This window comes from Arthrobacter sp. efr-133-TYG-104 (genome assembly GCF_030208915.1).
In the GTDB taxonomy this organism is placed as follows: domain Bacteria; phylum Actinomycetota; class Actinomycetes; order Actinomycetales; family Micrococcaceae; genus Arthrobacter.
In genome coordinates this window covers 1-56,139 of record NZ_JARVTA010000015.1, presented here as the reverse complement: position 1 = coordinate 56,139, position 56,139 = coordinate 1, and the positions used below count along the sequence as shown (strand labels likewise).

58 protein-coding genes, 2 pseudogenes and 1 riboswitch (1 of these 61 only partly in view) are annotated in these 56,139 nt (G+C 62.5%); of the genes and pseudogenes, 40 read left to right on the top strand and 20 right to left on the bottom strand.

Translation table 11 applies throughout. From position 1 onward, the window contains the following. The 8 genes from QRN04_RS12090 to QRN04_RS12055 all read right to left on the bottom strand — a co-directional run. A protein-coding gene (locus QRN04_RS12090) for an IS30 family transposase (protein WP_284976285.1) crosses the window boundary here: on the bottom strand, nt 1-74 show its 5' end (the start). Its footprint begins 1,729 nt before the window's first position; the window shows 74 of its 1,803 coding nt (coding positions 1-74); it begins with the start codon at nt 72-74; the stop codon falls past the left edge of the window. A gap of 142 nt (nt 75-216) precedes the next feature. Continuing rightward, entirely contained in the window at nt 217-1,755 is a 1,539-nt protein-coding gene (locus QRN04_RS12085) for a glycoside hydrolase family 32 protein (protein ID WP_284976284.1), read from the bottom strand. Next, nucleotides 1,748-2,722 carry a carbohydrate kinase family protein gene (locus tag QRN04_RS12080; protein ID WP_284976283.1) on the bottom strand — a complete coding sequence of 325 codons (975 nt, stop codon included), beginning with the start codon at nt 2,720-2,722 and terminating at the stop codon, nt 1,748-1,750. The genes QRN04_RS12085 and QRN04_RS12080 overlap by 8 nt, the downstream gene beginning before the upstream one ends. Nucleotides 2,723-2,771: 49 nt before the next feature. Beyond that, a complete protein-coding gene (locus tag QRN04_RS12075) occupies nt 2,772-3,824 on the bottom strand; it encodes a LacI family DNA-binding transcriptional regulator (RefSeq protein ID WP_284976282.1) in 1,053 nt (350 codons plus the stop codon). A gap of 68 nt (nt 3,825-3,892) precedes the next feature. Then, the gene (locus QRN04_RS12070) at nt 3,893-5,260 is read right to left on the bottom strand and encodes a right-handed parallel beta-helix repeat-containing protein (protein WP_284976281.1); all 1,368 of its coding nucleotides are present in this window, start codon (nt 5,258-5,260) and stop codon (nt 3,893-3,895) included. Between the two features lie 28 nt (nt 5,261-5,288). After that, nucleotides 5,289-6,221: a carbohydrate ABC transporter permease gene (locus tag QRN04_RS12065; RefSeq protein ID WP_284976280.1), complete on the bottom strand. Its 933-nt coding sequence runs from the start codon at nt 6,219-6,221 to the stop codon at nt 5,289-5,291. Beyond that, nucleotides 6,221-7,108 (bottom strand): carbohydrate ABC transporter permease, encoded by an 888-nt coding sequence (locus tag QRN04_RS12060; protein WP_284976279.1) that lies wholly within the window; start codon nt 7,106-7,108, stop codon nt 6,221-6,223. The genes QRN04_RS12065 and QRN04_RS12060 overlap by 1 nt, the downstream gene beginning before the upstream one ends. A 69-nt stretch (nt 7,109-7,177) precedes the next feature. Then, nucleotides 7,178-8,458 carry an extracellular solute-binding protein gene (locus QRN04_RS12055; protein ID WP_284976278.1) on the bottom strand — a complete coding sequence of 427 codons (1,281 nt, stop codon included), beginning with the start codon at nt 8,456-8,458 and terminating at the stop codon, nt 7,178-7,180. Between the two features lie 109 nt (nt 8,459-8,567). Here QRN04_RS12055 and QRN04_RS12050 point away from each other — a divergent pair, with 109 nt between their 5' ends. Together QRN04_RS12050 and QRN04_RS12045 are read left to right on the top strand one after the other, a co-directional pair. After that, entirely contained in the window at nt 8,568-8,696 is a 129-nt protein-coding gene (locus tag QRN04_RS12050) for a hypothetical protein (RefSeq protein WP_284976277.1), read from the top strand. A gap of 149 nt (nt 8,697-8,845) precedes the next feature. Further along, nucleotides 8,846-10,198, top strand: coding sequence for a NosD domain-containing protein (locus tag QRN04_RS12045; RefSeq protein WP_284976276.1), 1,353 nt, complete (start codon nt 8,846-8,848; stop codon nt 10,196-10,198). Nucleotides 10,199-10,372: 174 nt separating this feature from the next. Here QRN04_RS12045 and QRN04_RS12040 read toward each other — a convergent pair whose 3' ends face one another. Next, complete coding sequence (locus QRN04_RS12040; RefSeq protein WP_284976275.1) at nt 10,373-11,695, bottom strand: MFS transporter; 1,323 nt, start codon at nt 11,693-11,695, stop codon at nt 10,373-10,375. Between the two features lie 204 nt (nt 11,696-11,899). Between QRN04_RS12040 and QRN04_RS12035 the strand changes: the two genes are divergently transcribed. From QRN04_RS12035 to QRN04_RS11980, 12 genes are all read left to right on the top strand, one after another. Then, nucleotides 11,900-12,670: an IclR family transcriptional regulator gene (locus QRN04_RS12035; protein WP_284976274.1), complete on the top strand. Its 771-nt coding sequence runs from the start codon at nt 11,900-11,902 to the stop codon at nt 12,668-12,670. Nucleotides 12,671-12,861: 191 nt separating this feature from the next. Continuing rightward, nucleotides 12,862-13,776, top strand: coding sequence for a shikimate dehydrogenase (locus tag QRN04_RS12030; protein ID WP_284976273.1), 915 nt, complete (start codon nt 12,862-12,864; stop codon nt 13,774-13,776). Beyond that, nucleotides 13,776-15,647 carry a bifunctional sugar phosphate isomerase/epimerase/4-hydroxyphenylpyruvate dioxygenase family protein gene (locus QRN04_RS12025; RefSeq protein WP_284976272.1) on the top strand — a complete coding sequence of 624 codons (1,872 nt, stop codon included), beginning with the start codon at nt 13,776-13,778 and terminating at the stop codon, nt 15,645-15,647. Before QRN04_RS12030 ends, QRN04_RS12025 begins: the two co-directional genes overlap by 1 nt. A gap of 47 nt (nt 15,648-15,694) precedes the next feature. Further along, complete coding sequence (gene pcaH / locus QRN04_RS12020; RefSeq protein ID WP_284976271.1) at nt 15,695-16,579, top strand: protocatechuate 3,4-dioxygenase subunit beta; 885 nt, start codon at nt 15,695-15,697, stop codon at nt 16,577-16,579. 4 nt (nt 16,580-16,583) lie between these two features. Beyond that, complete coding sequence (gene pcaG / locus QRN04_RS12015) at nt 16,584-17,198, top strand: protocatechuate 3,4-dioxygenase subunit alpha (RefSeq protein WP_284976270.1); 615 nt, start codon at nt 16,584-16,586, stop codon at nt 17,196-17,198. After that, nucleotides 17,195-18,616 (top strand): lyase family protein, encoded by a 1,422-nt coding sequence (locus QRN04_RS12010; RefSeq protein WP_284976269.1) that lies wholly within the window; start codon nt 17,195-17,197, stop codon nt 18,614-18,616. Before pcaG ends, QRN04_RS12010 begins: the two co-directional genes overlap by 4 nt. Next, complete coding sequence (locus QRN04_RS12005; protein ID WP_284976268.1) at nt 18,609-19,424, top strand: alpha/beta fold hydrolase; 816 nt, start codon at nt 18,609-18,611, stop codon at nt 19,422-19,424. The genes QRN04_RS12010 and QRN04_RS12005 overlap by 8 nt, the downstream gene beginning before the upstream one ends. Further along, nucleotides 19,421-19,864, top strand: a complete 444-nt coding sequence (gene pcaC, locus QRN04_RS12000; RefSeq protein ID WP_284976267.1) for a 4-carboxymuconolactone decarboxylase — start codon at nt 19,421-19,423, stop codon at nt 19,862-19,864. The genes QRN04_RS12005 and pcaC overlap by 4 nt, the downstream gene beginning before the upstream one ends. A 94-nt stretch (nt 19,865-19,958) precedes the next feature. Further along, on the top strand, nt 19,959-21,176 hold the full coding sequence (locus QRN04_RS11995; RefSeq protein WP_284976266.1) for a thiolase family protein: 1,218 nt from the start codon (nt 19,959-19,961) through the stop codon (nt 21,174-21,176). A 4-nt stretch (nt 21,177-21,180) separates the two neighbouring features. After that, nucleotides 21,181-21,885: a 3-oxoacid CoA-transferase subunit A gene (locus QRN04_RS11990; RefSeq protein WP_284976265.1), complete on the top strand. Its 705-nt coding sequence runs from the start codon at nt 21,181-21,183 to the stop codon at nt 21,883-21,885. Nucleotides 21,886-21,887: 2 nt separating this feature from the next. After that, on the top strand, nt 21,888-22,556 hold the full coding sequence (locus QRN04_RS11985; protein ID WP_284976264.1) for a 3-oxoacid CoA-transferase subunit B: 669 nt from the start codon (nt 21,888-21,890) through the stop codon (nt 22,554-22,556). Between the two features lie 148 nt (nt 22,557-22,704). Beyond that, a complete protein-coding gene (locus QRN04_RS11980) occupies nt 22,705-23,508 on the top strand; it encodes an IclR family transcriptional regulator domain-containing protein (protein ID WP_284976263.1) in 804 nt (267 codons plus the stop codon). Between the two features lie 2 nt (nt 23,509-23,510). Here QRN04_RS11980 and QRN04_RS11975 read toward each other — a convergent pair whose 3' ends face one another. Next, nucleotides 23,511-23,855, bottom strand: coding sequence for an iron chaperone (locus QRN04_RS11975; protein WP_284976262.1), 345 nt, complete (start codon nt 23,853-23,855; stop codon nt 23,511-23,513). Nucleotides 23,856-23,893: 38 nt separating this feature from the next. Beyond that, on the bottom strand, nt 23,894-24,295 hold the full coding sequence (locus QRN04_RS11970; RefSeq protein WP_284976261.1) for a RidA family protein: 402 nt from the start codon (nt 24,293-24,295) through the stop codon (nt 23,894-23,896). 139 nt (nt 24,296-24,434) lie between these two features. Between QRN04_RS11970 and QRN04_RS11965 the strand changes: the two genes are divergently transcribed. The 6 genes from QRN04_RS11965 to QRN04_RS11940 all read left to right on the top strand — a co-directional run bounded on the left by QRN04_RS11965 (nt 24,435) and on the right by QRN04_RS11940 (nt 31,738). Beyond that, nucleotides 24,435-25,325: a fumarylacetoacetate hydrolase family protein gene (locus QRN04_RS11965; protein ID WP_284976260.1), complete on the top strand. Its 891-nt coding sequence runs from the start codon at nt 24,435-24,437 to the stop codon at nt 25,323-25,325. Nucleotides 25,326-25,351: 26 nt separating this feature from the next. Beyond that, entirely contained in the window at nt 25,352-25,834 is a 483-nt protein-coding gene (locus QRN04_RS11960) for a cupin domain-containing protein (protein ID WP_284976259.1), read from the top strand. Between the two features lie 3 nt (nt 25,835-25,837). Then, the gene (locus QRN04_RS11955) at nt 25,838-26,710 is read left to right on the top strand and encodes an acyl-CoA thioesterase (protein ID WP_284976258.1); all 873 of its coding nucleotides are present in this window, start codon (nt 25,838-25,840) and stop codon (nt 26,708-26,710) included. Nucleotides 26,711-26,761: 51 nt separating this feature from the next. After that, nucleotides 26,762-28,456, top strand: a complete 1,695-nt coding sequence (locus QRN04_RS11950; protein WP_284976257.1) for an AMP-binding protein — start codon at nt 26,762-26,764, stop codon at nt 28,454-28,456. Between the two features lie 14 nt (nt 28,457-28,470). Then, nucleotides 28,471-30,861: a bifunctional salicylyl-CoA 5-hydroxylase/oxidoreductase gene (locus QRN04_RS11945; RefSeq protein ID WP_284976256.1), complete on the top strand. Its 2,391-nt coding sequence runs from the start codon at nt 28,471-28,473 to the stop codon at nt 30,859-30,861. Nucleotides 30,862-31,075: 214 nt separating this feature from the next. After that, nucleotides 31,076-31,738, top strand: coding sequence for a dihydrofolate reductase family protein (locus QRN04_RS11940; RefSeq protein ID WP_284976255.1), 663 nt, complete (start codon nt 31,076-31,078; stop codon nt 31,736-31,738). 7 nt (nt 31,739-31,745) lie between these two features. Here QRN04_RS11940 and QRN04_RS11935 read toward each other — a convergent pair whose 3' ends face one another. Beyond that, complete coding sequence (locus tag QRN04_RS11935) at nt 31,746-32,279, bottom strand: ABC transporter permease family protein (protein WP_284976254.1); 534 nt, start codon at nt 32,277-32,279, stop codon at nt 31,746-31,748. A 184-nt stretch (nt 32,280-32,463) separates the two neighbouring features. Here QRN04_RS11935 and QRN04_RS11930 point away from each other — a divergent pair, with 184 nt between their 5' ends. Beyond that, nucleotides 32,464-33,348 (top strand): PaaX family transcriptional regulator, encoded by an 885-nt coding sequence (locus QRN04_RS11930; RefSeq protein WP_284976253.1) that lies wholly within the window; start codon nt 32,464-32,466, stop codon nt 33,346-33,348. Here QRN04_RS11930 and QRN04_RS11925 read toward each other — a convergent pair. Together QRN04_RS11925 and QRN04_RS11920 are read right to left on the bottom strand one after the other, a co-directional pair. Then, entirely contained in the window at nt 33,317-34,144 is an 828-nt protein-coding gene (locus QRN04_RS11925) for a VOC family protein (protein ID WP_284976252.1), read from the bottom strand. The two genes, QRN04_RS11930 and QRN04_RS11925, sit on opposite strands and share 32 nt — an antisense overlap. Nucleotides 34,145-34,317: 173 nt before the next feature. Further along, the gene (locus QRN04_RS11920) at nt 34,318-34,959 is read right to left on the bottom strand and encodes an NADPH-dependent F420 reductase (RefSeq protein WP_284976251.1); all 642 of its coding nucleotides are present in this window, start codon (nt 34,957-34,959) and stop codon (nt 34,318-34,320) included. Between the two features lie 103 nt (nt 34,960-35,062). Here QRN04_RS11920 and QRN04_RS11915 point away from each other — a divergent pair, with 103 nt between their 5' ends. Together QRN04_RS11915 and QRN04_RS11910 are read left to right on the top strand one after the other, a co-directional pair. Beyond that, nucleotides 35,063-35,365, top strand: a complete 303-nt coding sequence (locus QRN04_RS11915) for a hypothetical protein (RefSeq protein WP_284976250.1) — start codon at nt 35,063-35,065, stop codon at nt 35,363-35,365. A 2-nt stretch (nt 35,366-35,367) separates the two neighbouring features. Beyond that, nucleotides 35,368-36,126: an HAD family hydrolase gene (locus QRN04_RS11910; RefSeq protein ID WP_284976249.1), complete on the top strand. Its 759-nt coding sequence runs from the start codon at nt 35,368-35,370 to the stop codon at nt 36,124-36,126. Here QRN04_RS11910 and QRN04_RS11905 read toward each other — a convergent pair. Both QRN04_RS11905 and QRN04_RS11900 read right to left on the bottom strand, forming a co-directional pair. Then, nucleotides 36,123-36,494 (bottom strand): hypothetical protein, encoded by a 372-nt coding sequence (locus QRN04_RS11905; protein WP_284976248.1) that lies wholly within the window; start codon nt 36,492-36,494, stop codon nt 36,123-36,125. The two genes, QRN04_RS11910 and QRN04_RS11905, sit on opposite strands and share 4 nt — an antisense overlap. 80 nt (nt 36,495-36,574) lie before the next feature. Further along, nucleotides 36,575-37,186, bottom strand: a complete 612-nt coding sequence (locus QRN04_RS11900; RefSeq protein ID WP_284976247.1) for an NADPH-dependent FMN reductase — start codon at nt 37,184-37,186, stop codon at nt 36,575-36,577. A gap of 182 nt (nt 37,187-37,368) precedes the next feature. On the opposite strand from QRN04_RS11900, the gene QRN04_RS11895 reads away from it, so the two are divergent. The 6 genes from QRN04_RS11895 to QRN04_RS11870 all read left to right on the top strand — a co-directional run bounded on the left by QRN04_RS11895 (nt 37,369) and on the right by QRN04_RS11870 (nt 41,683). Then, complete coding sequence (locus tag QRN04_RS11895; RefSeq protein WP_284976246.1) at nt 37,369-38,535, top strand: Re/Si-specific NAD(P)(+) transhydrogenase subunit alpha; 1,167 nt, start codon at nt 37,369-37,371, stop codon at nt 38,533-38,535. After that, on the top strand, nt 38,535-38,870 hold the full coding sequence (locus QRN04_RS11890) for an NAD(P) transhydrogenase subunit alpha part 2 (protein WP_284976245.1): 336 nt from the start codon (nt 38,535-38,537) through the stop codon (nt 38,868-38,870). Before QRN04_RS11895 ends, QRN04_RS11890 begins: the two co-directional genes overlap by 1 nt. Further along, nucleotides 38,867-40,240 (top strand): NAD(P)(+) transhydrogenase (Re/Si-specific) subunit beta, encoded by a 1,374-nt coding sequence (locus tag QRN04_RS11885; protein WP_284976244.1) that lies wholly within the window; start codon nt 38,867-38,869, stop codon nt 40,238-40,240. The genes QRN04_RS11890 and QRN04_RS11885 overlap by 4 nt, the downstream gene beginning before the upstream one ends. Nucleotides 40,241-40,426: 186 nt before the next feature. Beyond that, the gene (locus QRN04_RS11880) at nt 40,427-40,666 is read left to right on the top strand and encodes a hypothetical protein (RefSeq protein ID WP_284976243.1); all 240 of its coding nucleotides are present in this window, start codon (nt 40,427-40,429) and stop codon (nt 40,664-40,666) included. A gap of 105 nt (nt 40,667-40,771) precedes the next feature. Continuing rightward, nucleotides 40,772-41,119, top strand: coding sequence for a hypothetical protein (locus QRN04_RS11875; RefSeq protein WP_284976242.1), 348 nt, complete (start codon nt 40,772-40,774; stop codon nt 41,117-41,119). 6 nt (nt 41,120-41,125) lie between these two features. Further along, complete coding sequence (locus QRN04_RS11870; protein WP_284976241.1) at nt 41,126-41,683, top strand: dihydrofolate reductase family protein; 558 nt, start codon at nt 41,126-41,128, stop codon at nt 41,681-41,683. Between the two features lie 45 nt (nt 41,684-41,728). Here the strand turns inward: QRN04_RS11870 and mscL (QRN04_RS11865) are convergent, their stop codons facing one another. Then, a complete protein-coding gene (gene mscL / locus QRN04_RS11865) occupies nt 41,729-42,193 on the bottom strand; it encodes a large conductance mechanosensitive channel protein MscL (protein ID WP_284976240.1) in 465 nt (154 codons plus the stop codon). 177 nt (nt 42,194-42,370) lie between these two features. On the opposite strand from mscL (QRN04_RS11865), the pseudogene istA reads away from it, so the two are divergent. From istA to QRN04_RS11810, 11 genes and pseudogenes are all read left to right on the top strand, one after another. Beyond that, nucleotides 42,371-44,067, top strand: a pseudogene (gene istA / locus QRN04_RS11860) (IS21 family transposase). Beyond that, nucleotides 44,064-44,854: pseudogene (istB, locus tag QRN04_RS11855) on the top strand (IS21-like element helper ATPase IstB); the annotation flags it as partial. The pseudogenes istA and istB, both read left to right, overlap by 4 nt. 174 nt (nt 44,855-45,028) lie before the next feature. Next, entirely contained in the window at nt 45,029-45,436 is a 408-nt protein-coding gene (gene mscL / locus QRN04_RS11850; RefSeq protein ID WP_284976239.1) for a large conductance mechanosensitive channel protein MscL, read from the top strand. A gap of 195 nt (nt 45,437-45,631) precedes the next feature. Next, entirely contained in the window at nt 45,632-45,853 is a 222-nt protein-coding gene (locus QRN04_RS11845) for a hypothetical protein (protein ID WP_284976238.1), read from the top strand. A 496-nt stretch (nt 45,854-46,349) separates the two neighbouring features. Further along, a riboswitch (glycine riboswitch) is annotated at nt 46,350-46,448 on the top strand. A gap of 392 nt (nt 46,449-46,840) precedes the next feature. After that, a complete protein-coding gene (locus QRN04_RS11840; protein ID WP_284976237.1) occupies nt 46,841-47,605 on the top strand; it encodes a methylenetetrahydrofolate reductase in 765 nt (254 codons plus the stop codon). A gap of 447 nt (nt 47,606-48,052) precedes the next feature. Continuing rightward, the gene (locus QRN04_RS11835) at nt 48,053-48,508 is read left to right on the top strand and encodes a hypothetical protein (protein WP_284976236.1); all 456 of its coding nucleotides are present in this window, start codon (nt 48,053-48,055) and stop codon (nt 48,506-48,508) included. A 97-nt stretch (nt 48,509-48,605) separates the two neighbouring features. After that, on the top strand, nt 48,606-49,475 hold the full coding sequence (locus tag QRN04_RS11830; RefSeq protein WP_284976235.1) for a hypothetical protein: 870 nt from the start codon (nt 48,606-48,608) through the stop codon (nt 49,473-49,475). 1 nt (nt 49,476) lies between these two features. Beyond that, a complete protein-coding gene (locus QRN04_RS11825) occupies nt 49,477-49,986 on the top strand; it encodes a hypothetical protein (RefSeq protein WP_284976234.1) in 510 nt (169 codons plus the stop codon). Next, complete coding sequence (locus tag QRN04_RS11820; RefSeq protein WP_284976233.1) at nt 49,983-51,245, top strand: hypothetical protein; 1,263 nt, start codon at nt 49,983-49,985, stop codon at nt 51,243-51,245. The genes QRN04_RS11825 and QRN04_RS11820 overlap by 4 nt, the downstream gene beginning before the upstream one ends. A gap of 166 nt (nt 51,246-51,411) precedes the next feature. Beyond that, nucleotides 51,412-52,494: an FUSC family protein gene (locus QRN04_RS11815; protein ID WP_284976232.1), complete on the top strand. Its 1,083-nt coding sequence runs from the start codon at nt 51,412-51,414 to the stop codon at nt 52,492-52,494. Nucleotides 52,495-52,591: 97 nt separating this feature from the next. Beyond that, nucleotides 52,592-53,038, top strand: a complete 447-nt coding sequence (locus QRN04_RS11810; protein ID WP_284976231.1) for a hypothetical protein — start codon at nt 52,592-52,594, stop codon at nt 53,036-53,038. Nucleotides 53,039-53,095: 57 nt separating this feature from the next. On the opposite strand, the gene QRN04_RS11805 is transcribed toward QRN04_RS11810, so the two are convergent. From QRN04_RS11805 to QRN04_RS11795, 3 genes are all read right to left on the bottom strand, one after another. Beyond that, nucleotides 53,096-53,557, bottom strand: coding sequence for a hypothetical protein (locus QRN04_RS11805; RefSeq protein ID WP_284976230.1), 462 nt, complete (start codon nt 53,555-53,557; stop codon nt 53,096-53,098). After that, nucleotides 53,554-55,983 (bottom strand): molybdopterin oxidoreductase family protein, encoded by a 2,430-nt coding sequence (locus QRN04_RS11800; protein ID WP_284976229.1) that lies wholly within the window; start codon nt 55,981-55,983, stop codon nt 53,554-53,556. The genes QRN04_RS11805 and QRN04_RS11800 overlap by 4 nt, the downstream gene beginning before the upstream one ends. Further along, nucleotides 55,949-56,139: hypothetical protein (locus tag QRN04_RS11795; protein WP_284976228.1), on the bottom strand; the 191-nt coding region annotated here is incomplete at its 5' end. The genes QRN04_RS11800 and QRN04_RS11795, both read right to left, overlap by 35 nt.

Here is a 56,139-nt window from a genome sequence, read left to right as displayed (position 1 = left end):
TCTCTGAAACTCTTGCCCTCTTTGACGAAGGCAAGAAACCTGACGCCGGTAGGCGAATCGAAGTGTTGATACATCGAAGGAACTCCCTGGATTGGGTGTTGCTTCGACCAACAGAATCCGGGGCACCCTAAACGCTCCACTCGAAGCCATGCTCATCGGATATGCCCGTGTCTCTAGCGTCCCGTCCCCGCGGCCGCGCGGGGCAAGACCCAGTGCTCATGACAAGGCCGTGATGGTCAGTTTCCGAACCAAGGCCGTCCTGCCGTCGGCCGCTCGCAGTTGGGTGCCTCCGTTTCCGGCCACGGGGAACACCAGGTCAGTCAAAACAACCCTGCCGCCCTGGGCGAACACCTCCACCGAGCAGCGGTCGACGACGATCCGTAGCGTCAGCACGCCGTCGTCCAGCTTCACCGGTGCAGACTCCGCGGACGCGAACTTCGTGTGGAAGGAGGTACTTCCGGAACTCCGGCGATCCAGCGTGAGCCGGCTCGTCCCAGCGTCGAAGCTAAGGACCGTTCCGGTGCTCCCATCCGATGCGGCCAGGAGCCTGAACGCCACTGTGCCAACCGTTCCGGGAACGATCTCCGCCTCGATCAGCTGAGCGGACCCGGGCTCTGCGTCCGGCAGTTGGATCGGGGAGTCACCGAGCTCCACATTTTCGACGTCGAGGGTCGGCTTCCCGGCGTTGACCGGCAGTACCGGGCGCTGGACCAAGCGCGGTAAGCCGTCCACGGTGGCGAGCTGCACTTCACGGGCAAGCGACATTCCGGACCGCCACGGAGACGTGGGCAGCGAATTGGCATAGTCCCAGTTGTTCATCCATCCGATCATGATGCGGCGGTTCCCCGGGACATTGCTGAACGAAACGGCCGCGTAATAGTCGCGCCCCCAATCCAGCCACAGGCAGTTTTCCAGGTCCGGAGCTCCGCCTGCACCGGCTGGGACGAGTGAATCAGGATCTGCCGTGAAACGCACTCCGTCGAATTCGCCGACGAAGTACTGACCTCCCGATCCGCCGGCCACCGCGCCCGGGTTGATATTGACCACCAGGACCCACTTGACGGTGCCAGGGTTTCCATCGAGCGGGAGGGGGAACAGGTCGGGGCATTCCCACTCACCTCCTGCGGCATTTGATGGCCCGAAGGTGCTCAGATATTCCCAGTCCTTGAGGTTGGCCGACCGGTACAGCACAACCTGCTGATGCTGGGCCTCCACCGCCACCATGACCCAGTAAGAGCCTGCCGCCCCCTCGAAGCGGAACACCTTGGGGTCCCTGAAATGGGCCGAGCCCCGGGCAAGAACCGGGTTGCCTTGGTATTTGCTCCAGGTCATCCCGCCGTCCGTGGAGAACGCGAGGGACTGGGCTTGTGTCCCTTCATACGCGTAGCCTTCCTTGAACGCGCTCGTGTAGATGGCCACCAGTGCGGGGTGTTCCAAGGTGCCGAAACCGGACGCGTTGCCATGATCCACCACGATGCTGCCGGAAAAGACGTCCTCTTCCTGATCGCAAGCGATGGCCACGGGTTGTTCGGTCCAGTGCACAAGGTCAGCTGATGTGGCATGGCCCCAGGACATGTTCCCCCAGACGTTGGCAAAGGGGTTGCTTTGGTAAAAGAGGTGGTAGATGCCTTGGTACCACACGAGTCCGTTTGGGTCGTTCAGCCACGTCTTCTCGGCTGTGTAGTGCAGAATGGGCCTGAAATCCTGGGTCGCGGTTTCGGCACGGCTGGCAGGGCGGGAGGTTGTGTCAGTCATCGGAGTTCTTTCGGGAAACCGGGGCCAGGTCCAGGGATTGGTTGAGTTCCTCCAGGGATTCGTTGAGTTCCGTCCGCGTTGGCGGCTCCGCTCCATGCCGGCCCACCGTGATGGCCGCAGCCAAGGACGCGGCCGTGCCCAAGCGGGAGAGTTTGTCATAACCAAAATCCCCCTCGGGGCCCTCAAGGAGGCCCGCGATGAGCGAGGACATGTAGGCATCGCCGGCGCCGACGGTATCCTTGACCACCACTTGCGGTGCAGGCATGTCGATCTGTGCGGTTCTCGAACGCAGGTGGGATCCGGCAGCACCGTCGGTAATGACGGCCAGTTCCGCCCCGAGCTCGAGGACTCGCTGTCCGACGTCGTGACAAGACTTCTGAGGGTAGAGCCACGCGGCATCTTCCGCGCTGAGCTTTACCACGGTGGACAGGGCCACCAGGCGTTCGAAGGTCCTGAGCGTTTCAGCGTGGTCCTGGAGGAGCGTGGGGCGGATGTTGGGGTCGTACGTGATCAGGCAGCGTCCCGCGAACAGTTCAAGCAACGACCGGACGCTGCTTGCTCCGGGCTCCACGAACGAGGCCAGCGACCCGGTGTGCAGCACTTTAGGGAGGAAAGTAGGCGCGATGTGGGGGAGGTTCCACTCGAGGTCGAATTCGTATTCTGCGGAACCGTCGCTGCCTAGGGACGCTTGCGCAGTTGATGTGCGGCCAAGGTGTTCGGATCCCGGAAGCAACTGCACTCCGGCTGCCTTCAGGTGCCGCTGGATGCTCTTGCTGTGTTCGTCCCTGCCCAGCGCCGTGAGAAATGCCGTGCCGACACCTAAACGGCCCAGTCCGAAGGCGACGTTCATCCCGGAACCGCCCGGGAATCCAACCGGACCACCGGCCGTCTGGATGATGTCGATGATCGATTCGCCGACGACGACGACGTCCGGTTCGGGGCACGGGAAAACTGAGGTGCTGTGCATGTAGGGTCCTTGAAAAATTGGGCGCGTTCGTTGCTGAACGTACTCGAGGTCAGGTGTTGGCGCGTGCCGGTGATGCTACAGAGTCACGAATAACCATGGGGCAGGGAAGAACGGTGGGATGCGCCGCGAACAATTGGAGGTCGGTCTTTCCTTCGATGGCGTCGATCAGGTTCTCGGTTGCCCACGCGCCCATCTCGTAGTGGGGCAGGGCAACGGTTGTCAGGGCAGGGTAGAGGCTTTCGGCGATGAGCTGCTGGTTGTCGAAACCGACGATTGAAATGTCGTCCGGAATTTTCAGGCCAAGTTCCCCGGCGGCCCTGTACGCGCCCATGGCCATCCGGTCGTTGTAGCAGAACACGGCGGTGGGTCGGTTTTGTCCTTTCAGCAGGCGCAGGGCAGCTTGGTACCCGCCGGATACCTCCGAGGGCTCGGACTGGACCAGTTCTTCGTGGAAAGGCAGTCCGGCGTCGGACAGGGTTTCCATGAATGCCTTGAGCCGGGAGTGGGTTGCGGGCACGTCGTCGGTGTTGTTGACCATGCCTATCCGCGTATGACCGGCGTCGATCAGGGTTTGGACGGCCGACCTTGCGCCGCCCAATTCGTCCGGGATAACGGATGACACAGTCTGGCTGATGTCCTCGGAGTCCACGAGTACTGCCGGGAGTCCGGCCAGGTTCTTGGGAACGGCCAGCTTCCGGTGGTACATGGTGGCATAGAGGATGCCGTCCACTTGCCGGTCCAGCAGGTCCGCCACCTGGCCTTCCTTGGATGCTTGGGAACCGGTGCTGGTGGAGTTGATGATCATGATGCGGTAGCCACGCGCCCGAGCCGTCTCCTCCGCTCCGAGGATGATCCTGCCCGCATGCGGGGTAGTGGCGATCTCCTCGCTGATGAACCCGATCATTCCCGAGCGCTGCGTGCGCAGTGCTTGGGCGAGACGGTTGGGTCCGTAACCCAACCGTTGAGCCGCTTCGTGGACGCGCTCCCTTGTTTCTGCACCAACGCGTGCGTAGGCGACGTCATTAAGGACGTGGGAGACGGTGGTGACAGAGACGCCCGCCGCCGCCGCCACATCCTTGATACCGACTGATCTACTGGTCATTTCTTCTCCCACGTCCTCATGGTGCTGATCCTATGTTCGGCTGCTTCATTTTCTTAGGCCGGATCCGTTTAGCTGGTTACAGGTGCACGTGTCGCATGGAAAGCGGGTGTTGGCAGGGCCCTGACGGCATTGACGCTTCGGTCCGCTATCACCTGTGCTTCGCTGCCCGAATCAAGGATTGTGTTGTTGGCCGATTCGGGATCGACCAGAACGGCCGTCACGGTCAAACCATCCGAGGCATTGGTGGTCAGCAATGCGTCAACTTGGGCTTCGAAAGCGGAGCCCCCCGAAGTAGCCCGGATGTCCTTCCCGACCACGTGGTTGCTGGCAACATAGTTGCCGTCCCCCGCCTTCAGCCGGATGATGACCGGCGTCGCCCCTTCCGGTCGGATGCCCTGGGAGTCGACGATCTCGGAAAAGTGGTTGCCGATCAGGGAGTTATTACTGCCGCTGACGCACAGAAGACCGGTGAGGTCGTCCAGGCCGTTGTCTACCCCGAAGAAGGGTGTCCAGGGCTCGTGGTCCCGCAGGAAGTGGTTCGTGGCCACAAGGTTTTCAGAGCTGTCTGCTTCGAAAATGACCATGCCTGGGTAGAACGAATGCAAACGGTTATTGGTGATGCTTGAACGCGTAACGCCTGAGAAGTGGATGCTGCTTGCACCACGGGGGAAGAGGTTGTTCGCGGTAATAAGGAGCCCACCGTGGTTCTCGGCGTAGATCGTGTGACCTTTAAAGCCGGCTCCGAGGAGGTTGCCGGTGATCTTTGATGCCTGCCCCCAGCCCCGCAACTCGATGCAACTCCCGCATTCTGCAATGAAGTTGTCATGTATGGAAAGCGCATCCGCGTTGTAGATGGTGACAGCGTTTTCGAGGTAGACAAACCCCATTCCGGTGACCCGGAAAGAGTCGTTGGCACTGGCGATATAGATGCCGGTCTTGCCGTTGACGTAGGTGTTTTCCGGCTCCATTTCCGAGCCGTCAGGGGCGAAATGCAGCCCGTCGATGCAGAAGTTGGAGAATTCGACCGAACTGATCCGCGGGCTACCGGTCCGCTCAACGTAGAAGGCGGCTCCTTTGGATTCCTCAATGTCCCCGCCGCCGGGAAGATCGACCATGATGCGGCTTCCTCCCGGCCACAACTCGTGTAAGCCGGCCCATTCGTCCTCGGGAACGTTGAAGCGGATGCTGGATGACGTAAAGCCGTGCCCGGAGCCATGAATCTTGAGGAAGCTGATGTCGATGACCACCTGCGTGCGGAGCCGGTAGTCTCCGGGCGGAACGTAGATGACCGCACCAGGTTTTCCACCATCGTCCACATTTGTGGCAGATTGCCGGGCTTTGATGTCGGCGATGATGCTGTTCATCACCTCGCCGATGTCCTCGGACGGGTTGCCGACGGGCCACGTTGTCACGTCGTAATAGTTGTTGCTTGGCATAGCTTCTCCCCTCTGTTTGGTTAGTTTGTCAGCCCTTGACGGCGCCGAGCGTCATACCCGCGACGATCTTGCGCTGCAACAGAAGCGTCAGGAGGATGACCGGGATCGAGTAGACGGCGGCCAGGGCCGTCATGGAACCCCAGTCCAGGCCGAACTGCGTCTGGAAGTTGGCGATGACCACGGGGGTGGTTTGGGATCGGACCGCGGTCATGAGCAATGCGAAGAGGAACTCGTTCCACGAGGCGAGGAAGGCGAAGATCGCCGTGACCGCGATGCCCCCGGAGACTACCGGGATGACCACCCGCCACAGGGCCCCAAGCCTACTGCAGCCGTCCACAGTGGCTGCCTCCTCAAGATCCTTGGGCACCGACTCGAAGAAGCTGGACATCAGCCAGATGGACAGCGGCAGTGAGATGGTGGTGTGGGCGATCGAGAGCGCAATGGGTGTGTCGGAGAGCCCCACCGAGGCCATCATGGACGCGAGTGGAATGCCAATGGCTACCGGTGGCACCATGCGGGTCACCAGCGCGGCCATGATGAAGACCCGGCCGCTGGCGGTCTTGTAGCGGGTGATCCCGTATGCGGCCGGCACGGCCAGAACCAAGGACAACAACGTACTGATAACAGCGGTCTGGATGCTGTTGATGAAGGACGCCAGTACCCCGCCGCGCCCTAATGCATTGGCGTAATTATCCAACGTCCATTCCTTGGGAAGAATGGTCGGGGGGACGGCAATCGTATCGATCGGCGTCTTGAATGATGTGAAGAGCAGGTACAGGAACGGGAACCCGTAAAGGATCAGGGATGCGGCGAGGAGAACCCACAAGATGGTCCTTGTGCTGCGCCTCCCGGCTTCGAGTCCTTCCCGGTTGACGCCGCGGCGTCGCTTGGTCCTCGCGGCGGAGGCAGGTTGCTTTGTGTCTTTCAGCGCCGGGACTGCTTGGACTGGTGCGGTGCTCATCAGGTGTCCTTTCCTGGGCGCCAAACCGTGGCTACGGCAACGAGGGCGATGGCAAGCATCGCCAACAGGTAGATGGTGCCCATGGCACTTGCCAGGCCGGGGTCCCCAAAGCGGATCATGGTCCGATAAATCAGCAAGCTCATGGTTTCGGAAGCGGATTGCGGACCACCGTTGGTCTGGATGAGGATCGTGTCAAAAGCCCTCGCGGCGTCGATGCCACGGACCACCAGCGCGACGGCGATAACGGGACGCAGGAGCGGGAGGATGATGCGGAAGAGCAGCGAGGGAGCGCGGGCGCCGTCGAGCCTTGCCGCCTCGATCAGGTCTCCGGGTATGTTCTGCAGCCCCGCGAACAGCACCAGGCACATGAATGAAGTGGTTAGCCAGATGTCCGGGATTGCCACGGAAAACAAAACAATGTCGGGGTTGGACAACCATCCGATTTGGTTGGGATTTTGCAGGATCCCCACTTGCGTCAGCATCGTTCCGAGCAAACCGAAGTTGTCGATCATGAGGAACTTCCACAGCAGGCCGGCCACGATCGGGGCAATCATCAGCGGATAGAGGAACATGGTCCGCCAGACTTGGGATTTGGTGCCAAGCGTGGTGAACAGGAGGGCCATGCCCAAGCCGAGCGCGAACTCGAGGGTCACTACCATCACGGTGTAGGCGAGCGTTCGCCATCCGGCACCCATGAAGGCCTCGGAAGTGAAAGCAGCGACGTAGTTGTCAAAACCGACGAAGCTGCGTGGACCCCCAACGACCGGGGAGATCTTAAAGAAGCTGTCCGTCACCAACCGGAACAGCGGGTAGGCAACGAAGACTGCGAGGAACAGGGCCGCGGGGGTCATCAGGTAGAGGGCGAAGCGGCGATCAGGAATGCGCACGGGATTCTCTTCCGCTGGTTGGGTCCGCGGCCGGCAAAGCTTAGGCTGATGCCGGCCGCGGAGTCTTACTTACTTAAGGAGGGCTTGGACCTTGGACTTCGCGTCCGCGAGCAGGGCGGAGCTGTCTCCGCCAGCCACAGCCTTCTGGAGCATCGGAACCAGCACAGTGTCCACGATCTGCTGCCATTTTGCCGTTGCGGGACGAGTGGCCGTAGCGGGGGCGTTAAGTGTTTCGATGAGCGGTTTGAAACTCTCGTAACCGGGCTGGTCTTGATACTTCTGGAAGGCGGAGATACGTGCTGCCAAGCCGAGGCTTGACTGGATGGCCAGATCGTTGTGGTCGAAGGCGCACTTGACGAACTTCTTGGCTGCATCAGCATTCTTGGTTGCCTTGGGCACCGAGAGGTACCAAGGACCGGGAACGCCGGCCACACCAGCAGAACCACCGATCATCGGTGCTGTGCCAACCTTGCCGTAGACAGGGGAGTCCTTCGGGATCTGCCGGTACGCGTGAGCCCAGAACTGGGTCATGGCTGTCTTGCCCTGGTTGAAGAGATTCTGGGCGGCTGCCCAGTCCACCTGGGCGGCGCCGGCGGGAGCATCTTTGACAAGGCTGGTGTAGAAATCAAGGGCCTGTTTGTGGGCCGCATTATCAATGACCACGTTGTTGTTGCTGTCCAGGACCATGGGGGAGCCGGCCTGTAGGACGTGGGCAAGGAACTCCGTTTCCACGCCACCCTTGACGTCCGTGCCGTACATGCCGTCCTTCGTGAAGAAGGCGGAGATGTCCTGGTACTGCTGCCAGGTCTTGGGTGCTGCCAGGTCATAGCCGTACCTGGCCTTGAAGTCGGCCTTGTTCTTGGGGTCCTCAAACAGGTCCTTGCGGTAGAGGACAATCTCGGCATTGGTCCACGCCGGCATCCCAATGAAGTGCCCATCGACGTTGGCTTCTTTGACCAGGGCCGGGAAGATGTCCTTTTTGGCTTCATCGGTGAAGAGCTCGTCGATGGGTTGAAGCGAGTCTTTGAAGCTAGGCAGCCAGACGGAGTCCAGGGCGGCAACATCGAACGAGACGCTGCCCGAAGAGAATTCACTGGACAAGCGGTTGAAAAGGCCGTCGTACGGAAGCTCCACGAAGTTCACGTTGACTCCCGTGTCCTTCTTGCACTGATCGGCGATGGGCTGAAGTTCTGCATGCCCGCCTGCCTCGACGAGGACGTTGATGGAGCTGCTGCCGGAAGGCCCCGACGGGGCGGGACCACCTGCGCCGCATGCGGAGGCAGCTAAGACCACAGCAGCGGAAAGGCCGCCAACAGCGGCAAGCCTGGAGATCGTTGTTCGAGAGGACATCGCTGTCGACTCCCTTTCTCTGAGGGAACGGAACGGAAGAAGGGGTGAATGTGGTGGTGGTGAAAAACCGTTTTGCCAAAACGACTTGTCATCACAATAGGCTGGGTGCTTGAGCGGTGTCAAGAGTCACATCCGCGACCAGTGCCCGACGCCGTCGTACAGCTACTGGCCGGGTCGGGACAGCGACGGCTCCCTTCGCTTCGTCGGGTCCCTGGCGGGCCAAGGTGCCAAAACGTGACCCGAAAATTTTTTCGTTGACAGGCTACGTGAGCGGCTCCTATCGTCGTCCGTGGCTAGCTAAAACGTTTTTTCTTTGCGAAGCTTCCTCCCCGGAACCAAGCCGTTCCGGATGTCTGGGGAGCGCACCCCAATCAAAAGGAGTACCTGATGGTATTTGGCAAGAGTGTTGAGTCGAGCGCACCAACCCGCCGCTCACTGGTTGGTGCCGGCGCTGTGGGGACCTTAGCTGCCGCGCTGTCCCTTGGCGGAGCACAAGCGGCAAGCGCGGCCGACAACCCGCAGGGCAAACCCTTCACCTCACCAAATACGTACGATGTGACGGCGTGGAGCGTCAAGGGCCGTCCCGATGTGACGGCCCAGTCCGACGTCGGCGCAGTGATCAACGACATCATTGCTGACATCAAAAGGCGCCAGGCCACTCCGGACGCCCGTCCCGGGGCGGCAATCATTATCCCTCCGGGCGACTACGATCTGGTAACCCAGGTGGTGGTAGACGTTAGTTATCTAACCATTGCCGGATTCGGGCACGGCTTCTTTTCACGAAGCATCCTCGACAATTCGAACCCCGCGGGATGGCAGAACCTTCAGCCCGGTGGCAGCCACATCCGGGTCCGTACTTCTCCGGGCGCCCCGCAAGCATTCCTCGTGAAGCGGGGAGGAGACCCGCGACTGTCCGGGGTTGTGTTCCGGGACTTCTGCCTGGACGGCGTCGCGTTCACCCCCGACAAGAACAGCTATCGCAATGGCAAGACTGGAATCGAGGTTGCGTCCGACAACGATTCGTTCCACGTCACGGGGATGGGTTTTGTGTACCTCGAACATGCCTTGATCGTGCGGGGGGCCGACGCGCTGCGCATCAACGAAAATATGATCGCCGAATGCGGAAATTGCGTTGAGCTCACGGGGGCGGGGCAGGCGACAATTATCAGCGGAAACCACATGGGAGCAGGGCCCGACGGGGTCACCCTGCTGGCCGAAAATCACGAGGGTCTCCTCGTCACCGGAAATAACCTCTTCCCCCGCGGCCGCAGCCTCATCGAATTAACGGGATGCAACCGATGCTCCGTTGCATCGAACAGGCTTCAGGGCTTCTATCCCGGGATGCTCCGGCTGCTCAACGGCTGCAAAGAGAACCTCATCACGGCCAACCATCTTCGCAGGACCGCGGAAGGTTACCCGCCCTTCATCGGGCGAGGGAACGGATTGGATGACTTTTACGGCGTTATGCACGTAGTGGGAGACAACAACCTGGTCTCCGACAACCTCTTTGCCTACGATGTCCCGCCCGCCAAAATCCTTCCGGTTGGTGCCCAGCCCACGCAGATACTCATCGCCGGCGGCGACGGCAATGTGGTTGCACTGAACCATGTTGTCAGCGACGTCGCATCACAGCATGTTGTCCTTGACGGATCGACCACGCACTCCAAAGTGCTGGACAGCGGGGATGCTTCGCAGGTCACGTCTTACAGCAAGGACGCGGCAATCCGCCCGACTCCCTGACGCCACACTCCTTCCCGGTTGCCTTAACCCGCGCACTCAGACCCGCACCACTAAGGGCAGCGGAAAGCCCGGTATGCCAAGGTGCATGCCGGGCTTTCCGCGTGCTGCGGGTCAGTAATCGGGGAGGGGCGCGGCCTCCCTGATGGAATGCGGTTGGGCTGGCCGGCGGTGGTGCTAAGCCCGCAAGCCGAGTTCCGAGGTGGGGATCTTTGCCGATTCGCGGGCCGTCAAGGCGGCGACCGCGGCGATGACGCAAACGATGCCCGAGAAGACCGAGACCGCAACCCAGCCCCCGGGCTTGGTGCCGCCGACGGCGGAGACGATAGTGGGCGCGAAGCCCGCGGCCAGGAAGCCCAGTTGAGTCCCGATGGCCAAGCCCGAGAAGCGGACCTTGGTGCTGAACATCTCCCCATAGAAGGACGGCCAGACGGCGTTTGCAGCGGCGTAGCCGAAGGAGAAGTATGCAACGGCCGCCAGAAACATCAACGGCGTGGATCCGGAGTCGAAGGACAAGAAGAAGAAGGGCGTCAGGATGGCGCTGGAAACCGCGCCGTAAATAAACACCGGCTTCCTGCCGATTTTGTCGGCGAGCATACCGAACAGCGGCTGCGTTCCCAGTGCGATGACGTTGGCCACCACCACCAGCCACAGGGTAATGGTGCTGTTCACGTGGGAAACATCCTGGGCATATTTGATGGCGAGGGTTCCAAAGACCGTACTGATGGCGGCGATGAAAGCACAGCAGACAACACGGAGGACATCCCGCCAGTGGTGCCTGAGCAGGTCGGCGATAGGCAGCTTGGAGATCTGGTTGTTCTTCCGTGCCTCGGCGAATGCCGGCGGCTCGTGCAGGGTCCGGCGAATGAAGTATGCGACCACCACGACTGCGGCGCTGAGCCAGAACGGGATCCGCCAGCCGATTCCGTACTTGATGTCGTCAGGAAGTGCGACCACGGGGATGAACACCAAGGCTGCCAGGATCTGGCCTCCTTGGGTTCCGGTCAGTGTCCAGGAGGTGAAGAAGGAACGCCGGTTGTCCGGGGCGTGCTCCAGGGTCATCGACGACGCGCCGGCTTGCTCTCCGGCGGCCGAGAAACCCTGGCAAAGGCGGGCCAGCACCAGCAGGATCGGGGCGCCCCATCCGATGGTCTTGAAGTCCGGCAGGCAACCAATCACGAACGTTGAGGCGCCCATCAGCACCAGCGTGAACATGAGGACCTTTTGGCGCCCGATCCGATCCCCGAAGTGGCCCAGGAAAGCGGCGCCGATAGGCCGGGCGAGGTAGGCGAAGCCAAAGGTGGCGAAGGACATGACCGCGGCATTGGCGTCGGCGGACGGGAAGAACACGTGCGGGAAAATCAGTGCCGCGGCTGAGCCGAAGATGAAGAAGTCGTAATACTCGACGGCGCTGCCCAAGAAGCTGGCGAGGGCTGCTTTCTTGGGCGTTCCGGTGGTTTCTGTAATGCCTGGCGTCGCTGACGGCATTGTTTGGCGCATGGGAGGTTCCTTCTGTGACGACGATGTCGCTGAGCTGTCTTCTGCGGGAGTCCCACGCCGAGTGTGGCAGGTCGATCCCGAGCAAATAACCACATGGTGGAAGTTACTTGTGCAATACAGCAATAGTGACTGTGAGAGCGGTCACCTGTCAATAGATGTCTCCACTATCTAGAAATAGCTCTCACTATGTGGGAGCATCGATACATGAGTGTGAAAGACGACACAAAAACAGACATGGTTGGAAAGGCGCTGAGCCTGCTCGTGCTGCTGGGGGACGAGCCCCGGGGTGCTAGCGCCGCCGACTTGGCCAGGAGTGCGGGCCTTCCCTTCAGCACCACGTACCGCTTGCTGGGCTCCCTGACGCGCGACGGATTTGTCGATTACGAACCCGACGGCCGCCGCTATCACTTGGGTTTGCGCGTGTTCCAACTGGGGCAGCGGGTGTCGAATCATCATGGCTTTGCCGCAACCGCATTGCCGGTCCTGCAGCGGGTCACGGAGCGCACCCACGAGGCCACCATCCTCTCCGTGCGCGACGGGAACCATCACCTGACGGTCAACAAGGTGGACGGACCGAAGACGTTCCGGGTAACGAGTGATCCGGGGCACTTGGGTGCGCTGCACACGACGTCGGTAGGCAAGGCAATCGTGGCTTTCGAGGAAGAGATCGAGCGGAAACGCTTGCTGGAGGAACTCCCACTTGAGCCGTTGACGGAGCGCTCCATCACGGACAGGGACGCTTTCCGGGCGGAGATCGACCAGGTTCGGCGTCAAGGCTACGCGGTGATGGACGAGGAAAACGAGGTCGGTATGCGGGCTGTCGCCGTCCCGGTCCTCAATGGCCAGGGCAACGCTTTCGCTTCGCTTGCCACCGCCGTCCCCGTCTTTCGCATGACCATGGAGGAGCTCCTGGCCTTCGTGCCCACCTTGCAGGAGGCTGCGGCTGAACTTTCGGCGCGCCTGCCCCAGCGCTAACCCCGTTGTGAGGCCCGCTCTGCTGGGTAGTTCCACTCGGGAGCGTGTAGAGCAGGCCCCGCAATGCTGCGTATGTTCGCGATAAGAACATGCGTGCGGAATATGAACACTTGTAGTAATCTAAACAACGCCGAAGGCGGGAGCGCCAGATCGCCTCCCACCGGCGGTGGTTAAGTCAAAGGAGCTTGAGGATGAGCAACCGAGCCGAGTCCGTGCTGGTGGGCCTGATTGGTGAAGGCGTCATGCCCTCGCTGACCCCTCCCATGCATGAACGCGAAGCCGACGTGCAGGGCCTTCGCTTGTTGTACCGCCCCATCGACCTGCTGGAACTCGCTTTGCCTGCCACCGCCGTCGGCGATCTCCTCACCGCAGCCCGGCGCATGGGCTACAACGGGCTGAACATCACCCACCCCTGCAAGCAGTTGGTGCTGGAGCACCTTGATGATATTTCCGACGACGCCCGCCGCTTGGGCGCCGTCAACACGGTCCTGATTCAGGACGGCCGGCTCATCGGCCACAACACAGACTTCTCCGGCTTCGGCGCGGCGCTCGCCAATGGGCTCCCGCAAGCAAAACTCGACCGCGTAGTCCAGCTCGGCGCGGGCGGCGCCGGATCCGCCGTCGCCTACGCGTTGCTCAAGGCCGGTGTGGCCAGTTTGGATCTCGTCGACGTGGATCCGGCCCGCGCCGCAGAACGCGCTGAGGAACTCGGCGGCCTCTTTCCCGCCAGCACGGTCACCCCGCACATCCCGGGCGAGTTGCCGGAGCTCATGCCGCTGGCTGATGGCCTGGTGCACTGTACCCCGATCGGCATGGCCGCACACTCGGGCCTGCCCCTGGACATCACTCTCCTGGAGCCAAGGCACTGGGTGGCGGACATCGTTTACCGCCCCATCGAAACGCAGTTGATCCACGAGGCGCGCGCCATGGGCTGCGACGTCCTCGACGGCGGCCGCATGGCAGTGGGGCAGGCGGCGGACGCCTTCCGACTCATCACAGGCCGCGAAGCCAACCCTGAACGGATGCGGGCGCACTTCTTGGAACTCGTCGCTTTCGAGGATGCAGCGGCTGCGGCCGACCCAACGCTCGCAAAGGCAGGCCACTGATGCGCACGGGAATCGCCACGGTGTGCCTGTCCGGCACGCTGAAAGAGAAAATGCAGGCCTGCGCCATCGCAGGGTTTGACGGCATTGAGATCTTCGAGCAGGACCTCGTCACCTCGGCGCTCAGCCCGGAGGACGTCCGGAAGATGGCTGCCGACCTGGGCTTGGGCCTGGACCTTTACCAGCCGTTCCGCGATTTCGACGGCGTCACCCCGGACCTGTTGAAGGCCAACCTCAAGCGCGCCGAGGCCAAGTTCAACCTGATGGAACGCCTGGGGATGGACACCATCCTGGTCTGTTCGAACGTCGCCACGGCAACCATCGACGACGACGGGCTGCGGGCCGAACAGCTGGGCGAACTTGCCCGGCTCGCCGGCGACCATGGGGTCAAGGTGGCCTATGAAGCCTTGGCGTGGGGCAAGTACGTCAACGATTACGAGCACGCCTACCACCTTGTGGAGATGGTGGACCACCCCAACCTTGGCACCTGCCTGGACTCCTTCCACATCCTGTCCCGCGACTGGGACACCGCCCCGATCGAGGACATGAACGCGGAGAAGATCTTCTTCGTGCAGGTGGCCGACGCCCCCAAACTCACCATGGACGTGCTGTCCTGGAGCCGCCACTACCGGGTTTTCCCGGGGGAGGGGCAGTTCGAGCTCGCCAAGTTCATGGGTCACGTAGTCCGGGCAGGCTACGCCGGGCCGGTTTCCCTTGAAGTTTTCAATGACGTTTTCCGGCAGTCCGATACCGAGCGGACCGCCGTCGACGCGATGCGTTCGCTCATTTGGCTGGAGGAACAGAGCGCCAAGTGGTTGTCCGCCAGCCCGGCGGAGACCGGGGCCGGAACCCAAGGGAACAACCGCCGTCGTTATCCCATGGAACTTGCCACGTTGCCCAAGGTGAACCAGCCAGCAGGATTCAACTTTGCAGAGGTCAAGGCCGACGACACTGCGCAGCTTGAGAAGCTCCTGGGGCAGCTCGGCTTCGAATTCAACGGCCGCCACCGGACCAAGGACGTCCAGCTCTGGACCATGGGACAGGCGCGCGTCATCATCAACGAGCAAGCGGCATCCCACGCGGAACCAGCTATCGCAGCGTTGGGGTTCGACGTCGATTCACCGGTGATTGCCTCCGCTCGCGCCCAGCAACTCAAGGCACCTGTGGTGGCCCGCAGGGTCCAAGCCGACGAGGAAGTCTTCCAAGGAATCGCAGCACCGGACTCCACCGAGATCTTCCTGTGCCAGGGCAGCCCGGACGGAACCGCTGCATGGACGCAGGAGTTTGGTGAAGGGGCAGGACATCCGGAGGCGGGCCGCGCAGCGGTGATCGACCACGTCAATCTGGCCCAGCCGTGGCAGCACTTCGACGAAGCCGTCCTCTTCTACACCAGCGCCCTCGCCTTGGAACCGCAGCCCTTTGCCGAGGTGCCCAGCCCCGGCGGGCTGGTGCGCTCTCAGGTGATGCAAACCGGCAACAAGGCCGTCAGGCTGGTGCTGAACCTCGCACCGGCGCAGCAGGCCGAAAAAGCACGCAAAACGTATCAGGAACACATCGCTTTCGCAGTGGATGATCTCGTGGCAACAGCCCGGTCCGCACGCGATCGGGGACTCGAGTTCCTGCAGATTCCGGCCAACTATTACGAGGACCTTGACGCAAGGTTCGATCTCGAATCTGGCTTCCTGGCCACCCTCAAGGAGCTCAACCTCCTGTACGACCGGGACGCCGACGGCGAATTCCTCCACTTCTACACGGCCACAGTTGGCAGCGTGTTCTTTGAAATGGTGGAGCGTCGAGGCAGCTATGACGGCTACGGGGCGCCCAACGCTCCGGTGCGTCACGCCGTGCAATACGACTCGCTCCACCGGGTGTAAGCCCACCGCCCCTGACCGTCATAAGAAGCCATAGAAAGGAGCCAGCCGTGCCGCAAGACCACACAGCACAAGTCACTGCCACAGAAGCGCTCGAATCCGAGGAACTCGTGCCACCCGCAGAGCCACACGCGGCCCACGAGACCAAGGATGTGGAAACACAGGCGGATCTCAGTGCGGAGATCAAGGCCATCGGAGTCCGCTACGCCGAGGCAGTCAAGAATGGCAAAGCACCGGAAACCATGCCGCGGCTGGACTACGCGCCGTACCGGAGCAGCATCCTCCGGCACCCCACCAAGAGCCTGCACCACGCGGACCCGGAAACTATTGAGCTCTACTCCCCGGCGTTCGGCCACCAGGACGTGCACGCCTTGGAATCCGACCTGACCATCCAGCACAACGGCGAACCGCAGGGCGAGCGGATCATCGTTTCGGGCCGGGTGCTCGACGGCGACGGCCGCCCGGTTGCCGGCCAGCTCGTGGAGATCTGGCAGGCCAACGCGTCCGGTCGCTACATCCACAAACGCGATCAGCACCCCGCACCGCTTGACCCGAACTTCACCGGCGTCGGACGCTGCATTACCGGCAACGACGGCTCGTACAGCTTCACCACCATCAAGCCGGGCGCGTACCCGTGGAAGAACCACCTGAACGCCTGGCGTCCGGCCCACATCCACTTCTCCATGTTCGGCTCGGAATTCACGCAGCGCATCGTCACCCAGATGTACTTCCCCGGCGACCAGCTCTTCCCGTTGGACCCCATCTACCAGTCGATCGTGGACCAGGACGCCCGCGATCGCCTGGTGGCCCAGTACGATCACGAGCTGACCAGCCCTGAATCGGCGCTGGGGTACAAGTGGGACATCATCCTGACCGGTTCCAAGCGGACCTGGACGGAAAACGAAGCATACGGCGACGCCGGGGACGAGGAGTAAGCGCATGAGCAAGCTGGCACCCACACCGGGTCAGACCGTTGGCCCCTTCTACGGCTATGCCCTCCCCTTTAACAAGGACAACGAACTCCTGGCTCCAGGCAGCCCCGGCAGCATCCGCCTTCAAGGCACTGTGTACGACGGCGCCGGCAACGCCATCCCGGACGCCATCCTCGAAATCTGGCAGCCCGACTCCGACGGCAACATCATCCAGCGCACCGGCTCTTTGGTCCGCGACGGCTACACCTTCACGGGATGGGGCCGCGACGCCGTCGGAAATTCCGGCATGTACACCTTCACTACGGTCAATCCCGGCCCGGTGAAACCCGGTGCTGCCGCGTTCATTTCCGTGGCCGTGTTCGCCCGCGGCCTCATGAACCGCCTCTTCACCCGGGTGTACCTGCCGGAAAATGAAGAAGCACTGGCCAATGATCCGCTGCTGAGCTCCTTGGACCCCGAGCGCCGCAAGACGCTCATCGCCCGCCGCGATCCCGACGGCGGACTCACATGGGACATCCGTTTGCAGGGCGGCGACGAGACCGTGTTCCTGGATTTCCAACAGGACGGTTCGCTGGACTTGGCCACTGAGGACTCGGCCACTGGGGATTCGGCAAGCGCATGACCGACGGCGACTTCGGCCTCCTGAGCCCTGTTTCGGCGTCGCCCGCTGTGGCGGCGCTGACGGGCGACCGTGCAGTGGTGGCGACAATCCTCGACGTCGAAGCCTCTTGGGCTGCCGTGCTCGAGGAAGCGGACCTTGTGGCTGCCGGATCCGCCGCTTTGGTGGCCCAAGCCGCATCTCCCGAACACTACGACGTCGCCTCCGTTGCCGAACGAGCCCAAGGGGGCGGCAACCCGGTCATCCCGCTGCTCAGTGACCTCCGCGCCCGCGTCAAGTCCCTGGACTCCGCGGGTATCGGCGCGGCGTCCGCCGTTCACTCCTCCCTCACCAGCCAAGACGTCCTCGACTCCGCGCTCATGCTGCTCGCCAGCCGCACCTTGTCGGCGTTGCTGCTTGAGGTAAAGGGCACGACGACGGCGCTCGCCGGCTTGGCGGCCGAACACTCGGACACGCTGTGCGTGGGCAGAAGCCTGACGCAGCATGCACTCCCGTACACGTTCGGGCTCAGGGCTGCACAGTGGTTCCACGGTGTGGCGGCTTCCTCCCAGCGCTTGGCGTCCTTGGAGTTGCCTGTCCAGTTCGGCGGGGCAGGCGGAACCCTGGCCTCCGGCGCACGGCTGACAGCGGGCTCTCCAGAGACTCCCTTCAGGCTGGCGGATTCGTTGGCCGGGAAGCTCGGACTGGCACCCGCCACGGCTCCTTGGCACACCAACCGACTCGCCGTCACTGCCCTCGGCGACGGGCTTGCGGCGCTCGTGGATTCCTTCGGCAAGATCGCCGCGGACGTGCTCTTCCTAAGCCGCCCGGAAGTCGGCGAACTCGGTGAACCATTGGCTGTTGGACGCGGTGTTTCCTCGGCCATGCCGCAAAAGCAGAACCCCGTGCTGTCCGTGCTGATCCGCAGCGCAGCCTTGCAGGTTCCGGGCCTTGCATCGCAGCTGCACCTGGCTGCTGCAACTTTCAACGATGAGCGGCCCGATGGCGCTTGGCACGCTGAATGGCCCGCGTTGCGTCAGTTGTTGGCACTCGCTTTGGGGGCCGCGGGACACCTCCGCGAACTGACCGAAGGCCTGCGGGTATTTCCTGAGGCCATGCGCCGGAACCTGGACATTTCGGGTCCGCTGCTCCTCAGCGAAGGGGTGATGGCCGCCGTCGCGCCCCTCCTCGGTGAGGACGGTAAGCAAAAGCTGCAGGGCGTCGTCGATGAAACGCTCACAGTGCCTGCGGGGGAGGAGGCAGCCACCTACCGGAAACTGCTGCGCGAAGCTGTCCCCGCGGAGAAGCTGTCCGATTCCGATCTTGAAGCATTGCTGGACCCGGCGAACTACCTGGGTGAGGCTGCGGAGATCAGCCAGCGGATCCTCGCCGCGTACCCCGACTTTGCCGGGTCCTCAACGAAGGGAGCCACCCGTGGCTAAGCCAACCGTCAAGGCCGTGCTGCTTTCCCCGCAGCACGAACTGGGAAACAAGCCGCTCCTGGTGGTGGGCCCATCACTGGGTACCTCCACCATTCTGTGGTCTGCAACCGCGGCCCTCCTTGGCGACGAGTACGACGTCATCGGCTGGGACCTCCCCGGCCACGGCATCTCGCCCGCCGCCACGGAAGGTTTCGACGTCGCGGAGTTGGCGGACGCCGTCGTCGATCTTGTTGACTCTGTGGTCCCGCCAGGGAAGATAGCGGCGCGGTTCCATTACGCCGGTGTCTCGCTGGGGGGCGCCACCGGCCTGCAACTCGGCATCAAGCACGCGGACCGGCTCCGCAGCCTGTCCGTCCAGTGCAGCGGTCCCAAGCTCGGCACCCCTGAAGGGTGGCTGGAACGGGCAGCAACCGTCCGCAAGCTGGGCACAGCGGTGATGATCCAAGGCTCGGCGAAGCGCTGGTTCGGCGCCGGTTTCATGGACCGCCAGCCGGAGATCAGCAGCCGCCTCCTGCACGCGCTCCGGGACGCCGACCGCTTCAGCTACTCGTTCTGCTGCGAAGCCCTCGCCGCGTTCGATGTCCGCGAGCAACTGGGCAGCATCACCGTCCCCACGCAGGTAATTGCCGGCGTCGAGGATGAGGTGGCTCCGCCGTCGTTGGCCGAAGAGACTGTCGAAGCCATTCGGGCCGGGGGCGGTACGGCCGTTACAGAAACGCTCGACGGCGTCGGTCACCTCGCGCCTGCCGAGGCACCTGCCGTCGTGGCAGGACTGATGCGCACTTTCATGAAGGAGAACGGACTGTGAGTACTGTTTCTGATGGCGCCGAACGGAATGGTGCCGTCCAGCCTGAAGCCACCGCACAGGACATTTACGACGCCGGCATGGCAGTCCGCCGCGAAGTCCTGGGCAGCGCGCATGTAGACCGTGCGAACGCCGGCAAGGATTCCTTTACCGAGGACTATCAGGACATGATCACGAGGATCGCCTGGGGTGGCATCTGGACGCGTCCGGGCCTCAGCCGGCAGATGCGTTCCGCCATTACCCTCACGGCGCTCGTGGCCCACGGCCACTGGGAGGAGCTCGCCATGCACGTCCGGGCTGCCCTCAACAACGGCCTGAGCAGGGACGACATCAAGGAAATCCTGCTGCAGTCCGCCATCTATTGCGGCGTCCCGTCGGCCAACTCGGCGTTCAAGATCGCCCAAAAGGTATTCGCGAACATCGACGCCTCCCCCACCAACTGACCCCGCTAACCCAACTAGGGGACAGCTCACGTCCCACTGAAGCCTCATAGCGACGCTAACTGTCCCCTAGTTGGGGAGATTGAGAGAGAAACCCATGAACCAGGCATTTGTGTACGACGCCGTGCGCACGCCCTTTGGTAAGTTCGGCTCCGGCCTTGCTGGCGTCCGTCCTGACGACCTTGCTGCCCACGTGGTCCGCGAATCCGTAAAGCGTGCACCGGGCCTTGATGTCGAGCGCATCGATGAGGTGGTGTTCGGCAATGCCAACGGCGCCGGCGAGGAAAACCGTAACGTCGCCCGGATGGCATCCTTGCTGGCCGGCTTGCCGACGTCGATCCCCGGCACCACGGTCAACCGGCTCTGTGGTTCGTCATTGGACGCAGCGATGATCGCGTCCCGCCAGATCAACGTTGGCGACGCCGATGTTGTGTTGGTGGGCGGGACCGAGTCGATGTCCCGCGCGCCGTGGGTGCTGCCGAAGACGTCCAAGCCCTACCCGTCCGGAGACATGACGTTGGCATCCACCACGTTGGGGTGGCGGTTGGTGAACCCTGCCATGAACAAGGACTGGACCATCTCCTTGGGCGAGGCTACCGAACGCTTGCGCGAAAAGTACGGGATCACCCGTGAACGGCAGGATCAGTTCGCTGCGGATTCACACAACCTGGCGGACGCAGCTTGGAACGAAGGGTTCTACGATTCGTTGGTCACACCGGTTCCGGGCACCGACCTGGTCCGGGACGAGGGCATCCGTGCCGGTTCGTCGGCTGAGAAGCTTGCCGGTTTGAAGACGGTGTTCCGTCCCGAGTCTGACGGGCCCGACGGCGGAACGGTCACCGCCGGGAATGCCTCGCCTTTGTCCGACGGTGCATCTGCGGCGTGGATCGGTTCGGAGGCAGCTTCGGGCATTTTGGGCTTGGAGCCATTGGCCCGCATCGCTGGCCGTGGTGCACATGGCAACGACCCCCAGTTCTTCGGATTCGCCCCGGTGGAGGCCGCGAACAAGGCCCTCGCAAAGGCGGGCATCGGCTGGGACCAGGTAGGCGCCGTCGAACTTAACGAGGCATTTGCCGCGCAGTCGTTGGCTTGCGTGGATGCATGGGGAATCGATCCGTCGATCGTGAACCAGCACGGTGGCGCGTTGGCGATGGGCCACCCCCTCGGGGCCTCCGGTACGCGCATCCTCGGCACACTGGCCCGTTCCTTGCAGCTCTCTGGTCACCGGTGGGGCGTCGCGGCGATCTGCATCGGGGTGGGGCAGGGGCTGGCCGTGGTGCTGGAAAACGTTACTGCTTCAGTGAGAGGGGCTTAGGGAAGTGCTGAATTTCATCGACACTGTTGGCGAGGCTGTCGCTGGTATCCAAGACGGTTCCACCGTGATGATCGGCGGGTTCGGTAACGCCGGGCAGCCGTTCGAGTTGATCGACGCGCTGATGGATTGTGGCGCGAAGGACCTCACCGTGGTCAATAACAACGCCGGACAGGGCGATCAGGGCTTGGCGTTGCTGATCAAGGAGGGCCGGGTCCGGAAGATGATCTGTTCCTTCCCGCGGCAGTCGGATTCCTGGCATTTCGATGCCCAGTTCCGCGCTGGGGAGATTGAGCTGGAGCTGGTTCCGCAAGGGAACCTGGCTGAGCGCATCCGCGCCGCCGGTGCCGGAATCGGCGGGTTCTTCACACCCACCGGGTACGGCACCACGCTGGCTGAAGGCAAGGAAACGCGGCTGCTGGATGGGAAGTGGCAGGTGTTCGAGACCCCCATCCACGCCGACGTCGCCCTCATTAAGGCATTGAAAGCGGACGGCAAGGGCAACCTCGTGTACCGCAAGACCGCGCGGAACTTCGGACCCATCATGGCCGCCGCCGCGAAGCACACCATCGTCCAGGTCTCGGAGATCGTACCCACGGGTGCCTTGGATCCGGAGAACGTGGTGACGCCGGGGATTTACGTCAACAGCGTGGTCCGGGTGGATCCTGCTGGTTCGAACTCGGCGGCCACCGACACAGAACAGGTGGCCTGATCATGAGCACCCAGACAAGCATCCAAACCTTCGAGAAGCCTTTGGGCCGCGATGAGCTTGCCCAGCTCGTGGCCCGGGACATCGTGCCGGGTTCGTTCGTGAACCTGGGCATCGGTCAACCGACGTTGGTGTCCAACTACCTCACCGAAGAACAAAACATCACGCTCCACACCGAGAACGGCATGCTCGGCATGGGCCCTGCTGCGGTGGGGGACGACGTCGACGGTGACTTAATCAACGCCGGCAAAATCCCCGTCACCGAGTTGCCTGGAGCGTCCTACTTCCACCACGCCGACTCCTTTGCGATCATGCGGGGCGGGCACCTGGACATCTGTGTCCTGGGCGCGTTCCAAGTATCCGCGAGCGGTGACCTCGCCAACTGGCACACCGGCGCGCCCGACGCGATTCCCGCCGTCGGAGGTGCCATGGACCTGGCCACCGGCGCCAAGGACGTGTTCGTGATGATGACGCTCCTGACCCGCGAGGGCGTGTCCAAGCTGGTGGAGCAGTGCACCTACCCGCTCACCGGCGTCGGTTGCGTCACCCGCGTGTACACGGACAAGGCTGTGTTCCTCATCGGCCCGGACGGCGTCACCGTCCGGGAGACGTTCGGTTGCACGTTCGAGGAGCTCCAGAAACTCGTCCCGTTGTCCCTGAAGCCTGCAGAGTAGGCCCCGCAAGTTGGCCCCCGTGCGTTATGGGGCCCGCTTTGCAGGGAATTTCGGGTGTGGAGCCTGCAGAGTAGGCCCCGCAAGTCCCGTGCGTGTGCAGAGTAGGCCCCGCAAGTCCCGTGCGTGAACGCACTTAGGATTGGTAACCATGAGCGATTCGGCAGTAACCCCACAGGCCAGCGACCAGTACGTCCAGTCGCTGGCCCGGGGGCTCGCCGTGATCCGGGCCTTCGATGCGAACAACCCGGTCATGACCCTCAGCGAAGTCGCGGCCCGAACCGAGCTGACGCGCGCAACCGCCCGGAGGTTCCTGCACACGCTGGTTGAACTCGGCTATGTCCGTACGGACGGCAAAACCTTTGCTCTCACGGCCAAGGTGCTCCAATTGGGGTACTCGTACCTGTCGGCTTTGTCCCTGCCGCAGTTGGTCCAGCCGCACCTGGAACAGCTCAGCCATAAGTTGGGGGAGTCGACGTCGGCTGCTGTCCTGGACGGCCCGGACATCTTTTACGTTGCCCGCGTTGCCACACGCCGCATCATGAACGTCGGCATCACCGTGGGCACCCGTTTCCCCGCTTATGCCACCTCCATGGGTCGCGTCCTGCTCGCCGGATTGCCGCAAGCCAAGTTCGAGGCGTATCTTTCGACGGCGGAACTCACCCCGATCACGCCCCGGACCGTTGCCAGCGCGCCCGACTTGAGGGCCGCCGTCGAACATGTCCGTGCACAAGGCTGGTGCTTGCTGGACCAGGAGCTGGAAATCGGGCTCATGTCCATCGCAGCGCCGGTGTGGAACCACAATAATGGCGACAACGTTGCCGCCATCAATGTCTCCTTGCAGGCGCAGGCCGTAGCGGCGCAGCCTGACCCGGCAAAGTACCTCGAGTCGGTGCGGCTCGACGTCGTGGCCACCGCCAAAGCGATCTCCGAGGACGTCTCCGCGAAGCACTGAAACTACTTCCGGATCGCCGCCAGCCGCGTTTCCAGGATCCGGCGGATCAGCGAGTCGGGCACCGGGTTGTCCACGGAAAACCGCAACGTCCCCGGCGACCACGAATAGCCTCCGAGTTCCTCGGACATGGTGGGCAGGATCTGCCCACTGTAGGGGTATAACGCCAGATGCTTCTTGGTCTCGATAACGCTGACGAAGCCCTTGCCGTCGATCAGCAGGGCGGGCATTCCGTAACTGGTGCCTTCGACGGCGTCGGGCGCGAGTTCACGAGCCAGGTCAACAATCCGCTCCAGCGGCCCGCGGTTCGCTGCGCTGACGCTCGACAGGTATTCGGTGACGGTTCCCATAGGGACATCCTCCGCCACAGCTCCGACGAGGGCCAGACCTACTCGCGTTCGGGGATCACCGCGATGCCCTGGATTTCGATCAGGGCCTCTTTCTGCCACAGGCGCGTGACTCCAATCCCGGCCATTGCGGGGTATTGGGAGCCAGCCATTTCGCGCCAGATGCGCCCGATTTCGCGGCCGTTGGCCATGTAATCGTCCACGTCTGTCAGATAGATGGTCACGTTCACGAGGTCCTCGGGCTGTCCGCCCGCTTCACGCAAGGTAGTGAGCACGTTGGTGAACGCCTGGGTGAACTGCTCCACGATGCCACCGGGGACGATATTCATGTCCTTGTCCAAGGCCGTCTGCCCGCCGAGGAAGACCGTGTTGCCGGCCAGGATGCCATGCGCGAAGCCAGAGGGCTTGGGCAGCGATTCCGGGTTGATGGTCTGGTGGCTCATGCTGTTCCTCCTGGATGTGGCAACTGCAAAACTTTGAAAAAGCCTCTGTGCAGATCATTTCCGCCGTGCTACCTTGAGCATATGTGACGATCGTAAAAAAGTCGACACATCATAAAAACCCTGAAGGAGCACCTGCAGAATGAAACTTGCCACTTTGCGCACCGCCAATGGAGGTACGACGGCGGCACTCGCCACGAGCGACGGCTCTTACCTGGCGCTCCCGGCTGCCGACGTGGGCGCACTCCTCGCCCGGCCCGACTGGCGGAGCATTGTGCAGGAAACCGGAGTGCAGGAAACCGGAGTGCAGGAAACGGCGGCGCAGGACGCGCGGCCCGTGACTTTGATTGCGGAGGCCGAGGCTGACTACGCGCCCCTGCTGCCGCGGGCCGGCAAGGTGATTTGCTGTGGGCTGAACTATGGCGACCACATCCAAGAGATGGGCCGGGAGCTCCCCGAGTTCCCGACGCTGTTTGCCAAGTACGCCGACACCCTGCTCGGGGCCAACGACGCCATCGAGGTCCGCGGTAGCGTCCGCGTCGACTGGGAAGCCGAGCTCGCCGTCGTCGTCGGTTCTGAACTGTTCCACGCGGATGAGGACCAAGCACGTGCCGGGATAGCCGGGTACACCGTTGCCAACGATGTCTCCATGCGCGACTGGCAGAACCGGACGCTGCAGTGGTTCCAAGGAAAAGCGTGGGACCGCACAACTCCCGTGGGTCCCGTGATGGTGACGGCCGACGACGGCGGCAACAGCTTCGACGTCCGGGGCTACGTCAACGGTGAGCTCGTCCAGCAGGGGAACACCAGCACCCTGGTGTTCGGCCCGGCACGGCTCCTGTCCTACATCTCACAGTTCACCGTCCTGCGCCCCGGCGACCTCGTCCTCACCGGAACGCCCGGGGGAGTGGGCATGGGAATGACCCCGCCGCGTTTCCTTAACGACGGCGACGTGCTCGCCACTGAAATCGACGGGATCGGCCGCCTCGAAAACCGGGTCCGGATCCACTCCACCGTCACTGCAAACGCCTAACCCCGCCTCAACAAAGGAGAACCTCCATGAGCCAGACCACCACGGATTACCGCCTCGAAGGCGACAACTCCATCTACGCGCAGGCCGACGGCACGGTAGTTCCCGTCGTCACCCGCGCCGGCGAGGAAGACACCAACACCGCCCAGTCCGGCGACTGCATCCGTGTCTCCGGTGTCAGCATCCAACACACCCCGGCAACCAAGATCTGGTTTGGCCAGGTGTCCAACACCCCCGGCTACCGTTCACTGCCGCACCACCACGGCGAAGCCGAAACCGGCGGCTACGTGCTCCGTGGCCACGGCCGGATCTACTTCGGTGAGAACTACTCGGAGTTCCTCGACATGAAGACCGGCGACTGGGTATTCGTCCCGCCGTTCATGCCGCACGTAGAAGCCAACATGTCCGTCACCGAGGACCTTGTGTGGCTCACTGCGCGCACGCCCGAGAACCTCGTGGTCAACCTTGACGACGTCCCTGACGAGACCCTCGCCGACTACCGCCGGGCCTGAGCCATGATCACCGGAACCCTGACGTCGGAGACATTCCTCAAAGCGGTTGAACTCACCGCGACCGAGCCCCAGGTCTTCGACGAAGCATATGAGGCAACCACGCAGTACGTGCCGTGGCCAAAAGCCTACGGTGGGGACATGGTGGCCCAGGCTGCGGCCGCGATGATGCGGTCCGTGGAATCCGACCGGCAGCTCCACTCCATGCACAGCTATTTCATGCGACCCGTGGATATCGGTTCCAGTGTCCGTTACGAAGTGGAGCGCCTCCGCGACGGCCGTGGCTATTCCACCCGCACGGTCCGAGGCTTCCAAAACGGAAAACCCGTATATGCCGCGATGGGGTCGTTCCAGGTTCCTGAACAGGGTCCGGACTTCCAGCCAGAAGCTCCTGCCGCCGTCGAGCCTGAATCATTGCGCACGGCAGCGGAAGCGCTGGCTGGCGTGGACAGCAAAGCCGCGGAGTACTGGGCTTCGGGCCGAAGTTTCGACATGAGGCATATACCCGGACCGGTATATGTCGAGCTGGAGGGCGGTTCGATGCCTCAGCAGGCCATCTGGGTCAAGGCATTCGATGAACTTCCCGACGACGCCGACCTCCACCGTGCTGCGCTCGCGTACGTTTGCGACTACACGATTCTGGAGCCCTTGCTTCGGGTGAACGGCCTGAACTGGTCCAGCCCGGGCCTCGCAACCGCGAGCCTCGACCACTCCATGTGGTTCCACCGGGACGGCCGGGCGGATGAGTGGGTGCTGTACGCGCAGGAAGCAATTTCCGGCCAAAGCAACAGGGGCCTTGCGATGGGGCGTTTCTTTGACCGGCACGGAAGGCTCCTCGCCACGGTCGCCCAAGAGGGCATGATCCGGGCCGGAGCCTGAGCCTCCCGATCCCACCACCAGCTACAACGACGCACCACTGAAAGGACGGCCATGAGCATGATGCCATCGGCCCATGTGGACACGTTTACCCGCGACCACTTGCCACCCGCCGATACCTGGCCGGCGCTTGAATTTACCCTCCCTGAACTCCGCTATCCGGAACGGCTCAACGCTGCTGCCGTGCTGATCGACGACGCTGTGGAACAGTACGGCGCAGACCGGCCGGCCCTGTGGACCCCGGACGGCGCGGTCTGGACCTATGGTCAGCTGCAGCAGCGTTCCAACCAAGTGGCCCAGGTTCTCACAGAGGATCTGGGCGTGGTTCCGGGTAACCGGGTCCTTCTCCGCGGCCCCAACAATCCGTGGATCGTGGCTGCTTGGCTTGGCGTTCTGAAAGCCGGTGCCGTGGTGGTCACCACCATGCCCATGCTGCGCTCCGCCGAGGTGTCCACGCTGATCCAGCTCACCAAACCCGTGGTTGCGATCTCGGATCACCGTTTCCTGGACGAGCTCGCGGTAGCTGCTGGGGATGAGGTCACCGTCCTGACGTACGGAGCCGGCAACGGATTCGACGACGACGGCGACCTCGTCTCGCGCTGCGGCCACAAGAGTGGGAAGTTCACAGCAGTGGACACCTCCGCTGACGACGTTGCCCTGTTGGGTCCGACGTCGGGCACCACCGGCGTGCCCAAGGTAACCATGCATTTCCACCGGGACATCCTGGCCAACGCCGACACCTTCGCCCGCTACATCCTGCAGCCCACCGCTGACGATGTCTTTGCCGGCTCGCCTCCGCTTGCGTTCACGTTCGGGCTGGGCGGCTTGGTGGTGTTCCCGCTGAGGTTTGGGGCGTCGTCGTTGTTGACCGAGAAGGCCGGACCGGTGGAATTGGCCGAGCACGCCTCCAAGGCCGGGGCAACCATCCTTTTCACCGCACCCACGGCATACCGCGCGATCCTCAAGGAGAAGCGCGGGGACCTTCTGCGGGGACTTCGCATCGCCGTCTCTGCGGGAGAACACCTCTCCAAGGAAACGTGGGAGGCCGTGCACGAGGCCACAGGCCTGCGGTTGGTCAACGGCATCGGTGCAACGGAGATGTTGCACGTCTTCATCTCCGCTGCCGGGGACGATATCCGACCGGGAACCACAGGACGGGCGGTTCCGGGCTTCCGGGCCACCATATTGGATAACGATGGCAACGAACTCGGCCCCGGCGCCATGGGCCGGCTTGCTGTCATTGGCCCCACCGGATGCCGTTACCTTGATGACCCCCGCCAGGCGAACTACGTTGTCCGCGGTTGGAACGTCACGGGCGACACATTCTCCATGGACACAGACGGGTACTTCACGTACCAGGCGCGCTCGGACAACATGATCGTCTCTTCCGGGTACAACATCGGCGCGCCCGAGGTCGAGGCCGCTATCGACCAGCACCCCGACGTGATGGAAAACGCGGTCATTGGAATCCCTGATGAGGAACGCGGCAGCATCGTGTGCGCCTTCGTCGTCCTGCGCGAAGGCGTCACTGGCGATGCCGCAAAGCGCAAGGAAATCCAGGACTTCGTGAAGCAGACCATCGCCCCGTACAAGTACCCCCGCGAGGTCCGCTTCGTGGCTGAGCTGCCGCGGAACCCCAGCGGCAAACTCCAGCACTTCAAGCTCCGCGACAGAAAGCTCACAGAAGACGCAGCAGGGAACGCGAGCGAGACCGAACAACTTACCCCCGCCGGCCAGAGCCAGGCCTGAGAAGGAGCAACACCATGAAAATTGCAATCGTTGGAGGTGGCCCCGGCGGCCTGTACTTCGCAGCTTTGATGAAGCAGCTGGATGCCTCGCACGACATCACCTTGTGGGAACGGAACGCTGCCAGCGACACCTTTGGCTTCGGCGTCGTATTTTCCGATGAGACGCTGGGAGGCATCGGCAACGCCGATCCCGTGGTGGCTGAGTACATGAGCCGTCGCTTTGCCCGCTGGTCCGACATCGACATCCACTTCCGGGACGAGACGATCACCGTTGGCGGCCAAGGTTTTGCGGCGATGAGCCGGAAGGAACTGCTGGAGTTGCTGCAGCACCGGTGCATCGAACTGGGTGTCGACGTGCGATTCAGCACCCTGGCACCAGCGATCGAAGAACTCGAAGCGAACTATGATCTGGTGCTCGCCGCCGACGGGATCAACTCGCAGATCCGTGCCAAGTATGCGGACGCTTTCCGCCCCACCTTGGACCCGCGTAGCAACAAGTTCATGTGGCTCGGTACAAATCAGGTCTTCGAGGCATTCAAGTTCTTCGTGAAGGAAACCGAGTGGGGCGTCATGCAGATCCACGGTTACCCTTACTCGGACGAGGGCTCCACGTTCATCGTGGAAATGCATCAGGACGTGTGGCATGCTGCGGGCTTCGACGAGACGGCCAACGAGGTGTTCCCTCCGGGTGTCTCGGACGAGAAGTCGATCGCCAAAATCCGCGGGATCTTCGCGGAAGAACTGGACGGTTACGAAGTCCTGACCAACAACTCCAAGTGGATCAACTTCACCACGGTCCGCAACGAGAGCTGGCGCAAGGGCAACGTTGTGTTGTTGGGCGACGCTGCCCACACCGCACACTTCTCCATCGGCTCGGGCACCAAGCTCGCCATGGAGGACTCGTTGGCTTTGGCTGCCTGCCTGCACGAGCACCCCACGGTGCAGGCCGCGCTGGAAGCCTACGAAACCGAGCGTCGGCCCGTGGTTGCTTCCACGCAGCGCGCCGCGCAGGCCTCGCTTGAGTGGTTCGAGCGCATCGGCCAGTACAAGGACCAGGATCCCACGCAGTTCGCGTTCAACCTGCTCACCCGCAGCCGCCGCATCACGCAGGAGAACCTGCGCCTCCGCGACCCCGAGTTCGCGGAGGCTGTGGATCGCGATTTCGCCGAGTCCCAAGGCCTGTCCGACGTCGCGCCGGCCATGTTCCAGCCGTTCCGCATCGGCGGGCTGGAACTGAAGAACCGTATTGTGGTCTCTCCGATGGACATGTACTCCGCCGTTGACGGAATTCCGGGCGACTTCCACAAGGTCCACCTGGGTTCCAAGGCCTTGGGCGGCGCGGGCTTGGTCATGACCGAGATGGTCTGTGTTTCCGAAGCCGGGCGCATCACCCCCGGTTGCAGCGGGCTGTACACGGATGCCCAGCGCGATAGCTGGAAGGAGATCGTGGACTTCGTCCACAGCCGTTCCACCGCAAAGATCGGGGCGCAGCTGGGCCACTCCGGACGCAAGGGCTCCACCAAGCTCATGTGGGAAGGCATCGACCAGCCCCTCGAGTCCGGCAACTGGACCGCCGTCGCACCCTCTGCCCTGCCGTACGGCCCCGGAAACCAGACGCCGGTGGAGCTGGACCGTGCAGGCATGGACGCCATCAAGGCCGAATTCGTCGCCGCAACCGTTCGCGCCGGGCAGGCGGGATTCGACCTTCTCGAAATCCACGCCGCCCACGGCTACCTGCTGTCCTCGTTCCTTTCGCCGGTGTCCAACAAGCGGACTGACGAATACGGTGGCAGCCTTGAGAACCGGCTGCGGTTCCCGTTGGAAGTGTTCGACGCCGTTCGCGCGGCTTGGCCCGCGAACAAGCCTCTGACGGTGCGCATCTCCGCGACGGACTGGATCGAGGGCGGCAACACGTCCGATGATTCAGTCGCCATCGCGAAGGCGTTTGTAGAACACGGCGCTGCCGGCCTGGACGTTTCCACCGGCCAGGTGGCCAAGGAAGAGAAACCGGCTTACGGACGCAGCTACCAGACGCCGTTCGCCGACCGCATCCGGCAGGAAGTTGCCGCCCCTGCGGGCGTGGCCGTGATCGCCGTCGGCGCCATCTCCAGTTACGACGACGTGAACTCCATCCTCCTCGCGGGCCGTGCCGACCTCATCGCCCTGGGCCGTACGCACCTCTACGATCCGCAGTGGACCTTGCACGCTGCTGCTGAGCAGGAGTACCACGGCCCCGGGGTTCAGTGGATTCCGCAGTTCCGCGCTGGCCGGCGGAAGCCGCCCAGCTCGCGCACCGATGCCGTGCGTCCTCGTTTGTCGCTGCTCAAGGAAACCGACGTCGAAGAGGCCACGGCACATCTTCGCTGGACGCCCGAGCGGGCCTCGACGTCGGTCCTGGTGAAGTAGCGCGGGCACGGGCAGGGTCCGCGCAGCCCTGGCAGCACCATTTTGCCAGGGCTGCGCGTGCCAACCGCCAGACCCCTCAAGTGCTTGCAGTTTGCCGCGCGCGTGCGCTACCGTCGGCGCAGCGAATGCGTACTGCAAACGGTTCAGGCTGAGCGTGTTTCGCCCGTCATTTTCGTTTCGCCCGTCAATCTTCACCGCACCATCAAGGAGCCCGATGTCGCTGGTTCGCGTTCACAACTTCTCTGTTTCGCTCGACGGCTTCGGCACTGGAGAGGGGCAGGATTTGGAGACCCCGTTCGGGCATGCCGGTCAGCGCTTGGTTCAGTGGGCCTTTCCGACGCGCACCTTTACGCAAATGGGCCTCAATGGTGGGGTTGGCGGCACCAACGGAGTCGATGAGACCTTTGCCAGCCGCTGGGCTGCCGGAATCGGCGTCGAAATTATGGGCCGCAACAAGTTCGGGCCTCAGCGCGGCCCGTGGGCCGACGAGGAATGGCAGGGGTGGTGGGGCGAGAACCCGCCGTTCCACACACCGGTGATCGTCCTAACGCATCACCCGCGTCCGGCGCTGACCATGGAAGGCGGAACCACCTTCCATTTCGTGGATGCCAAGCCCGCCGAAGCACTTGAACAAGCACGCGCCCTGGCCGGCGGCCTCGATGTGCGGATCGGCGGCGGCGTCGCCACAGTGCGCGAGTTCCTGGAGGCCGACCTCATCGATCAGATGCACATAGCCGTTGTTCCCATCCTCTTGGGCCGGGGTGAGCGGCTCTGGGACAACCTCGAAGGACTTGAGAAACGCTTCGACATCGAGGCCGCGCCGTCACCAAGCGGCGTGGTCCACCTGACGTTCGCGCGCCGCCAGAACGGTTCTTAGCGCCCCGTTAGCGCAGGCCCTTGACGATGTTCTTGGGTCGCTGCATCTCGCCGTGTTTTGCGCCGAGAATGATCACCCAGGCGGCGAAGGCAGGAATGGCCCACTGCAACGCTTTCAGCTGGGATTGGGCTGACTTAAGCTCGTCCGACGCGCCCGCCCGAGGCTCGGTGGCACCTTCGGCTCCTTGGTCAGCGAGGGCGTCCACTTTCTTTCCGACGATCCCTGCGTAGAGGGTGACGGCAGCACCAGCCAAGGTCACCGCCGTCTTGTAAACCGTGTTGGCCGCCACGTTGTCCTGCTTGGCGATCCTGCCCTTGTTTTCCCAGGCGATGGCGAGATCTGCCACCAAGTGCCCGGCAAAAGCGGCCGTTTGGATTGGCGCCCATTTGCCCCAGCCCTTGCTGGACAGGCGGGTCCGCTCGGCAGGGTCCTTGGCTTCCGCCGCTGCACCATTCAAACCAATGGCGCCCATCAAGGAGCCACCGAACCACGCTGCCGCCGTGAGGTCGTGAACGGAACGAGCTATGAGATTTCCTGCCATGATGTGCTTCCTATCGTCGATACGGTGAGGACTCTTCGGCCCTATCGGCCTCAAAGCAGTGCCTATCTATAGTAAGCATGCTTATCAACATACGGCTAGGCTTCGCCCGGGCGATGGCGGTCGGCACCCCTATGATGAACTGGACTGGCGCCTGAACTGGAGGCGCGGAAGAGAGGACCTTTCAATGTTCCCCGTCCCGGCACCCCCGGTACGCCACCAGCAGTTGCTCGTCACCATTTTTGGTCTTTATGGCAGGAATGCGGGCGATGCGTTGCCGGTCTCGGCGTTGATCGCGATGCTGGGCTCACTGGGTTATGACGCGCCAGGAGTGAGGTCCTCGGTGTCCCGGCTGAAGTCCAAGGGCGTCTTGAAGAGCGTGCGCGAGGACGGGATCGCCAAGTACAAGATCGCGGAGTCCGTGAGCGATGTATTCCGTGAAGGGGACCGGAGGATTTTCGCACCAGAGCCACCAGCCCCTGTGGACACGTGGGTCCTGGCCGTTTTTTCGGTGCCGGAATCGATGCGTAACCGTAGGCATCAGTTGCGTTCAGCTTTGGCCGGACTCGGATTCGGCTCCGTAGCCAACGGTGTATGGATCGCGCCGGCGCACAAGCTGGAGCAGGCCCGGGAACGGCTGACGGCCAGCGGGCTCATCGAGTTCGTGGACCTGTTCCGCAGTGATTACGTCTTTGACGGGCCCATGCGGCCCAAAATTTCAGAGTGGTGGGATCTCAAGGAACTCGATGAGCAGTTCACCGAGTTCCTTGCGCTGTACGAGGGCGCGGAGCAACAGTGGGTACAACGGGTGGGCGATGATCCGGAGGCTGCCTTGGCGGCCTCCACGGAGGAGCTGCGACGGGACGCGTTCCGGTACTACATCCCTATGTTGACCATGTGGCGCCGGTTCCCGTATCGCGACCCAAACCTGCCCACCGACTACCTTCCGCCGGAATGGCACGGCCCGTCAGTCCGCAGGATCTTCCTGGGAGTGCATCGCCTGGCAGCTCCCTTGGCCGCCGCCCACGCCCATAACGTCATCACCGAAGCTCTTGATCCGGTGGTTGCCTGAAAAACCCGCTGGTGCGTGGAGCGTCGGTAACACCGAATACTTCGCCCTGGGGAGCTTGGACTATCGCCGTATGGCCCAGCGGCCCTTCCGTAAGGGGTTCCAGCAGCCTGGAACCACGTTCCGCAGCGATGCGGACCGTGGCCTCAACGTCGTCGCTGGCGAACCAAGTAAGCCAGTGCCCGCGGGCTGGGTCCAGGGGCGACACGCAGTGCAAGCCGGCCACCTCATTGCCGTCATGGGGCCTGCGGATGGTGGCATAGAGGCGGTCCTCCGCAGGGATTTCCTGGTAGCTATGGCCGAACACCTCCGCGTAGAAGGAGCGCGCTGCGGGATAGTTCGGGGTTCGGAGTTCGTTCCAGCACAACGAACCGTGCTCGTTGACGCGTTCTGCCCCGATATGCGTTCCTGCTTGCCAAACTCCGAACGCCGCCCCGGCGGTGTCTTTGGCCAGTGCTGTCCGGGCCGAATTGGCCGCGTGGCGTGGGTGTGCCGTTACCCGTCCGCCGGCGGCCTCGATCTTCCTTGCCGTGACGCCGGCATCGTCGGTGGCGAGGAATGTTGTCCAGCCCGCATGGTCCTGCTGGAGGCCTATCCCCGCCACTGCGCGGCCGCCGAGATGTGCCAGGAGATAGTCCTCGACCGCAGTACCGCCCCCGAACTCCCGGAATTGACCGCCGGGCAGGAACTGCCATCCGAAGAGGTCTGCGTAGAAGCCCTTTGCCGCTTCGAGGTCCTGAACTCCCAGATCCACCCACATAGGAGTCCCCGCGGGCCAGTTCGAGATCTTGGTGGACACGGGACTCCTCGAATAGGGCGCTGGTCGAATAGGGCACTTGCCGAATCCGGCGCTTGCCGAACTGGCAGGGGGCGACTGCTTCCCGGGCGCCCGATGCGCCGAACGCCCAGGGAAGCAGTCACCCATAAAGTGCACAAACGGCCCTATTCATGACACGTTTTTGTCCCGAAAATTTAGACGGTTCGCGTCGCCTTGGCGAGGTTCTCACGCAGTTCATCGGCATTTTGGCGGATCACATAGGCGGGGCGGTCGCGCTCAACCCTCCAACTGTCCTCGAGGGGGCCGATGTTGACTGTGTCGAAGCCGAATTCGTCATAAAGCTTGGTGACCAGTTCCGCGGCCTCCGTGAAGTCGCTGGCCGTAGCCAAGGCACGACGATTCGGCGTTCCGGCCGGCGTGCCGTCGGTGGTGATGTCCTTGGCATAGATGTGGTTGAAGCCCTTGGCAACCTTGGATGCCGGAAGGTGCTTCTGGAGCAGTCCCGAGGTAGTTGCTTCGCCGTTGTCCAACTCCGGGATACGGCCGTCGCGCTCCCAGTAGTAGTTGTTGGTATCCACCACGATCTTGCCCTCAAGGGGTCCCACCGGAACGCTTCCATAGTTCTTCAGTGGAACGGTCACGACGGCGAAATCACCGGCCGCTGCGGCCTCCGCGGCCGTTGCGGCCCGGGCGCGAGGCCCTAGTTCTCCTACCAGGTCGCTGAGGGTTTCCGGTCCCCGTGAGTTGCTGATGACGACGTCGTAGCCGAGTTCCACGGCCTTGCGGGCCACCTGGCTGCCAATGTGTCCTGCCCCGATAATTCCAATTGTTGTCATGATCCTGCCAACACCGTCCGTCGCGCAGTTATTTCCCTCGGCTCCCGGAGCCCAATGCAGGCGGTAGGCCGCCGTCGTTCGGGTTATACTAAGTAGTCTTACTATGCAGATTGTCATCAAAGGCGAGGAGGTTTGGGTGGCTGGACATTTGGAATTGGTCGATACCCCTGACGGGGGTTACAGGATTCTCATGGTGGATGCTGAGGACACCTTGATGGGGCTTTCGAAGCGATATGCATCGGTGGATGAGGCCGCCAGGGGAGTCGAAGCCATCCGGGAGGTGGCCGGGACGGGACTGCTCAGCAGGGCGTCATCGGAACGGTATGCGGTGCTCATGCTGGAGGAGCCTGAGATTGACTCGGCTCTGGCGGGGCAGGCCCCGCGCGCACGCGTGGAGGTGGGCTAGGAATGGCAGAATCAAAGTCCGGCAAGGCAACCCCAACCGCAGGAAAACGGCGCGGCGTCCTCTTCGATGTGGATGGAACGCTGATCGACTCCAGTTACTTCCACGCAATGGCTTGGTGGCAAGCCTTCCGCCGGGAGGGCTTGGACGTCCAGATGTCCGCCATCCATCGCTGCGTGGGAATGGGCGGGGACAAGCTGATCCAAGCCCTGGTTCCGGGTTGCTCCGAGGATATGCAGGAAGACTTGAAGTCAGCACACGGCGCTGTGTTCTCGACCTTTTGGCCCGCGTTGCGGACTTTCGATGCTGCCAGGGAGCTGTTGTCCGCGATCTCGGAGTCCGGCTTGGCTGTGGGCTTGGCATCCTCTGCCCAGGAACGCGACCTTGAGGTCAGCAGGCAGCTTCTCGACGGCGAATCCTCCGACGGCGGCGGATCCTCCGACGGCGACGGAGCTGCCATCGATGCTTGGACCAGTTCCAACGATGCCAAGGAAAGCAAGCCTGAGCCGGACATTCTCCTGGCGTGCCTGGAAAAGCTGGAGCTCAGCCCCGAAGATGTCGTTTTCGTTGGGGACGCGGTGTGGGACGTGAGGGCCGGCGCCGCAATCGGGGTGCCCGTGATCGGCTTGCTGTGCGGTGGAATCAGTGAGGCGGAGCTGCGCGATGCAGGTGCCGCAGAGGTCTATGACAACCCGCGGCACCTGCTCGAGCAGTTGGAATCCAGCATCATTGGGCGGCTGACCAAGGGACAACCCAGCGCTTAGCGGCGGCGATCCGTCAGTCCTTTATCCTTGGGGCGCCGGTTCCGCACCGTCCAGATGATGATGCCGATGATGATGATGGCTGCCGCGATAGCCAGAATCCACGGCACCACGTCGGTCCGTTGTTGTTGTTGCTGGCCGGTCTCTCCCGTGCCCGGATTGTTGGGTCCGGTGCTTCCGCCGGTGGACGGGCTGGGCGCGTCTGAGTCGGATGCGCCGGTCGTCGCCGTAGGGGAGCTGCTGGGCGTTGCGCTGGCGGCGGTGACATGGCCCTGAGTCGAGACGGCGGCGGCGGCCGCAACAGCCGTAGCGGCCATCGACCCGGAGAACAGGGCCAATGCCAGGGTGGTCATGGCTAGTCTATGAAGCATCGTTTCTCCTTGGTGAGGGTGTGGCCGAGCATCATTTATATTAGTAAGCATACTGACTAAACCATGAATTGCGGAGAAAACTAACGATTCAGCTTGTCAGTGTCCGGTTCCGGGTCACCGATATGGCCCGGAGCGTTGGCGGCGAGGACCCGCTGCACAAAGGCGCTATATTCCTCCATGAAGTGGCGCAGCAGACCTGCGGTGGCCTCGTCCTTTACTGAACCGTCGTCGTCGTAGGCATCCGCGACAAAGCGGATGTACGCCTCGGGGGCATTCAGCTGCGGTGCGTCGAGGAAGCTCAAAACGCTTCGCATGGACGACTGCATGACCGCCGTGCCAATGCCGCCAGGCGATGCGCCGATGATCCCGGTAGGTTTGCGGGCGAATGAATTGGTGCCCCAAGGACGGGAGCCCCAATCGATGGCATTCTTCAACGCGCCCGGGATGGAACGGTTGTATTCGGGCGAGATGAACAAGATACCGTCGGACGCTGCGATGGCATCCTTCAGGTCTTTCCCCACTTGGGGAAAGTCGCCGTCGTAGTCGGAGCTGTAAAGAGGGAGATCCTTGATGGCGATCTCGTGGAACTCCAACTCGGGCGGGGACACGCTGATGAGGGCCCGCGACAGGACGCGGTTGATGGATGTGCTGGACAAACTTCCGACGAAATAGCCGATCTTGAACGTTTCCACGGGGGCGTTCCTTCCCGACGGCACGGCCGGAACCGGCTCGTCGACGGTGTGGCGGCTGGTTGCCTCCAGCTTCAACTGACCCTAGTTGACTTGTGCACATAGCGCAGCCCCCTACTCCCCTCCCGCTCCCCGCAGTCATAGACTCATGCCAACTGGTTCGGGTTGCGGAAGAGGGGTGGCGGGTGAAGGCAGGCGTAGCACGTGAAGCGCTCGACGGCGAGCGTCGCGTCGCGGCGACGCCGGAGACGGTCAAGCAACTGACGGAGTTGGGATTGGCAGTCGAAATCGAGTCCGGCGCAGGCCTTGCCGCGGGCCACAGCGACAGCGATTACCGGAAATCCGGCGCTTCGGTGGTGCAAGCCCTGGACCTCGGGACGCTCGACCTCTATTGCCACGTACGTCCCATGAAACCTTCGACGGCGGCGGCTCTTCGCAGGGGCGCCGTCACCGTGGGCCTCGGATCGCCGTCGTCGGAATTGCCCACTGTCCGTGCCCTCGCCCGCAGCGGGGTGACCGCGTTTGCTCTGGAACTGGTTCCGCGCATCTCGCGTGCGCAGTCAATGGATGCCCTGACCTCCCAAGCCTTAGTTGCGGGCTATCGCTGTGTACTGGAGGCCGCAACACGCTTGCCGAGGTTCTTCCCGCTGTACATGACAGCTGCCGGCACCATTCCGCCGGCCCGCGTGTTGGTTCTGGGCGTGGGAGTTGCCGGCCTGCAGGCGATTGGCACGGCCAAGAGGCTCGGGGCCAGGGTGTCGGCAAATGACATCCGGCCTTCATCTGCAGACGAGGTAGCTTCCATGGGCGGAACCTTCATCAACCTGAACCTGGAGACAGCGGAGGCTTCGGGCGGATACGCGCGTGAACTGAGCGCAGATCGTGGAGCCCTCCAGCGGGCACTCTTGGCTCCGCATGTAGCCCAGTCGGACGTCCTGATCACCACCGCCGCGGTCCCGGGAAGGCGGGCCCCGCTCCTGGTGAGCCGTGAGATGGTGCAGGGCATGCGCCCGGGGTCGGTGGTGGTGGATCTCGCGGCAGAATCCGGAGGGAATGTTGAAGGGAGCATCCCGGGCGAGGTTATTTCCATTACTACCGCGGATGGCTGCGGCGCGGTCACGCTGGTGGGGATGAGGGACGCTGCGTCGGCCATGCCTGCAGACGCCTCGCGGCTATACGCCAAGAACGTTGCCAACCTTGTCGCGTTGATCACCAAGGACGGAGTTGTCGCCCCGGACTTCGGTGACGAAGTGGTGGCGGGTACCTGCCTAACGTACGACGGCGAGGTGCGGCACGAACCCACCCGGGCGGCGTTGCTTACCCTCGGCGACCCCGACAGCAAGGTGGGCTGATGGACGGCATGAGCTTGTTGACCATCACCGTGCTCGCGGTGTTCGTCGGCTTCGAGGTAGTTTCCAAAGTGTCCAGCACGCTGCACACACCCTTGATGTCCGGCGCCAACGCCATCCACGGCATCATTCTGGTGGGCGCTATCATCGTGGCCGGCCAGGCCATAGAACCCCCGGTGCTGGTGGTGGCTTTGGTGGCGGTGGTGCTGGCAACGGCGAACCTCGTGGGTGGCTTCGTGGTGACCGACCGCATGCTCGAGATGTTCCGCGGAAGGGGCCGCCCGCCGTCGTCTGCCGGATCAAGCGCCGAAAACCGGGGCAAGGAGTGGCGCCCGTGACGCTACTCAGCCCCACCTGGACGGCGCTTCTTTACCTCGTCGCTGCGGCGTGCTTCATCGTCGCACTGAAGGGACTGAACTCGCCCCGAACAGCTCGTCGTGGCAACCTCATCGGCGCCTTGGGTGCGTTCCTGGCCGTGGTGACGGTGTTTGTTTCAGCGAGGATGGAGAACATCCCCTGGATTATTGCCGCAATGGCCGTGGGAGCCGGAGTTGCGGCCCCGGTGGCCAGGCGGGTTCAGATGACCCAAATGCCGCAGCTCGTCGCCTTGTTCAACGGGGTAGGCGGTGGAGCTGCAGCCCTTGTGGCTCTGCTCGAGCTTCCCCATCACGACGATCCTTGGATTCGGCTGGCGGTGGTGTTTACCTTGCTCGTGGGCGCCGTGTCCTTCGCAGGTTCCGGCCTGACCTTTGCCAAACTCCAAGGTTTGATGACTACACGCCCAGTAACGTTTCCGGGCCTTCCCGTTCTGATGGGCGCGGTATTGCTCGCTGCCGTGGCTGCGGGTGCTTCTGTCGTGTTCAGCGGCTCATCGCTGCTGGCCTTGGCTGTTCTGCTTCTCGGACTGTGGACAGGCGTCCTCCTTGTCCTCCCGGTGGGCGGCGCCGACGTCCCGATCGTCATTTCTTTGCTGAACGCGTTTACCGGACTGGCCGTTGCGGCGTCGGGACTGGTGCTGGGAAATGTCCTCCTTGTGGTCGCGGGCACACTGGTCGGAGCATCAGGAACCATCCTCACCCGCGCCATGGCTGCGGCGATGGGCCGCAGCGTCGCGGGAATCCTGTTCGGGGCATTCAAGGGCGGTTCCACGGCAGGTTCCACTGCGGTGAGTGATCGCCCGGTCCGTTCCTCCAGCGCAGAAGACGTTGCTGTACTGCTGGGATATGCGCAACGGGTCATCATTGTTCCGGGGTATGGGTTGGCCGTGGCCCAAGGGCAGCACACGGCGGCAGAATTGGCACTTGCATTGGAAAGCCGGGGGATTGAGGTGGACTTTGCAATCCACCCAGTGGCGGGGCGGATGCCTGGCCACATGAATGTCCTGCTGGCTGAAGCCAATGTTCCGTATGAATCACTCAAGGAAATGGGTGACATCAACCCGGAGTTTAAGACCGCGGACGTCGCCCTGGTCGTCGGGGCCAACGACGTCGTCAATCCGGCGGCAAAAACCGTCTCCGGATCGCCGATCTACGGCATGCCAATCCTTGAGGTCGCGGACGCCCGCCAGGTGGTGTTCCTCAAACGGTCCATGCGCCCCGGCTTTGCCGGCATCGAAAACGAATTGCTGTATGAGCCCCAGACCACGCTGCTGTTCGGGGACGCAAAGGAATCGCTCACCAAGGTCCTCGGAGCGGTCAAAGCCCTCTAGGAAGCAACCCGCGGTAGCCCGCCACGAGTCCGGACCGCAAACCGCGTCATGTACGGAACATCCACGGCACTCGTCATTTGCAGGGGGTGGCCGTTGGAGCCGCGTGCTGTGATCCGCCGCCGGGCCTTCCAGGCTGTCCTTGGTTGCGGACAGACGGATGGCTAGGAGTCGATTTTGTATCACGGGATGAAGGATTTCACGCGGGGTCCTGGCGAAAGTATGCCGGGAAAGATCGTGTCCGATTGGCGGCAACTCCCGGGCCGGGTGGTTCAGGTTTGGCACTACGATCAGCTCGTGGACGAAGGATCGGTTGAGACCGTGACCGTAGACGGCGGCGTCCTGTGGTTAAAGCAAACAGGGCCAATAGAACGGCGCATGGTGGTCAAAGAGCTCGGCATAGGCCAACAGGTTCGCGTCATAGGCTGAATCACCCTGCCTGCGGAGGGTCTTCCCGGGCTGTCCGCGCGAACCTAAGCTTGGGACGGTACGGCGCTCACGCGTCGAATACCAACGTCCAAGCGAGGTTGTGCCATGACAGTGAAACTCAACAAGAAGGCCTTCGAACACGCCAAACAGCTGATCGACGACGGCAAGGTGGTCAAGGATGCCCGCGACGACTGGAGCGAGCACGCCCCGTCCACCAAGGATGAGAATTCGTTCTTGGACAAGCACGGTCATGCCGAATACTCCAAGTGGCACCTGGGAGTGGACGACGACCACCCGGACGATCAAAAAGGGCACTACAAGTTCCCCATCGGGGACTTCAAGAAGATCCACCGCTGCGCAGTGATCTCCGCGGAGAGTCGCGCCGGCCAAAATGATTACGACGATATTCGCGCAGCCCTCGGGAAGCTGCTGGAAACGATCGACGCGGACTGAAGCCACATGGGAAGACTCATCTACTCGGCCATCATGTCCATTGACGGTTACGTCGCGGACCGCGACGGCAAATTCGACTGGAGCGCTCCGGACGAGGAAGTGCACCGTTTCATCAATGAACGCCAACGCCATATCCGGCACCACTTGCTCGGACGCCGCCTCTACGACGTCATGAGTGTCTGGGACACGTGGGATACCTCGTCCGAGCCGCCTTTCATCGATGACTTTGCGCAGCTTTGGCGCCGGGCGGAGAAGGTGGTCTTCTCGCGAACCCTGCAGGATCCGTCCACTCGCAACACCAGGATTGAGCGGGAGTACAGGGCTGACGACGTCCGGAAACTCAAGGCATCGGTAGCAACAGATATCTCCATCGGGGGCCCCGAACTCGCAGCCCAAGCGTTCCGTGATGGACTGATCGATGAATGCCAGTTGGTTATGGTCCCGGTCATCGTAGGTGGCGGGAAGAAGGGGTTGCCCGCAGACTTTGGTACCCGACTGGAACTCGTTCAGGAGCGCACGTTCGGCAACGGAGCAATTTTCCTCAAGTACCGGGTGCTTAGCTGACGGTGGATCTGGCCAGGCGTTCCTTCCCTGTTGCCGGGGGCCGGCTTAGCGGGAGTGGTCGGAGCCCGGGCCTTGGACGGGAGTGGCAGCGTGGCTGGCTTTCCGGGGTTCGGCTGCATCCTTCAACAGGTCGCGGATCTCGGCCAACAAGGCTGTGTCCGCGGGAAGAGGCTTTTCCTCCGGCTCCGCCGCTCCGAGGCGGCTTTTGACCATGGAGTTGACTTTGTTCATCGGAGCAACGAAGACGAAGTAGACCACCGCGGCGGTAATCAGGAAGGTCACGACGGCGGTGAGGACGGCGCCGATGTTGACGAACGTGGCAGGGTTGTCCTGCCAGATCTTGAAGCCAAGTCCATCAGCCTTCATTCCACCGGCAGCGGCTATGACCGGGTTGATGATGTTCGTTGTAAAAGCGCCAACCAATGCGGTGAATGCACCACCAATGACCACTGCAATCGCAAGTTCGATGACATTGCCGCGAAGTATGAACTCTTTGAAACCCTTAAACATGGAGTGTCCTCAGATCGGGTACAGGTGTCTGTGGCTGTGACAGGTTTATATGGCCACGGCAGGACGGTTATTTCCGGCCCCACTTCATGACTCACCGGGCACCTGTGGCGGTTATTTGTGGCCCCACCTTCAACGTTGGATTCATCACTGGATGGATGCGGCGGAAGGCTGGTCTGGATGGAGTCGAGAGTGGAGTTGTTCGCGCGGATTCGAAGGGACGCCCGGGTTAAGGGCCTGTCGGTTCGTGCGTTGGCGGTCCGGTACGGGGTTCACAGGCGAACGGTAAGGCAGGCACTGGATTCAGCTGCCCCTCCGGAGCGTAAACAGAGACAAGGCGTGTCCTGAAGGCTGGAGCCCTTCCAGGGCGCGATCGATGCGATGCTGACCGAGGACACGACGGCGCCGCGGAAGCAGCGCCATACTGCACGCAGGATTTTGGCCCGGCTCATCGAAGAGCACGGTGCGCAGGAGCTGTCGTATTCGACGGTGCGGGATTGTGTGCGGGTCTGCCGCGCCCAGATCGATGTGGAGGCCGGCCGCCGGGTTGAGGTGTTCGTTCCCCAGGAACACGCCCCCGGAGCGGAAGCCGAGGTGGACTTCGGTGAAGTCTGGATCATGCTGAACGGGGTGAAGACGAAGTGCCACATGTTCATCTTCCGGTTATCACATTCGGGCAGGGCCATCCACCGTCCCTGACCGGGCGGCAGGCGGATCTACCCGCCCCAGGCTCAGGAAGCCTTTCTTGAAGGCCACGTCGAGGCCTTCAAAGTTCTGGGCGGCGTCCCGACTAAACATATCCGCTATGACAACCTCACCAGTGCTGTAACCGCTGTGGTGTTCGGCCAGGGCCGGCAGCGCCGGGAGAACGACAGATGGGTGTTGTTCCGTTCCCACTACGGCTTCGACCCCTTCTATTGCCAGCCCGGCATCGCCGGGGCCCCAGAAAGGGCGGGGTTGAAGGTGAGGTGGGCTGGTTCCGCCGCAACCGGCTTTCACCGATGCCGGTTGCTGACTCCCTGGACGAGCTCAACGACCGGATCCGCAAATGGGAAGCCCAGGACGAGGACAGGAGGATCAATGACAGGATCCGCACCATAGGCCAGGACTTCGAGATCGAACGGCCGTTCCTGGCCCCGTTGCCGGCAGAGGAATTTGATCCGGGTCTGGCGCTGAACCCGAGGGTCGACAGGTCCTCGATGGTCACCGTCCGGATGGTGAAGTATTCCGTCCCGGCCCGGTTCATCGGCCGGAGGGTCAGGGTCTCATTGCGGGCGTCCGAGGTCGTGATGTTCGATGGCCGCACCGTGGTCGCCAGGCATCAGGGGCTCGCCGCCCGGTCCGGACAGTCGGTCCAGCTGGACCACTATCTCGAGGTCCTCAAAACCAAGCCCGGCGCCCTTCCAGGCTCCACCGCTTTGGCAAGGGCGCGAGAGTCCGGGACGTTCAGCAGCGCGCACGAGGCATTCTGGGCCGCCTCCCGCCGGGTCAACGGCGACGCCGACGGGACCCGTGAACTCATCGACGTCCTGCTCCTCCACCGGTCCATGGACGCCTGCGACATCCACGCAGGCATCACCGCGGCCCTCGTAGTGGGCGCGGTCAGCGCCGACGTCGTCGCGGTCGAAGCCCGCAGACACGCCACGACATCTTGCCGGAGTGGGGCCAGTTCCGGCCGTCATCCCCGTGTTCATGCTGAAGAGAAAGTGCAACGAGTTCTCAGTCTCACCCAACGCCGCCTCATGGACCCCGCCGCCGTCATCGCCGGGCTGCCACCTGATAGCCGGCCACTGCCCTCAGTCCGTGCCTATGACGAGCTGCTGGCCAAACGTTCCGAACACCCCGCAGGAACCGCGTCAAAGGAGAACATCTCATGAGCCCCACCGCACCGGCGACCACCATCACCCCGGCCCTGCGCCGGCGGCGAGGCCTGGCCGAACAGGCAGCGGTTGCCGCCGTGGACCAGGCCTGCCGCCGACTGCGCCTGCCCACCATCCGGGCAGTCCTCGATGAAGCCCTCGCCGTCGCGGGGAAGGAACAACTCTCGTACCAAGGCTTCCTGGCCGAACTGCTGCTGGCCGAGTGCGACGACAGGGACCGGCGCTCCTCGATCCGGCGCGTGAAAGCCGCGAACTTTCCCCGGGACAAGTGGCTCGGGGACTTTGACTTCGACGCGAACCCGAACATCAATTCCGCCACCATCCACACCCTGGCCACCGGAGAATGGATCCGCAAAGGACAACCCCTCTGCCTGATTGTAGACTCCGGAACCGGCAAATCCCACCTGCTCATCGGACTCGGCACCGCCGCCGCGGAGAAGGGCTACCGAGTCAAATACACCCTCGCCACCCGACTCGTGAACGAACTCATCGAAGCCGCAGACGAGAAGGTCCTGGCCAAGACCATAGCCCGCTACGGCCGCGTGGACCTGCTCTGCATCGACGAGCTTGGCTACATGGAACTTGACCGTCGAGGCGCCGAACTCCTCTTTCAGGTCCTCACCGACCGTGAGGAGAAAAACTCCATCGCCATCGCCTCCAACGAATCGTTCTCCGGCTGGACCAAAACCTTCACCGACCCGCGCCTCTGCGCCGCCATCGTGACCGGCTGATCTTCAACGGCACCATCATCGAAACCGGCACCGACTCCTATCGCCTGGCCCATGGCATCGCGCGTAGAAGTTCGGAACAGGTGAACAACCCCGCTGCAGGAACCCAAGGTCCCCGCAGAGGTGAATCCGACCTCATGCCACGGGCGCCGGCAGGCACTGGGTAACTCACAACGAAACTTTCCCCAAAAGTATCCGATACGGCGTCCGCGTGGGGTAGTTTGATCGCTATGTTGACCGGATTCAAGAATTTCATCATGAAGGGCAACGTCGTAGACCTTGCCGTCGCCGTCGTGATTGGTGCCGCCTTTGGTGCCGTAGTCACGGCCCTAGTCCAAAGCGTTCTCATGCCGTTCATCGCGGCCTTGGTCGGATCTCCGAACTTCGATAGCTTCGCCGTCGTGACCCTCAACGGAAACGACATTAAATTCGGTGTCCTGCTCACAGCAATTGTTAACTTCGTGCTCGTGGCGGCAGCCATTTACTTCGTCATCGTCGTGCCCATGAACCACATGATCGAGCGCCGCAACCGGCGCCTCGGCATCAACCCGGACGTCAAGGAAGAAGCGGCCGAAGACCCCCAGATTGCCCTGCTCACGGAAATCCGGGATTCCCTACGGCAAGACCGCAGGCCCTAATCAAGTCGGCGGACCCAAACCCGACCAAAATCCGCTTTCAGGGCTAAAGCGCCGCCTAATTGCTTCGGTACGCTTACGTTCCGCAGAGCGATGCTTCGATAGCGTGTCTCTCAGCGGCGCAGGGATAAATCCCGGCGTTCGTGCAGCCGCAGGCTGGCTGGGCTTGTTTTCCGTCATCGATGAAAGGACATGAAAGTGGCTGTTTCGATTGAATTGGGCAAGGCATTGGGCAAGGCCTACGAGAACTCGACTCTGGACGAGGTCCTGTCGGCCCCGCCCTCGGCTCTTGCCGGCCTGACCGAAAAGCATGATGAACTGCTTGCCGGTATGGGAATCAAAACATTCCGCGATCTGGGAAGCAACAAATACTTCGCTACGGCAGGTGTACTGGTCGCGCTCTCCGGCAAGGTCGGGTAGTCGGTCTGGACTGTTTGTGCGCCTAACTGAAAAGGTCCGGCCCGGCGCACGCCAGGTCGGACCTTTTCCATTCCAGAATGGATTTCTCCCCCTCAAGAGATCTGACATGCTAGCAACGACGGCGCCCCGACTCCATACCCCCGACCGGCATCTGCCGTTCCCCCGGGCGATACAGGAACCCTTAGCCAACCGGTGCGAAAACCGTCCCGCCAGCCCGAGACCCACAACAACGTTCCGTGAACCTGGGGCCACTTTCAATCGCCCCTCTGGGGCCAAAAATACTTTGACGCAATCATGTCTCGCTCTGCAGAGATCAAACTACCATTCCGGGATGTCAAACAAGTGAGAAGCAGGGGGTGATGTGGATAAGTAAATCTGGGAGGTGTGCGTTGGTTTTGAGGGAAGAACCGTCCGCGCACCCATGCATGTATGGTTGCGCTTCTTCAAACGGACCCGTTATGGTGTGAAGCGTGTCACTCAGGTGGCGCAACGCTTTTGATCTGCGGCGGGAGAGTCCTGCCGGTACATCCAGTCAGGCGCCGTAGGAGCAAATCCTCCCCGGGAATCTCGCAGGCCCATGTACCGCCGCGGCGAGGCAACTCTGGAAAGCAGCACGGATAACCGGGCTCACCGACGGTGCAAGCAGGCATAACGTGGAAACACGGTCTGCGGAATCTCTCAGGTCCAAGACAGAGCGGGGAGGAACTTTTATTCATCGTGGCGCTCACTGGGCCGTGAATCATGGAGTTCCTCTTGACCGTTCAATCAACCCCTACCGCTTTCGCGACCAGGCATATCGGCGCACGATACAAGGCCGACGTCGACACTCTGCTCAAGGCCATAGGGTACGACTCTGTCGGCGTGAATGCTGACCGCCGTGTGAGGCCCGCTCTGCATGGAAAGACCCTACCCAAGGGTGCAGATCAGGCCACGCAACGCCCGAAACAACTACGCCCGCCAGTACGCCAGCGAACCAGGACCTGATCCATGCTCCCCACCCGCGTTGAAATCATTCCCACCGACGGCGTTGTTGCCCGGGTCGCTGAAGCCCTGCCGAAGAGCACCATCATCAGTGTCACGTGCCTTCCGCACCATGGAATTGGCCCCACTATGGGGACCGCTATCCAGCTCAGTGAACTGGGCTACGCAGCGGTGCCACACTTAGCTGCGAAGTGCCTCGATAGCCGGGCCCAGCTGCAGCGGATTCTTGGCGACTGCGCCAGTGCAGGCATCTCTGAGGTGTTTGCGATTGGCGGTGATGCGCCCCATCCGGCGGGACCGTATTCCACCGGCGTTGAACTTGTGCGGGATATTGCAGACATCACAGGCGGGAAGATGGCGGTGGGGGTGGCAGGATACCCAGAAGGCCACCCAAACATCAACGGACTGCAGTTAGTGGAAGCCTTGGCTGCCAAACAGGAATACGCCACAAGGGTGGTGACCCAGATGTGCTTCTCGGCCAATGCGATCCACAATTACGCGGCGTTGCTCCGGCGGGAGGGTGTGCACCTTCCGGTCTGGGCCGGTGTTGCCGGGGCCGTGCCTAAGACAAAGCTCATCTCGCTGGCCAGCAAGATCGGTGTGGGTTCCTCCCTCAAATTCCTCAGCAAGAAGGGACCGCTCGCCAAGAGACTCCTGATGGGTGAGCGGTATTCACCGGATGCGCTGATACATGACTTAGCTGCGCAGCCCGGAATCGAGGGAATCCAGCTTTACAGCTTCAACTCCTTAGGCGCGGTCATTTCGGCCTAGCAGCTACTCCTTTCGCGCTCCTCCGGGGCTCTCCGCGCAGCAAGGCCGGGCCTGGGGGCGGTCATCCGAGCACTCGAATATACGCACAGTTTTTGCTCAAGATCGCCACAATCTTGGCGCAAGGCCTGTTCCGGCCCTTGGCTGGAAGGCTGATGCGTTTGTTCATCGCATGGATTCCGTCCGCGTCGAATTGAGCCGTGTTACCCAGCGGTAGGCCGGAATTGGCGGCGCTGGTCCAAGTAGTCAGTTACATAGGACTGAGTAGTTGCATGCCGGGTATGGGTATTTTCCTGCTCTGTTCGGATGAAAAAGTGGCGTACACGGAACGCTAGCCACTCGGTGCGCGCTCACTGAACCATGGGGACATCGCTTCATCCGCCACCCTCGGCCGGATGGTTGGGAGTTGCCTGGCGGCTCCCGGGGACCGATCAACCAAGGAGTTACATCATGCGCAAACTTTCCAAGAAGAGCCGGGTCACCGCCGCAGTCGCAGGCGTCGCTTTGGTAGCGGTAGGTGGCGGAGCCGCTTACGCGTACTGGACCACCACGGGCTCCGGAACTGGAGCCGCAACCAACTCGGCCGGTGGCGGCACTGTCACCCTTCATGCGACGTTTGCGGGCGGTCTCGCACCGGGCAATCAGGTCAATGTTGCGTACACGGCGGACAACTCCACCACCTCAAGCACCGTGGTCGGTGCTCTCTCCGCTCACGTGACCACCGACGTCGCCGGTTGCCTTCCTGCCTGGTTCGACGTCACCGCCGTGACAAGCAACAGCCCAGTGGCTGCGAACTCCACCGGAACGTCTGTGGGCTCCGGTGTGCTGAAGTTTATCGACAGCACCACCGTCAACCAGGACGCCTGCAAGTCCGCCGTCGTGACAGTCAACGTCGGCAGTCTCTAGACTCCACCGGCCGGGGACCACCCTAGGAGTGGCGGTCCCCGGCACACGCATTTCCCCATGTCCCGAATGCACAAGCTATCGTCCGAAAAGAGCCTTCATGGACCGCCGGCCAGAGCGAACAGCACCCGTTCACCGAGTTGGTATACCCCTCCGTGCGCTGCTGCTTGCACTCCTGGTCGCCGTTGTGCCGGTGGCCGCCCTCGCCACTAGCAACGCACCGGGCAACAACGCACAGGGCAACAACGGGCAGGGCGGCACTGCGAAGGTAAGCAAAGGGATCACGGTGGCTCTGAGTCCTTCAAGCCGAACCGTCGACCAAGGGCAGTCCGCCAGTTTCACGGTGTCAGCGACGTCGACGGGAGGCTTCACCGGGCCTGTCACCTTCGCAGTGAGCGGACTTCCGGACGGTGCGACAGCGAGCGCGGCGCCGGCGTCGTTGGTGCTTGCCTCCGGCAGCACCGCGCAGGCGACGCTGACGGTTTCCACAGCAACCACGACGCCGTCGACTAAAACAGACTTCACGGTGACTGGTACCAGCGGATCCACCCTGTCCAATGCGGCTCCCGGGCAGTTGCAGGTCCTGGAGGTCAAACGCACGTTCGGCCTTTCCGGCTCGGTGACCGGCCTGCTCGCGCCGGGTGTTTCGAGGTCGCTGAACCTCCAGATTTCCAATCCGCAGAACAAGAGCATCGCTGTGACAAACCTTTCCGTGGCCATCAGCCAAGTGGTCCGGACCCCCGCAGCAGTTGCGGCCAAATTACCCTGCTCTGCTGCCGATTACAGGATCACCCAATACTCGGGGGCGTATCCGTTGACCGTGGAACCAGGCACTCGCTCACTTTCCGCCTTGGGGGTACTCGAGGCGAACTGGCCGCAGATCAAAATGCTTGACACCCCCCAACTTCAGGATGGCTGCAAGGGCGCGACGGTCCAGTTCACTTTCACGGGCACCGGAGAGGCCAACTAAGATGACGACCCTTCGACTTCCGCGCATCCTGAGCCCAGGAAGGCTTGCACGAACGGCAGCCACGACCGTGGTTCTTTGCATCCTCGGCGGCGCAGGATCCGCCTACGCCTACTGGGCTTCAACCGGCATCGGCGCCGGCTCGGCAGCGAACGGCACCATGCAGACCGTTACGGTGGACGCACTCGTCCCGGGCGATACCCTGCAAACCAGCCTGGTCCCTGGCGGAACCGCCGACGTCATTGTTCGGGCTACCAACCCGAACCCACAGGCGGTAACAATCTACGGCATTACTTCCAGCGGGGCCGCGACTGCCGACGCCGCCCACTCCGGCTGTACAACAACGGGAGTGACATTCACGCCTCCGCCTGCACCCATGGCGTCCCTGACAATTCAGGCCAACAGCTCCATCCTCGTGACGCTGCAGGGTGCCGCCAGCATGGGCACCGGTTCAATGTCCGCATGCCAAGGTGCGCAGTTCAGCATCCCCGTCACGTTGGAGGTACGCAAGTGACCCGCCGCCATCACCACGCTTCCGTCGGCTTTGGCAGGTGGAACCGCGTTGCCCTGATCTTGGTGGGCATCCTTTTCGTCTCATGGGCCGGACCAGCCGCTAGCGCGTTCTGGAGTTCAGTCGGATCCGGCTCCGGGGCCGCAAAGGCCGACGCCGTAAGCCAAGGGGCCAAACCGGCCACCGCCGTTTCAGGCACCAGCGTCACAGTTAGTTGGGCAGCCAGCACGACGGCGGCTCAGCGGCCGGTGAGCGGGTACAGCATCGCCCGCTATGGTTCCGCGACCGGCGGGACAGGTGTTACGGCGACCGGCGCCTGCGGGACAACCGTCGTTGGCCTGAGGTGCGTGGAGAACAACGTCCCGGCCGGGACCTGGTACTACACGGTGACCCCACTGCTCTCCCTGTGGCAGGGCGCCGAAAGCTTGCGCAGTGCTGCAACGACTCCTGTCACGGATACCACGGCTCCCGGTGCTCCTGTGGTGACAGCGCCGACGTACGTACACCAAGGCAACGTATCCGGCGTCCCCATCAGCGGTACCGCGGAGGCCAACTCGACGGTCGTCCTGACGATCACCGGCGGTGGGGCTCCTAGTGTGACACAAACTATCACCACCAATCCCTCGGGCGGTTGGACTGCCGTGCCGGTGGATATGACTGCTTTCAACCCAGGGACGATCTCGTACTCAGCTACGGCTACTGACGCCGCTGGCAATACAGGACCTGCAGGTACGGCGACATCCACCAAGGACGTTTCGTCCCCGACCGTGACCGGAGTCCAGTTGAGCAACGGCGGCACCCCCAACATCGTGGACAAGGGCGACAAGGTTGTTTTGAAGTTCTCCGAGTCACTTAGCGCTAACAGCATCTGCACTGCCTGGACCGACAACACGACCACCCAGACGCAAAGGGGCAACAATGCTGACCAAGTGGTGGTTACGATCAGCGCCACGGCCAGTGACAACACCTTGACCGTGTCCGGCTCTGCCTGCCCGAGCTTGAGGATTGGAAGCGTGTCATTGGGCGCGGTCTACACCGCGACGGCATTGAGCTTTATGGGTAACGGCGCGAACGCGTCCTCCCTCGTGTGGGACCCCTCGGCCAACACTCTCACCATTACCTTGGGCGCTGGTACCAGCGGCAGCAAGACTGTCACATCAGCCAACGTCTTCCCCACCTACACCCCCGTCTCCGGACTTACCGACATCGCCAGCAATCCACTGGCCACGAAGCCTGTGGCCGGAGCAGCGTCGCGGTTCTAGCGACGCCCTCCACCACGTACTGCTTCACATTTGGTGCCCCTCAGGTGATGAGGGGCACCAAATGCGCCCGATCCCCGGGTAGTGCAGGAGTCGGAGCGTAACCTTGAAAGCGGACGTCAGCGCCGCCGTCGTATGTTTGATCTTGCGACGAAAGGCGAGCCTGGTTTTGAAGGCTGTAGCGGAAATGTTCACCATGGGCCCGGCCAACAAGGACCACCACCCGGCTCTCCGCTGTGCAGTTGGTGTGTTTGTGCCGTTGATTGCGTTGACCGTGATGGGGCGACTCGACTTGGCTGTGTTCGCCTCCTTTGGAGCGTTTACCGGTATTTATGGGCGCAACGAGCCGCATAGCGTGCGGTTCCGCAGTCAGCTCCGCGCGGGCGGCTTCATGCTTTTGATCATGTTGTGCGCCACCCTGATGGCCCGCTTCGCGCACGAGGTGGGAGTTAGTGGCACCGCGTACACGTGGGTTTTGACAGCAGCAACCACGGCAGTTGCGGGTGTTTGTTCCGTGGTGGTCGCTGCATGGCGTCTTCGGCCCGGGGGCTCCCTCTTTCACATTTTCGCGTTCGCGGCGATCGCTTCCATTCCGGCGCAGCCGCCGCTTTGGGAAGCGATGCTCGTGGCAGTCTCGACCACACTTTTCTGCCTCCTGGTTGGCATGTCCGCCCGGGTTCGCCGAAGCCACCGGAGCCCCTGGAAGCGGCCACCGCGAATCCGCCAAACGTCTCCCGAACGGCGTGCGATGTGGTTGGAGGGTGCCGGCTATCTTGTGGCAGCGGGGCTGGCCGGAACCATAGCGACGATAGTTGGCGAGCGGCTTGGTTTTGGGCATACATATTGGGCGATGGTGGCGGCCGTGGTGCCGCTGGTGGGCCACTCGACGCGGCACCGTGTTCGTCGGGGCGTTCAAAGAATTGCCGGGACGGTGATGGGATTGGTGATTCTTGCCGGCATCCTATGGCTGAATCCTGCACCGTGGGCGATGGTCTTGGTGATCGCCGCCTGTCAGTTCGGGGCAGAGATGTTCATAGCCCGCCAATACTTGGTCGCCCAGCTTTTCGTTACGCCCCTGGCGTTGATCGCAACGCTGTTGGCTGCTCGCGTGGACCCAGCACTGCTGCTGCGCGACCGTATCATCGAGACCGTCATCGGCGCCGCCGTCGGCGTAGCTGTGGTGGTGGCGCCCGCGGCGTGGCGCCGGGTCCGGGCCGATCGGCCGGCGCGCTCGACGTCGGCAGCTGCGTAGGCTAACCCCGACCAGGGATGAAACTGGACAGAATTGATCAGTACACATATAACTAGATAGCCAAATTACTTATCCGGTCAATGTGTGGGAGAAGACGATGACGGTCGCGCTGCGTGAACCAGGCCCCACACCGGTGGCTGAAGACCCCCTGCCAACTGTGAATTCCGATGCCAGGGAGAACTTCGGGCCCGTCCATTGCGGGTCGCGGATGCGGATCACCGCGGGCGCCCTGCGGTCGACCGCTCTGGTCCCGCTCGAGTCGATTGAGACTATGGCTGCAGTGGAAGCAGATGCGGCAGTCTGGCCGGAATGGGCCTGCGCTTGTGGCTTCCGGATGGACGTAGACGTGAGCCATCCGATGAGTGGCCTCTGGATGGCCGCATTCCGCTGCGAACGCCTCCAGTACGAACTGGCACTTGCGAACGACATGTTTGAGTTGGCCTACAACCGGGCGCTCGCGGCCGGCGTCGAACCTTTTGCGCCATCCCAAACCGCGGCAGTTCCGGTGGGCAAAATCGAAAGCCTCGTCCCTAACGCTGGTTGAGGCCGCTGCCGTTCGGTTCGGCGTCCGGTGACGATCGGGCTGGTTGGCACCACCTCCTCAGCTGGCGACAATCAGCGCTTGCGGTGCGGCCTGTTTCATTCGGGTCTGCAACCAGCGAAGTTGAACCTTGGTCTCCTTTTGGCAGTGCTCGACGACGGCGAGCAGGTTCCGATCGCGAAGGGCCTGGCCCGCCTGCTCCAACATCGTCCATGTGACGTCGACGAGGCTGGCCAAGAGGTACAAATCCTGCAGGTCTCGCAGCAAACCCACGGGGCCGCTCCGGGTCTCGGATAAACCCTCGGCGTGAAGACGTTCAGGCTCGTCGGCCGATGAGTCCTGCCCGTATTGCCGCACTATGGGCAGCAGTAGCTCCTCGTGGTGGTCGCATTGTTGAGCGAGGCTTTGACAGAGGAAATGAACGTCGGGCTCAGATCCATGGCCCTCTGAAACTTGGCGGAATGACGTAGCTAGCGTTTGTTCACCCTGGTGAAGCAGGCCGAGGTAGATGTGGAGATTCACGACTGGGGTCCTGCCGGCCGGGAAGCAGTAGTGGTGGGGGCCGGCGCTGGTCCGTTTCCGCTGCCTATCTTTTCCACGCGTACCGCTGCGTTCTTGAAAATGGGTTGCTTGGAGACTGGATCCCATTCGGTAATCGTCAGCTCGTTTGCCGCCGTCGTGTGCTGTTGGCCATCGCTGTTGGTGCGGTCACCCTCCACGCCAACTCCAGCGTTCCCCCCGCCCCTGGCGTCCCAATATCCGTAGTGGAACGGGGCGAAGATGGTGCCCGGACGCACTCCGCTCACCCGTGCCGGCGCTTCGATAACTCCGCGCCGTGATGAGACGCGGACGATGTCCCCCTCCGAAATCCCAAGATCCCCGGCGTCCTCCACGGAGATCTCCACCCACATCCTGGGAGCGGCATCGTTCAGCGTCCGGGAGCGGGCAGTTTTTGTCCGGGTGTGGAAGTGGTAAGCGGTCCGTCCGGTGGTGTAACGGAAGGGGTAGTCGTCGTCGGGTTCTTCGTGGGGCGGGTGGTAGGGGGCAGTCTTAAGCCAGGCTCGGCCGTCCGGTTTCTGGGCGCGGTACGATTCCGGCTCCACTTCTGCCCCAGTCAATAGGTCGTGCCCATAGTTCTCGCAGTAATCGGGCGCGCTTGGAAAGTTGCCATCCGTGTACAGTCGGGTGACGCCGTCGGGGTTCTCCTCATTGCATGGCCAAGGAATTCCGCTGCCGCCCCGCAACTTGGCATAGCTCAAGCCGGTGTAGTCGCAGGGCCGCCCGCGTGAGCAATCCTTCCACGCTTCGAATGCCGACTCGGGACCGTCCCACGTGAGTAATGGATGCCCATCCAAAGTGCTGAATTCCATTCGGCGCGAGTAATCGAGGAAGATGTCCAGGTCGGCGCGGGCGTCACCAGGAGGTTCCACGGCTTTGTCAGAAAGATGGACTACGCGCGAGGCGTTGGTGAACGTGCCCGTCTTTTCTCCCCAAGCCGCGGCCGGCAGCACAACGTCCGCCAATTGCGCCGTCTCGGTCAGATACAAATCCTGCACCACGAGGAAGAGGTCCGGCTTGGACAGGATCTTCCGGATCCTCGGCAGCTCCGGCATGGACACTGCCGGATTAGTGGCGGAGACCCAGAGAAAGTTGATGGATCCTTGTTCGGCATAACGGAAGATTTGCATCGCGTGCGTCGGCGGGGCCCAGTGGGGAATGACGCTTGGATCCACGTTCCATAGGCTGGCGAGTTCCTCGATGTGCCCTTGATTCCCCCAGTTACGGAAGCCTGGGAGGTCGCCGTCGGCCCCGCATTCCCTGTTGTTCTGGGCAGTTGGCTGGCCGTTCATCTGCAACAGCCCTGCGCCACGACGGCCTAGCATGCCCCTGAGCAGGTGCAGGTTGTTGACTTGGCAGGAGGATGCCGTGGCTTGGGAGGACTGATAGAAGCCCTGCAGGACTGTGGACAAAACGTTGTTGGAGGTGCCGAATATCCGCGCCGCCTCCCTGATGTCGTCGGCGTTGACGCCGCAGACCTCCGCGGCGGCCTCCGGAGTCCACTCCTGAACGGCCTCCTCCAACTCGTCGAAGCCGATGGCATGTTTCCGGACGTACTGGGGGTCGTGCCAGTCATTCTTGAGGACCTCGCGGATCAGGGCATGCATAAGGGCCAAGTTGGTCCCCGGACGAACTGCCAGATGAACGTTAGCGTAGCGGGCCGCCTCCGTGTTTCGGGGGTCCACGCAGACCAACTTAGGTGGCGTCGGGCCTGCTAAACGGTCAAGGATGCGGGACCAAAGGACGGTTTGTGTTTCCGGCATGTTGTGGCCGTACAGGAAGATGGCATCGCAAGAGTCGATGTCTTCATAAGCGCCTGGCTGCCCATCAGCTCCGAACGTCTCTTTGAGGGCAGATGCTGCCGTGGCAGTGCAGAGCCGGGTATTGCCGTCCATGTGAGGTGTCCCAATCCCGGCCTTGCCTATGACAGCCAGTGCATAGTATTCCTCCAGGAAAAGCTGCCCGCTGGTGTAGAAGCCGTGGCTCAACGGCCCTTTCGACACCAAAAGTTCCCTGCTGCGCGCAACGACCCTGCTCATGGCCGTATCCCAATCCGTCTCCACCAGATGGCCACCCTCGCGGATCAAGGGACGGGTGAGACGATCCTTATGGGCGACGCCCTGCCAACTGGCGAACAGGCCCTTGGGTCCTAAGCGTCCCTTGTTGATCCGGTCCGCGGAGCGGCCCCGAATGCCCACCATCAGGCCGTCCTTGACGGCGATATCGCACCCACAGCCGTTGCTGCACAACACGCAGGCAGACTGGACCCAATGGTCGACGTCGTCCTCCGTGAGTCCTGCTTCCAAGGCGAAATCGACGCGGGCCGGCCATTCGTCTCCTCCCGCGAACGGCGTCCTAGTGCCCCAGATATCGGTAATTCGATCCGCCATCGCCCACCTCAGCTGTTGAACCAGTCCGGTTCTCAACGAATATCAGGATGCTTACAGTTAGTCCATAGGCCGGATCAGCCGGGTGGGTTGCCTGGGTAGTTGGTTTCTTGAGCTTTTCCTGATCATGTCCTGATCGAACACCTGAGTGGTTCTTGA

Excerpts from the sequence above, each read along its gene's own strand:
- QRN04_RS12085 (WP_284976284.1), bottom strand. The coding sequence starts at position 1,755 with ATGACTGACACAACCTCCCGCCCTGCCAGCCGTGCCGAAACCGCGACC.
- QRN04_RS12080 (WP_284976283.1), bottom strand. The coding sequence starts at position 2,722 with ATGCACAGCACCTCAGTTTTCCCGTGCCCCGAACCGGACGTCGTCGTC.
- QRN04_RS12075 (WP_284976282.1), bottom strand. The coding sequence starts at position 3,824 with ATGACCAGTAGATCAGTCGGTATCAAGGATGTGGCGGCGGCGGCGGGC.
- QRN04_RS12070 (WP_284976281.1), bottom strand. The coding sequence starts at position 5,260 with ATGCCAAGCAACAACTATTACGACGTGACAACGTGGCCCGTCGGCAAC.
- QRN04_RS12065 (WP_284976280.1), bottom strand. The coding sequence starts at position 6,221 with ATGAGCACCGCACCAGTCCAAGCAGTCCCGGCGCTGAAAGACACAAAG.
- QRN04_RS12055 (WP_284976278.1), bottom strand. The coding sequence starts at position 8,458 with ATGTCCTCTCGAACAACGATCTCCAGGCTTGCCGCTGTTGGCGGCCTT.
- QRN04_RS12045 (WP_284976276.1), top strand. The coding sequence starts at position 8,846 with ATGGTATTTGGCAAGAGTGTTGAGTCGAGCGCACCAACCCGCCGCTCA.
- QRN04_RS12040 (WP_284976275.1), bottom strand. The coding sequence starts at position 11,695 with ATGCGCCAAACAATGCCGTCAGCGACGCCAGGCATTACAGAAACCACC.
- QRN04_RS12035 (WP_284976274.1), top strand. The coding sequence starts at position 11,900 with ATGAGTGTGAAAGACGACACAAAAACAGACATGGTTGGAAAGGCGCTG.
- QRN04_RS12030 (WP_284976273.1), top strand. The coding sequence starts at position 12,862 with ATGAGCAACCGAGCCGAGTCCGTGCTGGTGGGCCTGATTGGTGAAGGC.
- QRN04_RS12025 (WP_284976272.1), top strand. The coding sequence starts at position 13,776 with ATGCGCACGGGAATCGCCACGGTGTGCCTGTCCGGCACGCTGAAAGAG.
- pcaG (WP_284976270.1), top strand. The coding sequence starts at position 16,584 with ATGAGCAAGCTGGCACCCACACCGGGTCAGACCGTTGGCCCCTTCTAC.
- QRN04_RS12010 (WP_284976269.1), top strand. The coding sequence starts at position 17,195 with ATGACCGACGGCGACTTCGGCCTCCTGAGCCCTGTTTCGGCGTCGCCC.
- QRN04_RS11995 (WP_284976266.1), top strand. The coding sequence starts at position 19,959 with ATGAACCAGGCATTTGTGTACGACGCCGTGCGCACGCCCTTTGGTAAG.
- QRN04_RS11985 (WP_284976264.1), top strand. The coding sequence starts at position 21,888 with ATGAGCACCCAGACAAGCATCCAAACCTTCGAGAAGCCTTTGGGCCGC.
- QRN04_RS11980 (WP_284976263.1), top strand. The coding sequence starts at position 22,705 with ATGAGCGATTCGGCAGTAACCCCACAGGCCAGCGACCAGTACGTCCAG.
- QRN04_RS11975 (WP_284976262.1), bottom strand. The coding sequence starts at position 23,855 with ATGGGAACCGTCACCGAATACCTGTCGAGCGTCAGCGCAGCGAACCGC.
- QRN04_RS11970 (WP_284976261.1), bottom strand. The coding sequence starts at position 24,295 with ATGAGCCACCAGACCATCAACCCGGAATCGCTGCCCAAGCCCTCTGGC.
- QRN04_RS11965 (WP_284976260.1), top strand. The coding sequence starts at position 24,435 with ATGAAACTTGCCACTTTGCGCACCGCCAATGGAGGTACGACGGCGGCA.
- QRN04_RS11960 (WP_284976259.1), top strand. The coding sequence starts at position 25,352 with ATGAGCCAGACCACCACGGATTACCGCCTCGAAGGCGACAACTCCATC.
- QRN04_RS11955 (WP_284976258.1), top strand. The coding sequence starts at position 25,838 with ATGATCACCGGAACCCTGACGTCGGAGACATTCCTCAAAGCGGTTGAA.
- QRN04_RS11950 (WP_284976257.1), top strand. The coding sequence starts at position 26,762 with ATGAGCATGATGCCATCGGCCCATGTGGACACGTTTACCCGCGACCAC.
- QRN04_RS11945 (WP_284976256.1), top strand. The coding sequence starts at position 28,471 with ATGAAAATTGCAATCGTTGGAGGTGGCCCCGGCGGCCTGTACTTCGCA.
- QRN04_RS11940 (WP_284976255.1), top strand. The coding sequence starts at position 31,076 with ATGTCGCTGGTTCGCGTTCACAACTTCTCTGTTTCGCTCGACGGCTTC.
- QRN04_RS11935 (WP_284976254.1), bottom strand. The coding sequence starts at position 32,279 with ATGGCAGGAAATCTCATAGCTCGTTCCGTTCACGACCTCACGGCGGCA.
- QRN04_RS11930 (WP_284976253.1), top strand. The coding sequence starts at position 32,464 with ATGTTCCCCGTCCCGGCACCCCCGGTACGCCACCAGCAGTTGCTCGTC.
- QRN04_RS11920 (WP_284976251.1), bottom strand. The coding sequence starts at position 34,959 with ATGACAACAATTGGAATTATCGGGGCAGGACACATTGGCAGCCAGGTG.
- QRN04_RS11915 (WP_284976250.1), top strand. The coding sequence starts at position 35,063 with ATGCAGATTGTCATCAAAGGCGAGGAGGTTTGGGTGGCTGGACATTTG.
- QRN04_RS11910 (WP_284976249.1), top strand. The coding sequence starts at position 35,368 with ATGGCAGAATCAAAGTCCGGCAAGGCAACCCCAACCGCAGGAAAACGG.
- QRN04_RS11905 (WP_284976248.1), bottom strand. The coding sequence starts at position 36,494 with ATGCTTCATAGACTAGCCATGACCACCCTGGCATTGGCCCTGTTCTCC.
- QRN04_RS11890 (WP_284976245.1), top strand. The coding sequence starts at position 38,535 with ATGGACGGCATGAGCTTGTTGACCATCACCGTGCTCGCGGTGTTCGTC.
- QRN04_RS11880 (WP_284976243.1), top strand. The coding sequence starts at position 40,427 with ATGAAGGATTTCACGCGGGGTCCTGGCGAAAGTATGCCGGGAAAGATC.
- QRN04_RS11875 (WP_284976242.1), top strand. The coding sequence starts at position 40,772 with ATGACAGTGAAACTCAACAAGAAGGCCTTCGAACACGCCAAACAGCTG.
- QRN04_RS11870 (WP_284976241.1), top strand. The coding sequence starts at position 41,126 with ATGGGAAGACTCATCTACTCGGCCATCATGTCCATTGACGGTTACGTC.
- mscL (WP_284976240.1), bottom strand. The coding sequence starts at position 42,193 with ATGTTTAAGGGTTTCAAAGAGTTCATACTTCGCGGCAATGTCATCGAA.
- mscL (WP_284976239.1), top strand. The coding sequence starts at position 45,029 with ATGTTGACCGGATTCAAGAATTTCATCATGAAGGGCAACGTCGTAGAC.
- QRN04_RS11840 (WP_284976237.1), top strand. The coding sequence starts at position 46,841 with ATGCTCCCCACCCGCGTTGAAATCATTCCCACCGACGGCGTTGTTGCC.
- QRN04_RS11835 (WP_284976236.1), top strand. The coding sequence starts at position 48,053 with ATGCGCAAACTTTCCAAGAAGAGCCGGGTCACCGCCGCAGTCGCAGGC.
- QRN04_RS11830 (WP_284976235.1), top strand. The coding sequence starts at position 48,606 with ATGGACCGCCGGCCAGAGCGAACAGCACCCGTTCACCGAGTTGGTATA.
- QRN04_RS11825 (WP_284976234.1), top strand. The coding sequence starts at position 49,477 with ATGACGACCCTTCGACTTCCGCGCATCCTGAGCCCAGGAAGGCTTGCA.
- QRN04_RS11810 (WP_284976231.1), top strand. The coding sequence starts at position 52,592 with ATGACGGTCGCGCTGCGTGAACCAGGCCCCACACCGGTGGCTGAAGAC.
- QRN04_RS11800 (WP_284976229.1), bottom strand. The coding sequence starts at position 55,983 with ATGGCGGATCGAATTACCGATATCTGGGGCACTAGGACGCCGTTCGCG.